The sequence below is a fragment of the Mycolicibacterium neworleansense genome, assembly GCF_001245615.1.
Classification (GTDB): domain Bacteria; phylum Actinomycetota; class Actinomycetes; order Mycobacteriales; family Mycobacteriaceae; genus Mycobacterium; species Mycobacterium neworleansense.
Map to the genome: position 1 here is coordinate 1,941,271 of NZ_CWKH01000001.1, position 57,671 is coordinate 1,998,941.

A 57,671-nucleotide genomic window follows, 5' to 3' on the forward strand; every position below is an offset into this window, starting at 1 on the left:
CGACATAGTTGGCGGAGCCGAACAACTGATTGGACGCGTGGTGGTCGATCACCAGAACCTGACGGCCGTCCCCGGCCAGCGCACTCAACGCGCCGAGTCGGTTGACACTCGGAATATCCACTGTGACAACCAGATCCGCATCATCCCGAATGGCGTTCGGGGCGACCATCAGATGCCCGCCGGGCAGCGTCTGCAGGGACTCGGGCAGCTGGTCGGGAGCCGCGAAGGCTACCTCGACCTGCTTTCCGGCGTCGTCGAGCACCTGTGCCAGCGCCAGGCCGGCACCGATGGTGTCGGCATCGGGATAGACATGGCAGACGACACTGATGGTCGCCGCGTCCGACAGGAGGTCGGCGGCCGCGCGTGCGTCGACACGCAGACCGGAAGGGCGCCCGTTGGGAGCCCCCGAATGAGCAGTATCAGTCATCCGTTCGATCGCGGTCACCGGCATCCTCTGTGTCTGCCCCGTCAGCAAGGGAGTCCATGTCCTCCGCCCCGCTCACACGGTACGGGTCTGCGTCGCCGGCGTGCTTGGCACCCTGCCGAACCCTCGCCAGATCCTCGTCGGCGGCCCGCGCCCGGGCCAGCAGCTCCTCCATCCGGTGCGCCGCTTCAGGCACGGTGTCGCGGACGAACGCCAGGGTCGGGGTGAATCGCACCCCGGTCCCGGCGCCCACCTTGGTCCGCAATACGCCCTTGGCCTTCTCCAGCGCCGCCGCCGCACCGGCATAGTCCGGTTCGTCTTCGAGCGACGACCCCATCACCGTGTAGTACAGCGTGGCGTCGTGCAGATCGCCCGACACCTTCGCGTCGGTGATGGTGACCCCCGCCAGGCGGGGATCCTTGATCTCGTACTCGATCGCCGAGGCGACGATGGTGGAGATCCGTTTGGCGAGCCGCTTGGCCCGTGCCGGATCAGCCATACCTTAGGTCCGCACCTTCTCGACGAGCTCGTACGTCTCGATGACGTCGCCTTCCTTGATGTCGGAATAGGTCAGCGTCAGACCGCACTCGTAGCCCTCGCGCACCTCGGTGGCATCGTCCTTCTCGCGCTTGAGCGAGGACACCGTGAGGTTCTGCGCGACCACCGTGTTGTCACGCAGCAGTCGGGCCTTGGCATTGCGGCGCATGATGCCCGAGGTGACGAGGCAACCGGCGATGTTGCCGACCTTGGACGACCGGAAGATCGCCCGGATCTCGGCGCGGCCGAGCTCCTTCTCCTCGTAGACCGGCTTGAGCATGCCCTTGAGGGCCTTCTCGATCTCGTCGATCGCCTGGTAGATCACCGAGTAGTACCGGATCTCCACACCCTCGCGGTTGGCCAGCTCGGTCGCCTTGCCCTCGGCACGGACGTTGAACCCGATGATGATCGCGTCCGACGCCGACGCCAGGTTGACGTTGGTCTCGGTGACGCCACCGACACCGCGGTCGATGACCCGCAGCTCCACCTCGTCGTCGATCTCGATGCCCATCAAGGCTTCCTCGAGGGCTTCGACCGTACCGGCGTTGTCGCCCTTGAGGATCAGGTTCAGCTGGCTGGTTTCCTTCAGCGCCGAATCCAGGTCTTCCAGGCTGATCCGCTTGCGACTGCGTGCGGCCAGCGCGTTGCGCTTGCGCGCGCTGCGCCGGTCGGCGATCTGGCGGGCGATGCGGTCCTCGTCGACAACCAGGAAGTTGTCACCGGCACCCGGCACCGACGTGAAGCCGATGACCTGGACCGGACGCGACGGAAGCGCCTCTTCGACGTCTTCGCCGTGCTCGTCGACCATGCGGCGGACGCGGCCATAGGCATCACCTGCCACCACCGAGTCGCCGACGCGCAGCGTGCCGCGCTGGATGAGCACGGTGGCCACCGGGCCGCGACCGCGGTCCAGGTGCGCCTCGATCGCCACACCCTGGGCCTCCATGTCGGGGTTGGCCCGCAGATCCAGGGCGGCGTCGGCGGTCAGCACGACCGCTTCCAGCAGCGCCTCGATGTTGGTGCCCTGCTTGGCGGAGATGTCGACGAACATGGTGTCGCCGCCGTAATCCTCGGCCACCAGGTTGTATTCGGTCAGCTGCGCCCGGATCTTGGACGGGTCGGCGCCTTCCTTGTCGATCTTGTTGACCGCCACCACGATCGGCACGTCAGCGGCCTGCGCGTGGTTGATGGCCTCCACCGTCTGCGGCATGACGCCGTCGTCGGCGGCGACCACCAGGATCGCGATGTCGGTGGCCTTGGCGCCACGGGCACGCATGGCGGTGAACGCCTCGTGACCCGGGGTGTCGATGAAGGTGATCGGCCGGACATTGCCGTCCAGATCGACCTCGACCTGGTAGGCGCCGATGTGCTGGGTGATGCCGCCGGCCTCGCCCTCGCGGACGCTGGCGTTCCGGATCGTGTCCAGCAGGCGGGTCTTGCCGTGGTCGACGTGACCCATGACGGTGACCACCGGCGGGCGGACCTCGAGGTCCTCCTCGCCGCCCTCGTCCTCGCCGTAGGTGAGGTCGAAGGACTCCAGGAGCTCGCGGTCCTCGTCCTCGGGCGAGACGACCTGCACCTTGAAGTTCATCTCGCTGCCGAGCAGCTCCAGGGTGTCGTCACCGACCGACTGGGTCGCGGTGACCATCTCACCGAGGTTGAACAGCGCCTGGACCAGTGCGGCCGGGTTGGCGTCGATCTTCTCGGCGAAGTCGCTCAGCGACGCACCGCGGGCCAGCCGGATGGTCTCGCCGTTGCCCTTGGGCAACCGCACGCCACCGACGACCGGCGCCTGCATGTTCTCGTATTCGGCGCGTTTCGCCCGCTTCGACTTACGGCCACGCTTGGGCGCACCGCCGGGACGACCGAACGCGCGCAGCGGCGGCCGGTGCACGCGGCGCGGCCGGAGGCTGCGGAGCAGCGGGCTTGGGTGCCGCAGGCCGGGCCGGGGTAACCGGGGCGGCCTGAGCCGCCGGGGCCTGGGGTTCGACCGCCGGGGCCGCGGGCGCGGCGGGCTTGGCCGGGGCCGGCTTGGGCGCGCCGGGCTTGGGTGCCGCAGGTGCGGCGCCAGAGGCGCCCTGCGGGCGGGGCTTGTCTTCGGGCTTCTTGCCGCCGGCCTTGGCGCCGAACGATTCGCGCAGCCGACGCGCGACCGGCGCCTCCACCGTGGAGGACGCCGACTTGACGAACTCGCCCTGCTCCTTGAGCTTGGCTAAGAGTTCCTTGCTGGTGACACCGAGTTCCTTCGCCAACTCGTGTACACGGGCCTTACCTGCTGCCACTACATCTCCTCGTCTGGAGGCAACAGCGGTGGTAGGCGCCGCGCCTCGGGTTTAGCTATGACGCATGGTCATCGGGACTTCACGGTGTGCTCATGTTCTTCGCTACCTGTTCTGTTGCCGGGGCGTCGGGCCGGTCGAGAGCTTCGGTGATGCTCTCGACGTACTCGATCACCGCGGATGTATCCGGTGAACCGGTGAGTCGCAACGCTCGGACGAAGGCTCGTCGCCGCACTGCCATCTGCGCGCACTGCTGGTCGGGGTGCAGCCACGCACCACGCCCTGGCAGGCTTGCCTCGGGATCAACGGTTACGGAACTCGTCCCGTTCCCGTCGGTCACCGCGACCACTCGGAGCAACTCGGCGGCCAACTCTCGCTTCCGGCACCCGACGCAGGTCCGCACTGGTCCGACAGAGGTGTCGGAGGTGCTTCGATGCGTCAGAGCCGGAGTCTCGCGCTGGATCACGGCTGAGTCTACCGCCCCAAGGGCTGTGGTCCGAAACGCCGGTCACTACTGTCAATCGTGTACCGCCCCGGGCCGGACATCATGGTCTGGCTGCGGCGCCGCATCGCTGCGGATATCGATCCGCCAACCAGTGAGCCGGGCCGCCAACCTGGCGTTTTGCCCTTCTTTACCGATCGCCAGGGAAAGCTGGAAGTCCGGCACGATGACCCGCGCCGCCCGGGCGGCCTCATCGATCACCGAGACCGACACCACTTTGGCCGGTGACAGGGCGTTCGCGACGAACCGCGCGGGGTCCTCGTCGTAGTCGATGATGTCGATCTTCTCGCCGGACAACTCGCTCATCACATTGCGCACACGCTGGCCCATCGGGCCGATACACGCCCCCTTGGCGTTGAGCCCGGGCACGCGCGAGGCCACCGCGATCTTGGACCGGTGACCGGCCTCACGAGCCACCGCCACGATCTCCACGGAGCCGTCGGCGATCTCCGGCACCTCAAGGGAGAACAGCTTGCGGACCAGGTTCGGGTGGGTACGTGACAGCGTGATCAACGGCTCGCGGGCACCCCGGGTGACGCCGACGACGTAGCAGCGGAGCCGGTCGCCGTGCTCATAGCGCTCCCCCGGCACCTGCTCGGCACTGGGGATGACCCCTTCGGACCCCTTCGTCTCGCTGCCCATCCGGACAACGACCAGGCCACGGGCGTTGGCCCGGGCATCGCGCTGGATCACCCCGGCGACGATGTCGCCCTCGTGGGCGGCGAACTCCCCGTACGTCTTCTCGTTCTCCGCATCACGCAACCGCTGCAAGATGACCTGACGGGCCGTCGTCGCGGCGATGCGGCCGAATCCCTCTGGCGTGTCGTCCCATTCATGCAGGACATTGCCGTCGGCATCGGTTTGGCGGGCCATCACCTTGACCACGCCGGTCTTGCGGTCGATATCGATACGCGCGTCGGGTTCATGCCCTTCGGTGTGGCGATATGCGGTGAGCAATGCCGATTTGATGGTCTCGACAACCACATCGACGGTGATGCCCTTGTCCGCCTCGATGGCATGCAGTGCCGCCATGTCGATGTTCATTCCCCGGCCCCCTTCCCGGTTTCTCCCGACAGTTCCAGCTCACGTCGGTTTGGAGGTGAAAACTCCACTTGCACAACAGCTTTGGCGATATCGGCAAGGGCCAGCTCGCGGACGGTCAGGTCCCGCCCTTCGGGCACCACGACTTTCAGCACGGTGCCGTCGGTTTCCCCGAGCCTGCCGGTGAAGACCGAACCGTCGGTCAGCGTCAACTCGGCCTTGCGCCCGCGGGCGCGGCGAAAATGCTTGGCCTGCGTCAGCGGCCGGTCCACACCCGGCGAGGTGACATCGAGCACATACGGCGTGTCCCCCTGCGCAAGCTGGTCGAGCAACTCAGAGGCCGTCCTCGACAGCGCCGCCAGGGAATCGAGATCGAGGCCCTCGTCGCCGTCGGCGATCACGGTGATGCGCGGCGGACGTACCGATGCGTCGATGACGACATCGTCGATTTCGTAACCGGCGCGCGCGAACTCGCCACCGAGTAGCTCGATCACCTGCGTCTGCGACGGCAAATCCGCAGACCGCAACTTTGGATCCGGTGCCACGGCGAGCTCCTCATCTTGAATTGTCTCCGACACAAATGCCAGGGCCCGCCACCTGGATCGGCCCCGGAATCGCCTATTCACGATACGCCAGGCCCGCGGCAGCAACCGCCAATCGAAGACCGGTGCGTGGCGAATGTCGTCGCCCCGGGCCCGGCCGGGCGGTCAGCGCCGCGTCAGACAGGTGCCCGGGCAATGGCAGGATGTTCACGTGCCGAGCGCCCATGCAGACATCAGCCGGCGGCGCGTACTGGTCTCGGCCGCGGCCCTTGCCCTGCTGGGCGCCACCGCCGCCGCCTGCAGTACGACGACGCCTCAGCCCGAAGTGGACGACCTGACCGCGCAGTGGGGCCGGGCGCGCGCCGACAGCGCACTGGCCTCCGATGCGGCAGCCGCCCAACCGCCGCAGGCACCGGTGGCCCAGGCCCTGAGCGCGGTCGCCGACGATCGCACCGCGCACGCCAAGGCCCTGGCCGACGAGTTGACCCGGATGACGGGTACGGCCCCCACGGACACCGCCACCAGCACCACCAGGAGCCCGGCCAGATCCGGCCCGAACGGCGGGGCCGACGCGGCCGCGCCCGGCGTCGACGACGTCGTCAACGCCCTCAAGGAGTCTGCGGACCGGGCGGCCGGCCTGGCCCGCACACTCTCCGGCTATCGCGCCGGACTCCTGGGCTCCATCGCCGCCTCGTGCACGGCCGCCTACACCGTCGCTCTGGGAGGCGGACAGTGACCTCACCGGGACCACGATCGACCACCTCACCCACGCGTCCGACCACGTCCGCCGACGCCGCGCTGTTCGATGCCGTGGCCGTCGAGCACGGGGCCATCTACGGCTACGGGCTGGTGTCGGCCCATTCGACGCCCGAGGACAACGCCCTGGTGGCCGCGGCGATGGCCGAGCACCGGACCCGCCGCGAAGCCGCCATGGCCATGCTCGAAGCGCGCTCGGTGACCCCGCCGCTGCCCGCGGCCGGATATCAGTTGCCCGCGCCGGTGTCCGATCCGACCGACGCCGTCAACCTCGCAATCCGCATGGAAGAGGACTCCGCGGTGGCCTGGCGCGCGGTGCTCGAACAAGCCACCGGCGACGAGGACCGCACATTCGCGGTCACCGCACTGTCGCAGACCGCCGTCACCGCGGCCCGATGGCGCGCGATCGCGGACGCCTCGCCGGTGACGGTCGCCTTCCCGGGCGGGGGCGAATAGCCGCGCCCGCGATCCCCGGATCCGGTGTTGTTGCACCCGGTAATTGATCGCGGAGTGCCCATTGCCACGTCCGCTCACCGCGGGAAAGGTAGAGGCCGGACCGGTGGCGCCACCGGGGCGCTGCCCCGAACAAAGGGGGTGGATCGTGTACGCACGCTCTACCACTGTCCAGGCACGACCCGAGTCGATCGACGCCGGTATCGCGCATGTTCGCGACGAGGTCATGCCCGCGCTGCAGGAGATCGACGGCTGCGTCGGTATCTCGTTGCTGGTCGATCGCGAGTCCGGCCGGTGCATCGCCACCACAGCATGGGAGACCGAAGAGGCGATGCACGCGAGTGCCGAGCGGGCCGCACCGCTGCGGGCACGGGCCGCGGAAGCATTCGGGGGCACAGCAACCGTCGAAGAGTGGGAGATCGCCGTCCTGCACCGTGACCATCGCACCCACGAGGGGGCGTGCGTCCGGGCGACATGGGCAAAGCTGGAGCCGGGCCAGATCGACGGCGGCATCGAGCATTACAAATCATCCGTGCTGCCCGCGATGGAGGATCTCGACGGGTTCTGCAGCGCCAGCCTGATGGTCGACCGCGCATCGGGACGGGGCGTGTCGTCAGCGTCGTTCGACAGCCGCGAAGCGATGGAGCGGAGCAAGGACCGGGCCAGTGCGCTCAAGACCTCGGCGATCCGCGACATCGGCGCCGAGGAAATGAACGAATGCGAGTTCGAGCTGGCGCTCGCCCACCTGCGGGTGCCCGAGTTGGCGTGAGCGGGCCGGGACGCTGACGGCCGTCAGCGAGCCTCGGTGAGTGCCGCCGAGATCGCGGTCGCCGCGTCGTCGACGGCGATCTCGCGGTTCTCGCCGGTGAACCGGTTGCGCAACTCCACCACACCGTCGGAGAATCCGCGCCCGACCACGACGATCCACGGCATGCCCAGCAGCTCGGCGTCCTTGAACTTCACGCCGGGTGAGGCCTTGCGATCGTCGAACAGCACCTCGTGGCCGAGCCGGTCCAGAGCGGCGACCAGTTCGGTCGCCCCGGCCCGGGCCGCGTCGTCCTTGTTCGCCACGACCACGTGCACATCAAAGGGTGCGACGGCGCTCGGCCAGCGCAGGCCGAGCTCGTCGTGCTGCTGCTCGGCGATCACGGCGACCATGCGGGAGACGCCGATGCCGTAGGAACCCATCGTGAGCCGCACCGGCTTGCCGTCCTCGCCGAGCACGTCGGCGGTGAAGGCGTCGGCGTATTTGCGGCCCAGCTGGAAGATGTGGCCGATCTCGATGCCACGCGCCGAGGTCAGCACGCCGGCTCCGTCCGGCGACGGGTCGCCGTCACGGACCTCGGCGGCCTCGATCGTGCCGTCGGGGGTGAAGTCGCGGCCGGCGACCAGGCCGACCACGTGCTTGTTGGGCGCGTCGGCACCGGTGATCCAAGCCGTGCCGTCCACCACGCGCGGATCGACGAGGTAGCGAACCTCGTTGTCCAACAAGGCTTTTGGTCCTACATAGCCCTTGACCAGGAATGGGTTCTTGGCGAAGTCGGCGTCGTCGAGCAGCGCGAACTCGGCAGGCTCCAGCGCGGCACCCAAGCGCTTCTCATCGACCTCGCGGTCGCCGGGCACGCCGATGGCCAGCAGCTCCCACTCGCCGCCGGGCTCGCGGGTTTTGAGCAGGACGTTCTTCAGCGTGTCGGCGGCGGTGACCTCACGACCCGAGAACTGCGCCAGATCAGCCGAATTCGCCCAGTCGACCAGCGTGGCGATGGTCGGGGTGTCCGGGGTGTCGTGCACCTGCGCCTCGGGCTGCCCCTCGATCGGCAGCGGTGCCGGTGCCCGGGTGATCACCGCTTCGACGTTGGCGGCATATCCGGAGTCCAGGCAGCGCACGAAGGTGTCCTCGCCGATCTCGCTCTCGGCCAGGAACTCCTCCGACGCGCTACCGCCCATCGCTCCGGAGACCGCCGACACGATCACGTAGCGCACACCGAGGCGCCCGAAGATCTTCTGGTAGGCCTCACGGTGGGCGTGGTAGGCGTTCTTGAGGCCGTCGTCATCCACGTCGAACGAGTACGAGTCCTTCATCACGAACTCGCGGCCACGCAGAATGCCTGCGCGCGGCCGCGCCTCGTCGCGGTACTTGGTCTGGACCTGGTACAGGATCACCGGGAAGTCCTTGTAGGAGGAGTACTCCCCCTTGACCGTCAGCGTGAAGATCTCCTCGTGCGTCGGCCCGAGCAGATAGTCGTTGCCGCGCCGGTCCTGCAGCCGGAACAGGGTGTCGCCGTACTCGGTCCACCGGTTGGTGGTCTCGTACGCGCCACGCGGCAGCAGCGCGGGCAGCAGGATCTCCTGACCGCCGATCGCGTTCATCTCTTCCCGCACGATGTTCTCGATCCGGCGCAGGACCCGCAGGCCCAGCGGCAGCCAGCTGTAGATGCCGGGGCCGACCGGACGGACATAACCGGCCCGGATCAGCAGCTTGTGGCTGGGTACCTCGGCATCAGCGGGGTCGTCGCGCAGGGTTCGCAGGAACAGCTCGGACATGCGGGTGATCACAGGCGACAACCTTAAGGCGTGTCGTCAGTCACGGCCCTGCCAGGTACAGATGCAGGCCTCGTTGCCCTCCGCGTCGGCCAGGACCCAGAACCGCGGTGCCACGCGGTCACTGACCAACCTGCCGCCGGCGGCCAGGGCCGCATCGACGCGGGCCTGCGCCGCGTCGTGGATGACGTCGATGTCGAGGTGGATCCGATTGCGCTGGGGGCGAGGCGCATCCATCTGCTGAAACCAGATGGCCGGGCCACGGCCGAAAGGATCGACCAGACCCGCGTCGAGGTCGACGTTCCCCGGTTCGTCGACGTAGCCCGTGACCGCCTTCCAGAACGGTCGGATGGCGCCGATGTCGAGCGCGTCGATCGCGATCTCGATCGCCTGGACGGCCACGGGCCCGGTGGTGAGTTCGAAGCCGTGGGCCGCCAAGGCCTGTGACAGCTCACCGGCCAGTTCCAGATCGCGTTCGGTCACCGCGTGGGCGTGGTGGGTGCGCAGCCGCAGCACGGCCCGGTCGGACCGGATGTCGATCGAAAGATGCCCCGGTGCATCAGAACCGGCCGCGCGCACTGCGTGAGCGGCCGCTGCGGCCGCGTCGGCCATCGACGGCACGAGCACCTCGGTGTAGACAGCACCGAGCACCAGGCGCCAGCCCAGCGGGCCGACGGCCTCGGAGATCTCGCGGCGGTTCATCGGCGTCACCCTGACGTGGTGTCAGTCGAGCTCGAGCTCTCCGGAATCGATGGCGTCCTTGACCTCTTGGGCATGTGCCACCTGTTCGGAGGTGTAGCCGATGAACAATGCCGCAATGCCGACCAGGACCGCGACCGCGGCCACCCAGAGCAATCCGTAGGTGTATCCCGCATCGAGGGCGGCAAGCTGCGGACCGTTCATGTCCTTGACCGGGCCGGTGATCCCGCCCAGATAGAGCGTGCGCGAGGTGATGACGGCCTGGATGATCGCCAGCACCAGCGGACCGCCGAGGTTCTGCAGCATCAGGGCGATGGCCGAGGCCGGGCCGATGCGGTCGAAGCCGACCCCGGCGATCGCCGCCAGCGTCAGCGGCACCACGATCATGCCGATGCCGATGCCGCCGATCGTGATGGGTAGCACCAGGTTCGGGAAGTAAGGAATGCCGGCATGCAGTGTCGAGCCGTAGAGCATCGCACCGAGCACCAGGACACCGCCCGCGATGACCACGATCCGGGGCTGGAAGAACCGGACGATCTGGGACGACGCGCCCAGGCCGATGCCCATACCGATCACGAACGGGATGAAGCCGATGCCGGCGTGAAGGGCGCTGTAGCCGAGGATGTCCTGGACGTACAGGCCGATCAGCACGGTCAAGGTGAACAGCACGCCGCCGGCTAGGAAGATCGCCGCGAACGTGGCGACGCGGTTGCGCTCGTGGAACAGGTCGAATGGCACCACCGGGTTCTCGGCGCTGCGTTCGGCGATGAGGAACGCGATGCCGCAGACGGCGGCGACCGCACCGGAGCCCAGCGTGACCGGGGCCAGCCAGCCGCTCTCGGGGCCCTGGGTGAAGGCGAACACCGCGGCCGTGCAGGCCAGGGTCGCCAGCAGGGCGCCTGCGGCGTCGAGCTTCATCCGCTCGCGGTTGGTCTCACGCAAGGCGGTGCGGGCCAGGTAGAGCATCACCAGGCCGATGGGCACGTTGACCAGGAACGCCAGCCGCCAGGACACCTCGGTGAGCGCACCGCCGACCACCAGGCCCATCACCGAGCCGATGGCAGTCATGGCGCCGAACACGGCGGTGGCCAGGTTGCGCGCCGGGCCCTTGGGGAAGGTGGTCGCGACCAGCGCGAGTCCCGTGGGCGAGGCGATGGCCGCACCGACACCCTGCAGCAGCCGGGCGATCACCAGGGTCGCCTCGTTCCAGGCGATGCCGCACAGGATCGAGGCGATGGTGAACAACGCGACGCCGACGATGAAGGTGCGTTTGCGACCGATGGTGTCGCCGAGTCGTCCGCCGAGCAGCATCAGGCCGCCGAAGGTGAGGACGTAGGCGGTGATGACCCAGCTACGTCCGGCGTCGGACAGGCCGAGCTCGTCCTGGATCCGCGGCAACGCGACGATCGCGACCGTGCTGTCCATGGTGGCCAGCAGTTGCATACCGCCGATCGCGATGACCGCGGAAAGGAAGCCCCAGGACGGGAACCAGGACGGGAGGCGGGCGGCGAGGCCCTCGCGCTCGGCGTCGTTGAGTGCCGTCATACCGGGTCACCTTACCGGAATCTTAAGAATCCTTTAACCGGCGAAGGCTGCCACCGGTCCGATCACGATGATCGCCGGAGGTCGAATGCCGTCCGCCCGGATCCGCTCGGGCGCGTCGGCGAGGGTGGCCCGCAGGGTGCGCTGCGCGACAGTCGTCCCGTGTTGCACCACAAGGACAGGCGTATCCGCAGGTCGGCCGCCATCCAGCAGCGCCTTGGTGAACAGCTCGATGCGTTCGACGGCCATCAGCAGCACGATCGTGCCGGTCAACGCCGCCAGCGCATTCCAATTGACTAACGATTCGGGATGCCCAGGCGCAACATGGCCGCTGACCACCACGAACTCATGCGTCATGCCCCGGTGGGTGACCGGTACGCCGGCCAGCGCGGGCACCGATATGGCACTGGTCACACCTGGGACGACGGTGACGGGAATGCCGGCTTCCGTGCATGCCAGGACTTCTTCGTAACCGCGGGCGAAGACGAACGGATCCCCGCCTTTGAGGCGGACGACGAACTTGCCGGCGCGGGCCCGGTCCACCAGGACCTGGTTGATCGCCTCCTGCGCCATCGCCCGTCCGTACGGGATCTTGGCCGCGTCGATCACCTCGACGTGGGGGCCGAGTTCGGCCAGCAGCTCCTGGGGAGCGAGCCGGTCGGCCACGACGACGTCGGCACGGGCCAGCAGGTGTCGTCCGCGCACCGTGATCAGCTCGGGATCGCCAGGGCCGCCGCCGACCAGCGCCACGCCCTTGGGCGCCTCCCCCGGCTGATCGCCGGACTCGGCGGTGAGCAGGCCGCGCTGCAGCGCCTCGTGGATCGCGGTGCGCAGGGCCGCCGAGCGACGGTGCTCGCCGCCGGCCAGGACGCCCACGGAAAGGCCGTCGGATTCGAAGGTCGCCGGGGTCACCGCCGATCCCTCGCGCGCCACGTCGGCCCGCACGCAGAAGATGCGCCGCTCGTCGGCTTCGGCGGCGATGGCGGCATTGACCTCGGAATCATCGGTGGCCGCGAGCACATACCAGGCACCGTCGAGATCCCCGGCGCGGAAGTCACGCAGCTGCAGGGTGATACCCGGTTCGTCGTGCGACAGCGCCTCCACCGCGGGGCTGGCCGCCCGGGCGATCACGTGTACGTCGGCGCCATGGGCGATCAGCAGGGGCAGCCGGCGTTGCGCGACGGTTCCACCGCCGACAACGACGACCTTCTTGCCCGACAGGCGCAGGCCGACGAGGTAGGCATTCTCGGTCACCCGCCGAGCTTAGTGGTTGCTGCTGTCGCCACGAACCGGGTGATGGCCTCCGGATGCGCCGCGGGGTGGGTGTGCAGGTATCCGGCGTGCACACCACGGCGCACCGCGCCGTCGCGCCGAGCCGTCTGGCCGGGTCCGGCGAACACCCAGGCCGGCGATAGGTCGTCGACGAATTCCACTGCGGTCCGGTGGAATTCGTGTCCGGTGACGCGGTCACCGGCCCCGTGCAGGCAGGAGTCGACTACCGCGACCGCGTCGCGGTAACCCAGGGTGAGCCGCTCGGTGAACCGTGCCGAGCCGGCCAGCACGCCGCACATCGGTACGCCGTCGAGGTCGTCGACCAGATAGGTCAGGCCGGCACATTCGGCGTGCACCGGTGCCCCGCGCCCGACCAGGTCTCTGATCTGCTGCCGGACAAGATCGTTGGCCGACAGTTCGGCGGTGAACTGTTCGGGGAACCCGCCTGGCAGCACCAGTGCGTCCGTGCCGGCGGGCAGTGGTTCGGTCAGCGGATCGAACTCGGCGACCTGCGCCCCGGCCCCGCGCAGCAGTTCGGCGTGCTCGGCATAGCTGAAGCTGAACGCCTTACCCGCGGCCAGGGCCACCGTGACGTTGGTCACCGACTCGGCCACGGGGCTCCACGGCTCGGCGGTCACGTGGGCAGCGGATGCGGCGACGACGGCCGCCAGATCCACGTGCCGGGCCACCAGGGCGGTCATGGCGGCCACCGCGTCGCGCGCCTGACGACCGTGTTCGACAGCCGTGATGAGGCCGAGATGCCTTGAGGGCACCGATAATTCGTCGGCCCGCGGAATCGCACCGAGCACCGTCACACCGGCGTGCTCACAGGCCTGACGCAACACCGCCTCGTGCCGCTCGGAGCCGACCCGGTTGAGAATCACCCCGGCGATCCGCACCGCCGGGTCGAACGTGACGAAGCCGTGCAGCAGTGCGGCGATGCTGTGGCTCTGCCCGCGGGCATCGACCACCAGCACCACGGGCGCCCCAAGCAGGCCGGCGACCTGAGCCGCCGAACCGCGGGGGATGCCGGTCATCTGCCCCTCGATGCGACCGTCGAACAGGCCCATGACGCCCTCGACGACCGCGATGTCGGCGCCGGTACAGCCGTGCCGGTACAGCGGGCCGATCAGGTCCTCTCCGACGAGCACCGGGTCCAGGTTGCGGCCCGGACGGCCGGCGGCCAGGGCGTGATAGCCGGGGTCGATGAAGTCCGGACCGACCTTGAACGGCGCCACCGCATGTCCGGCCTGGCGCAGCGCGCCGACCAAACCGGTTGCCACGGTGGTTTTCCCGCTACCCGATGCCGGTGCGGCGATAACCACCGCGCCGGTGGTGGTCACCTCAGCACCGCGAGCGTGCGTGTCTGCTGCCCGCCACGCCGCGAAACGGCAGCACTATGCGCCCACTCAGCGTCCACGAGCGTGCCGAGAGTCACCACTCGATGCCCTTCTGGCCTTTGCGGCCGGCATCCATCGGGTGCTTGACCTTGGTCATCTCCGTCACCAGGTCCGCGGCATCGATCAAGCCCTGCGGGGCATCGCGTCCGGTGATCACCACATGTTGGGTGCCGGGCCGGTTGGCCAGCACCTCGATCACCTCGTCGACATCGACCCAGCCCCACTTGAGCGGATAGGTGAACTCGTCGAGCACGTAGAAATCGTGGCGTTCGTCGGCCAGCCGGCGTTTGATCTCGGCCCAGCCGTCGGCGGCGGCCGCCGCATGATCGACGTCGGTACCGTGCTTACGCGTCCAGGACCAACCCGAGCCCATCTTGTGCCACTCGACGGGACCGCCGGCACCGTGTTCGTCGTGCAGCCGGCCGAGCTGCCCGAACACGGCCTCCTCCCCCACCTTCCACTTCGCACTCTTGACGAACTGGAACACCGCCACCGAGAACCCCTGGTTCCACGCCCGCAATGCCATTCCGAAGGCCGCGGTCGACTTGCCCTTCCCGGCTCCGGTGTGCACGGCCAGCAGCGGCGCGTTGCGCCGGGCCTTGGTGGTCAGGCCGTCGTCGGGGACGGTCAGCGGTTGTCCCTGTGGCATGGTCGGTCCTTCCTGCGCGGGGTCTCGGGCCGGTCAGGCGGCCGTCTGGTGCTGGACGAGCCGGGTCAGCTCGGCCGCGCGCAATTGTTCGAGCCGCACTGCCGGCGCACCCAGCTGTTCGGCCAGTTGACCGGCCAAACCCAGTCGCACAAAAGATGTTTCACAGTCCACCACCACGGCGGCGGCCCCCTCGGCCACCAACGCGGCCGCGGCTTGCCTGGTGCGGCCCAACGGATCCGGGCCTCCGGTGGCGCGGCCGTCGGTGAGCACCACCACCAGGGTGCGCCGGGCCCGGTCGCGGGCCTTCTCGCGGATCACGAGATCGCGAGCGGCCATCAGGCCCTGCGCCAGCGGAGTTTTGCCCCCGGTGTCGAACCGGGCCAGCCGGCGACCGGCGATGTGCACCGAGGTGGTGGGCGGGAGCAGCACCTGGGCGTCGTCGCGGCGGAAGGTGATCACGGCGACCTTGTCACGGCGCTGGTAGGCGTCGCGCAGCAGCGACAGCGTCGCGCCGGTGACGGCCGACATCCGGTCGCGGGCGGCCATCGACCCGGAGGCGTCGACGACGAAGATCACCAGATTGCCTTCGCGGCCCTCACGTACCGCGCGCCGGATGTCTTCGGGGCGAGGCCGGGGCAGGCCCGCACCCTGTTGACGGCCCGCGGCGGCGAGCAGGGTGGCGAACATGTGCAGCCCGTGCCCGCTGCCGGGTTCCGCGGTGGCCCCGATCGGCGTGCCGGTGCGGTTGCGGGCCCGCGAACGGCGACCGGGGGCACCCTCACCGACCCCGGGCACCACCAATGCCCTGGTCCGGAACACCGCCGACGGCGGAGCGCTCGGTCGGGTGCTGGACTGCTTCGAATTTCCCTGCGGCACTGTGCTTTCCGAACCGGTATCGGCTCCACCACCGGGAGGGTCGAAATCAGGGTCGAAATCCGGGTCTGGTGGCTCGGTGTCCTGCCCCGGCTGCGCGGCGGACTCCCCCGCCTGCTGCATGGCCTCCTCGAGGCGGTCGGGGTCCAGCCCAGGATCGTCGAACGGATCGCGCCGGCGCCGGTGCGGCAGTGCCAGTTCGGCGGCCACCCGGATGTCCTCTTCGGTGACCGTGGCGGCGCCGCGCCAGGCCGCATGAGCAACGGCGGTGCGCGCGACCACGAGGTCGGCACGCATCCCGTCGACGTCGAACGCCGCGCACAGTGCGGCGATCCGGCGCAGTTCGGTGTCGGGCAGCACCACCGAGCCGATCGCGGCCCGGGCCGCGGCGATGCGACCTGCCAACTCGGCGTCGGCATCCGCATACCGATCGGTGAAAGCCCGCGGGTCCGCCTCGAACGCCATCCTGGCCCGGATCACCTCGACGCGTACATCGACGTCACGTGAGGCGGCCACATCCACGGTCAGCCCGAATCGGTCCAGCAGCTGGGGACGCAGCTCGCCTTCCTCGGGGTTCATCGTGCCGATCAGCACGAACCGGGATTCGTGCGAATGCGAAATACCTTCGCGCTCAACATGTACCCGGCCCATCGCAGCGGCATCGAGCAGCACGTCGACCAGATGGTCGTGCAGCAGGTTGACCTCGTCGACGTAGAGAACTCCGCCATGGGCGCGGGCCAGCAGGCCCGGCGAGAAGGCGTGCTCACCGTCGCGCAGCACCTTCTGCAGGTCCAGCGAGCCGACCACCCGGTCCTCGGTGGCACCGATGGGCAGCTCGACCAGGCGAGCGTCGTCGTCGACCGCCGACAACACCGCGGCCAGGCCGCGTACCGCGGTGGATTTCGCGGTTCCCTTCTCGCCGCGGATCAGCACGCCGCCGATCTCCGGATGCACCGCGCACAACAGCAGGGCCAGCCGCAGCCGGTCCTGCCCCACCAGTGCGCTGAAGGGATAGGTATGGGTCTCGACGGTCATCAAACTCGCTCTCGCGTTACATCGGCCCCGGGGCGCACCATCGGCACATGCGGGATGCCGTCGTCGAGGAATTCGTCGCCGTCGCGGACGAATCCGTGCCGGCCGTACATGTCGACCAGGTAGGTCTGAGCATTGATGTGGCACGGATAGTCGCCGACCTCGGCCAGGGCCGCCTGCATGAGCCGGGCGGTGTGCCCGCGGCCCCGGTCAGTGCGCTTGGTGCACACCCTGCCGATCCGGAACGCCTTCTCGCCGCCGGGATGCTCCTCCATCAGGCGCAGCGTCGAAATGACTTCCCCGTCAGGGCTTTCCAGCCAGAAATGGCGGGTCTCGGCGAGCAGATCGCGGCCGTCGAGCTCCGGGTACGGAGTTGCCTGTTCCACCACGAACACCTCGACACGAAGCTTGAGCAGCTCGTAAAGCGTTGGTACGTCGAGGTCCTTGGCCCAGCTGCGGCGTAGTGCGACCGTCATCCGCCCGCCTCGGTCACGCAGTCACAGGGACGTCCAGCTTGAGCGCCTTGGTCCCCCACGCCCAGACTTCGTCGAACAGGCCGGGCTCGTTGGACAACTTGGTCCCCAGCGACGGCACCATCTCCTTGAGCTTGGGCAGCCAGCTCTGGTAGCGATCGGTGAAGCAGCGCTCCAGCACGTCGAGCATGGCCGGTACCGCGGTGGACGCGCCAGGCGAGGCGCCGAGCAGGCCGGCGATGCTGCCGTCGGCCGCCGTGAGCACGGTGGTGCCGAACTCCAGCACACCACCGGCACCCTTGCGCCGGATCACCTGCACACGCTGGCCGGCGATGTCCAGCTCCCAGTCGGAATCGACTGCGCTGGGCGCGAATTCCCGCAAGGTCTCGACCCGCGCGGCCTCGCTGAGCAGCAGCTGGCCGACCAGGTAGTTGACCAGACCCATCTCGGTGAGTCCGACACCGAGCATGGACATGATGTTGTTGGGCTTGACCGACAATGGCAGGTCGGTGAACTTGCCCTGCTTGAGGAACTTCGGCGTCCAACCGGCGAACGGCCCGAACAGCAGCCAGGATTTGCCGTTGATCACGCGGGTGTCCAGGTGCGGCACCGACATCGGCGGGGCACCCAGCGGCGGGAGGCCGTACACCTTGGCCTGATGGCCCGCGGTCAGGGTCTGGTTGTCGGTCCGCAGGAACGCGCCGCCGACCGGGAATCCGCCGAAACCCTTGGCCTCCGGGATGCCCGACTTCTGCAGCAGCGGCAGCGCACCGCCGCCGGCGCCGACGAACACGAACTTGGCGTTGAACTTGCGCTTGAGGCCGGTGCGCCGGTTGGTGACCTTGACCGTCCAGCTGCCGTCGGATTCCTTGTGCAGGTTGCGCACCTCATGACCGAACAGGGTGTTCATCCCGCGCTGCGCGGTGAAGCCGATGAGCTGGCGCGACAGCGCGCCGAAATCGACGTCGGTGCCGTGCTGTGACCAGTTCAGCGCCACCGGATCGGAAAAATCCCGCTTGGCGGCCATGAACGGCAACCGGCGGGAGAACTCGTCCTTGTCGTCGATGAATTCCATCGAGGCGAACAGCGGGTTGCCGACGAGCGCCTCGTGGCGGCGCTTGAGGTAGTCGACGTTGGCAGCCCCGTGCACGAAGCTGACGTGCGGGATCGGGTTCAGGAAGCCGCGCACATCGGACAGCACGCCGTTCTCGGCCGCGTAGGCCCAGAACTGCCGCGACACCTGGAACTGCTCGTTGACGTTGATGGCCTTGGTGGTGTCGATGGAACCATCGGACAGTTCGGGGGTGTAGTTCAGCTCACACAGTGCCGAGTGTCCGGTGCCCGCGTTGTTCCACGGATCACTGCTCTCCGCGGCGGCACCGTCGAGCCGCTCGATCATGGTGATGGACCAGTCCGGCTCCAGCAGCCGGATCAGAGCGCCGAGGGTCGCGCTCATGATGCCGGCCCCAACCAGCACGACGTCAGTCTTCTCGGTCGTACCCACGTTTGCCTCAGACACCCTGATCGCTCGTCCTTTGTTGTTGCGCGGCCCGTCCACACCGACGGCTTTTGTTATGCCCAGGTTATCGCGCGACGAATCCCGGTTGGCCAGGCATGGTAGTGCTATCCGTCACCTGCAGCCCGCCGACGAGCGGCCGGACCGGTCGGATGCGCTGATTCTCGTCCCGATCGGGGTTGCTGGCCGACCCGGTGGACCGAAAGACAGCCTCCACATCTTTACCGGAGACGGTGTCCGGTTTCACCTCTTGTGATCGGATGGCCGGGGGCGGCGTCGTGGACGTGCTCGCGGCGTTGCGGCTCTGATTTCGGGGCCCGGTTAGGGTGGAACCGTGACGTCACGGGAGCCCGCCTGGGAGCCGGATGTACTGCCGGGGTTCTGGCAGCAGACCATCGACGCAGGGCCTGATCCCGACGGCGAAGGCGACCTGGTCGCCACGCTGGTGCGCCGCGGCGAGGCCGGCACGGCGCCCGACGGCAAGGGCCATGCCGTGCTGGCTTTGCACGGCTACACCGACTACTTCTTCCACACCGAGCTGGCCGACCGATTCGCCGACCGCGGGTTCTCGTTCTACGCGCTGGATCTGCCCAAGTGCGGACGCTCCCGGCACGATGGCCAGACCCCGCACTTCACCACCGATCTGGCACGCTACGACACCCAGATAGAGCGTGCCCTGGAGTCCATCGCCGCCGACACCGGCAATGCCACGGTGTGCCTGTACGGGCATTCCGCGGGTGGACTGATCCTCACCTTGTTCGCCGACCGGCTGCGCCGTCGAGGGCGGCTGGCCACCCATCACGTCGGCGGGCTGGTGCTCAACAGCCCGTTCTTCGATCTGCACGGGCCGGCGATCCTGCGCACCGCGCCCACCTCGGCCGCCCTGATCGCCCTGGCCCGCCTGCGCAAGCTGTCGGTGGTCCGCAAGCCCACCGAAGGCGGCTACGGCACCACGCTGCACCGCGACTACGGCGGCGAGTTCGACTACAACCTGGAGTGGAAACCGTTGGGAGGCTTCCCCGTCACCTTCGGGTGGATCAATGCGATCCGCCGCGGGCAGGCCCGCCTGCACCGCGGCCTGGACGTCGGGGTGCCGAACCTCATCCTCCGGTCGGACCGCAGTGTCACCGAAACCTCCGACCCCGCGGCGATGCAGCGCGGCGATGCCGTACTCGATGTCAGCCAGATCGCGCGGTGGTCCGGTTGCGTGGGCAACCACACCACGGTAGCTCCGATCACCGATGCCAAACACGACGTCTTCCTGTCGGTAGCCGATTCCCGGGCCGCGGCCTACCGCGAGCTCGACCGGTGGCTCGATTACTACCTGAGCCTGCAAACCCGTCCCAGCACAACATCTTCCGGATAGGCAGCGCACATGGAGCATTACGATCTGACGATCATCGGCACCGGCTCCGGCAACAGCATCCTCGACGAGCGCTACGCCGGAAAGAAGGTCGCGATCTGCGAGCAGGGCACGTTCGGCGGGACCTGCCTCAACGTGGGCTGCATCCCCACCAAGATGTTCGTCTACGCCGCTGACGTAGCGGACACGATCAAGGACAGCGCCAAGTACGGCATCGATTCCCACATCGACAAGGTGCGCTGGCCCGATGTCGTGTCGCGGGTGTTCGGCCGGATCGACCCGATCGCTGCCGGCGGTGAGGACTACCGCCGCAACGACCCGGACATCACGGTGTACGCCAGCCACACCCGGTTCGGGCCCAAGACCGCCGACGGCCGCTACACGCTGCGCACCGAGGCCGGTGATGAATTCAGCAGCGATCAGGTGGTGATCGCGGCCGGGTCCCGCGCCTACGTCCCGCCGGCCATCGTGGACTGCGGTGTCACGTACTACACCAGCGACGACATCATGCGAATCCCCGAGCTGCCCGAGCACCTGGTGATCGTGGGCGGCGGATTCGTCTCGGCCGAGTTCGCCCACGTGTTCTCGGCATTGGGCGTGCGGGTCACCGTCGTGGTGCGTGGCGACTGCCTGCTCAGCCATTGCGACGAGACAATCTGCCGGCGGTTCAGCGCGCTGGCCGCCGAGAAGTGGGACGTGCGGACGCACGAGAACGTGATCGGCTCGCACCACGAGGGTGACCAGATCGTCCTGGAGCTCGACGACGGCAAGACGCTGCCCGCCGACATGCTGCTGGTGGCCACCGGCCGGGTCCCCAACGGTGACCTGCTCGATGCCGAACTCGCCGGCGTGGAGATCGACGAGGACGGCCTGGTCATCGTCGACGAATATCAACGCACCACGGCGCGTGGCATTTTCGCGCTCGGTGACGTGTCCTCGGACTACCAGCTCAAGCATGTGGCCAACCACGAGTCACGGGTGGTCAGGGAGAACCTGCTGCACGACTGGGATGACACCGAGGCGATGGTGCGCAGCGATCACCGGTTCGTGCCGTCGGCGGTGTTCACCGAACCGCAGATCGCCATGGTCGGGTTGACCGAGGAGGAGGCCCGCGACGAGGGCTATGACGTCGTGACCAAGATTCAGGCCTACGGAGACACCGCGTACGGCTGGGCGATGGAAGACACCACCGGCATCGCCAAGCTGATCGGTGATCGAGCCACCGGCAAGATCCTGGGTGCCCACATCATGGGCTACCAGGCATCTGCGATCATCCAGCCGCTCATCCAGGCCATGAGCTTCGGGCAGACCGCCCGAGAGATCGCCCGGGGCCAGTACTGGATCCATCCGGCGCTGCCCGAGGTGATCGAGAACGCGCTGCTGGGCCTGACCGACTAGGCCCGGGCGGCCCAGCGCTGCTCGATCCGGCCGAACCGCCAGATCCCCAGGGCCACAATCCAGCTCACCACGAAAAGCCCGACGATCGCGAATCCGACGAACTCCAGGTCGGCCGAGCCGACGAACGCCAACGGCCCCGTCGTGATGCCGAGGCGCTCGACCAGCAGGCCGGTCAGCACGATCACGCCGACGACGAGGGCGACGATCACCGACAGCACGGTGACGGTCAGGTTGTAGTACACCTTGCGGACCGGCTGCAGGAAGGCCCAGCCGTAGGCCCGGGCCATGAAGATTCCGTCCAGGCTGTCGAACAGGCTCATCCCGGCCGCGAACAGCACGGGCAGTACCAGCATGGCGTACCAGGGCAGCGTGAAGGCCGCCGTTCCCGCCGCCAGTACCAGCAGCGCGACCTGGCTGGCGGTGTCGAAGCCCAGCCCCATCAGGAAGCCCACCGGGTACAGGTGCCAGGGCTTGTTGACGCGCCGCATCACCCGGCCCAGCAGGCGCGCCAGGAAACCCCGGCTGTCGAGCTGACGCTCCAGCTCGGCCTCGTCGTACTCACCGCTGCGCATGGCCCGGAAGACCTTGGCGATCCCCACCGCGGCAAACAGATTCGTCAGCCCGACCAGGATGAGGAACGTTCCGGCCACCAGCGACCCGACCAGACCGAGGGTCTGCAGCATCGCCGACTCGTCGTCCTGTACCGGGCCGGCGAGCGCGTGCACGCCGAGAGCGAGCAGCAGAGCCAGCCCGAACACCACGCTGGAATGCCCCAGTGAGAACCAGAAGCCCGCCGACACCGACCGGGTGCCTTCGCCGACCAGTTTCCGGGTGGTGTTGTCGATCACGGCGATGTGGTCGGCGTCGAAGGCATGCCGCACGCCCAGGAGGTACGCGGTCACGCCGAGACCGACGCCGAACACCCCCGCCGAACCAAGCGTGATGTGTTGCGGCGCCACCCCGAAGATCAGTACGCCCCAACCGATGACATGCAGGAGCACCACGAATCCGCTGACTGCGGCGATCGAGATCCAGTCGGCGCGGTCGAAACGGGTTGCCATTCGGGCAGCGTAAGACCGGCACCGATATCTGTCCAGACAGACAGATGAGAACTTCGCTCAGCCGTGCCGGGCGCCGATCCAGTGCAACAGGTCATGCACGGTCTCGTCGTCGAGGCGGTAATTCACCGTGCGTCCGGTCCGGGTGCAGGTGACCCAACCCTGTTCCCGCAGCACCCGCAAAGCCTGGGACACAGCGTTTTCCGAGCGGCCGAGGGCGGCGGCCAGATCGCTGACGCAGATCCCCGGGGCCCGGTGCAGGCCCAGCAGGATCTCCAGCCGGTGCGGATCGGACAACAGATCGAAGCGCTGCGCCCACCCCGCGGTGTCGACGTCGGCCAGGGCCGACGACGCGCGCTCGACCTGGACCTGTTTACCGTGCTGGTCCACGGTACGAATCTAATCCAGAAAGCCGTGCAGCAATGCCGACGATCCCCCGACATGGGCCAGCATGGCCGCGGCGGCACGCTCGCTGTCGCCGGCCAGGATCGCCATGACGATCTCTTCGTGCTGTTCGTCGGAGTGGGCGATATTGCGGGGCAACAGCGGGATCTGATCGAGCAGGGCGTTGACCCGCATCCGGTTCTCGGCGACCAGGGACACCAGCGACGGCGAACCCGCCGCCTCGGCGATGGCCAGATGCAGTCGCGAATCCAGACGCCGGTAGTCGTCGGGCTCGGCTGCACGGACATCGGCCAGCCGCGACCACAATCCGTCCCGCTCGGCCGCGCTCAATGTTCGCCCGGCCGCCATCCGGGCCGCCCCGACCTCCAGGATCTCGCGCAACCGCAACGCGTCGTCGATCTCCTCGCGTGTGGGGCGGTGACTGGTCGTGGGCAGTGCAGGCAATTCTGCGGCCAGGAACGTGCCGCCGTACCGCCCTCGTTTGGACACCAGGTAACCGGCATCGGCCAGCGATTTGATGGCTTCCCGGACCGTGTCGCGGCTGACCCCCAGGCGCGCGGCCAGCTCACGCTCGGGAGGCAAGGACTCCCCGGGGCCCAGCACCCCGAGACGGATCGTCTCGAGCAACCGGCCGACGGTGTCCTCGAAGGCATTGCCCAGCCGAACCGGACGCAGCAGTGCGCCGGCGGTCGGCTGCTGTGGATCCGGTTCGGCTGTCATGGCGAACTACCAGGGTGTCACAGCGGCGTCACGTAGGCGGAGCTGATGCCGCCGTCGACCAAAAATGTCGAGCCCGTGATGAAGGATGCGTCGTCACTGGCCAGGAACGCCACCGCGGCGGCCAGCTCCTCGGGCTCGGCGAATCGGCCCAGCGGAATGTGCACCAGACGCCGCGCGGCCCGCTCGGGATCCTTGGCGAACAGCTCCTGCAGCAGTGGGGTGTTGACCGGACCCGGGCACAGGGCGTTGACCCGGATTCCCTGCCGCGCGTACTGCACCCCGAGCTCGCGCGACATCGCCAGGACGCCGCCCTTGGACGCGGTGTAGGAGATCTGGGAGGTGGCCGACCCCATCACCGCCACGAACGATGCGGTGTTGATGATCGAGCCCTTGCCCGCGGGCACCATGTGACGCAGCGCCGCCCGGCAGGACAGGTACACCGATTTCAGGTTGATGTCCTGCACCCGCTGCCAGGCCGGCAGTTCGGTGGTCTCGATCAGGTCATCTGCGGGCGGTGAGATCCCGGCGTTGTTGAACGCGATGTCGACCGCACCGAATGTGGCTGCGGCAGTGTCGAAGAGATGGTCGACGGCATCCTGATCGGACACATCCACGGCGACGAACAGTCCGTCGAGCTCCTCGGCGGCGGCCTCGCCGGTGGCGGGGTCGATGTCGCCCACCACGATCGTGGCGCCCTCGGCGCGCAGCCGGCGTCCGGCGGCCAGACCGATGCCGCTGGCGCCACCGGTGATGACGGCAACCTTGCCGGCCAGGCGTTGGGTCAGATCCATCTACAGCTCCTCTACTGCGAAAAAGACGTTCTTGGTTTCGGTGAAGGACAGTGGTGCGTCCGGTCCCAACTCACGCCCCAGCCCGGACTGCTTGAAGCCGCCGAACGGCGTGTTGTAACGCACCGACGAGTGCGAGTTGACGCTGAGATTGCCCGATTCCACCGCCCGCGATACCCGCATCGCGCGCGAGAGATTATCGGTCCAGATCGAGCCCGACAAGCCGTAGGGCGTGTCGTTGGCCAGTGCGATGGCGTCGGCCTCGTCCTCGAACGGCAACACGGTCACCACCGGGCCGAAGATCTCCTCGGTCACGGTGCGGTCGGTGCGCTGCGGCGTCAACACCGTTGGCGGGAACCAGAACCCGGGTCCGGCGGGCGCGCTGCCCCGGAATGCCACCGGGGCGTCATCGGGCACGTAGGACGACACCGATTCCCAGTGCGGACGGGATACCAACGGCCCCATCTCGGTGTCGCCCGCCGTCGGGTCACCCACCGCGACTCCCTTTACCGCCGGTTCCAGCAGCTCCATGAACCGGTCATAGACACTGCGCTGCACCAGGATCCGGCTGCGGGCACAGCAGTCCTGCCCCGCGTTGTCGAACACCCCGTACGGTGCGGTGGCGGCGGCCTTCTCCAGATCGCAGTCATCGAAAACGACGTTGGCGCTCTTGCCGCCCAATTCCAGTGTCACGCGCTTGACCTGAGCCGCTGCCCCGGCCATCACTCGCATGCCCACCTCGGTGGAGCCGGTGAACACCACCTTGCGCACGTCCGGGTGCGTGACGAACCGCTCCCCCACCACCGAGCCCTTGCCGGGCAGGACCTGGAACAGGTCGGGATCAAGACCCGCTTCGACCGCGAGCTCACCGAGCCGGATCGTGGTCAGCGGCGTCCATTCAGCGGGCTTGAGCACCACCGCATTGCCGGCGGCCAGTGCCGGGGCGAATCCCCATGCGGCGATGGTCATCGGGAAGTTCCACGGTGTGATGATCCCGACGATGCCGAGCGGCTCGTTGAATGTGACGTCGAGGCCGCCGGCCACCGGGATCTGCTTGCCGCTCAGCCGTTCCGGGGCGGCGGAGTAGAACTGCAGGACGTCCCGGACATGCCCGGCCTCCCACTCGGCCTGTCCGATCGGATGGCCGGAATTGGCCACCTCGAGAGCGGCCAGGTCACCGATGTGGGCGTCGACCACGGCAGCGAATGCGCGCAGCGACGGGCCCGCCGGGCCCATGCCCGCTGCGCCACGGCGGCGCGGGCCACCGCGTCATCGACGGCATCCACATCCAGGAGGTCGACGGTGGTCAGCACCTCCTCGGTGGCGGGGTTGATGACCTGGCTGGATGTCATGAGATCCTCTCTGTCGCATATGTTCTGGCCGCCTCGACGACGGCGGCGAACAACCGCAGATCGTCGAGGGTCTCCTCCGGGTGCCATTGCACCCCGACCACGAAGCCGTCGCCGGGCAGCTCGACCGCCTCGATCACACCGTCGGCGTCGCGGGCGCTGACCACCAATCCGTCACCGATTCGATCGATCGCCTGGTGGTGGTAGCACTGCGCGTCCGAGGTTTCACCGATGAGGGCCGCCAGCCGGGTGCCGGGCACCGTGTGCACCGCCGACGTGCCGAAGATGGCGTTTCCCTTCTGATGATGGGTGTGACCGATGACGTCGGGCAGGTGCTGGTGCAAGGTGCCACCCAGCGCGGCGTTGAGCACCTGAGCTCCCCGGCACACGCCGAGCACCGGAATGCCTCTTCGCAGCGCCGATTCCAGAAGTGCGAACTCCCAGGCATCACGCTCGACGGCTGGGGTGTTGGTGGCCGGGTGCGGCTGTTGTCCGTACCGCGCCGGATCGACGTCGGGGCCGCCGGTGATGATCAGGCCGTCGATGCGTTCGAGGACCCGGTCGGTGATCTCGCCGTTCACCGGCTGCGGCGGCAACAGGACCGCGATGCCGCCGGCGCGGGTGACGCCTTCGAAGTAGATTTGGGGCAGGAAGCTGGCCTGTACATCCCAGACCCCGGTCTGCGCCTGCTGCAGATAGGTGGTCATGCCGATAACCGGGCGCGTCGCGTCGGCGCCCTGGACGTCAGAGCCGTTCAAAACCGCGCACCCTTTCCCAGTCGGTCACCGCGGAATTGAAGGCGGCCAGTTCGATTCGCGCATTGTTCAAGTAGTGCTCGACGACGTCGTCCCCGAACGCCGCCCGTGCCACCTCGGACTTCGCGAACAACTCGGCCGCCTCGGCCAGGGTGGTGGGCAACCGTTGCGCCTCACTGGCATAGGCATTACCCGGCAGCGCGTCGGGCAGTTCCAGTTCATGATCGATTCCGTACAGGCCGCCCGCGATCAGCGCCGACACCGCCAGGTACTGGTTGACGTCACCGCCGGGCGCCCGGCATTCCACCCGCAAGCTCGATCCGTGCCCCACCACACGCAACGCGCAGGTCCGATTGTCCATGCCCCAGGCGATGGCCGTTGGCGCAAAACTGCCGTCGGCGAACCTCTTGTAGGAGTTGATGTTCGGCGCATAGAACAATGTCAGCTCGCGCAGCGTGGCCAATTGGCCGGCGATGAAGCTGCGGAACATCGGTGACATCCCGTGCGGGCCTGACTCGTCGGCGAAGACCGGTGACCCGTCCTGGCCGCGCAGCGAGATATGGATGTGGCAGCTGTTGCCCTCGCGCTCATCGAATTTCGCCATGAACGTCAGGCTCTTGCCGTGCTGGTCGGCGATCTCCTTGGCGCCGTTCTTGTAGATGGTGTGGTTGTCGCAGGTGTTGCGGGCATGGTCGTAGCGGAACGCGATCTCCTGCTGGCCCAGGTTGCACTCCCCCTTGACGCCCTCGCAGTACAGTCCGGCGCCCTCCATGCCGAGGCGGATATCGCGCAGCAACGGCTCCATCCGGGTGGACGCCATCATGGCGTAGTCCACGTTGTAGTCGGTGGCCGGCGTCAGGTCGCGGTACCCGGCGGCCCAGGCCTCGCGGAAAGTGTTGTCGAACACCATGAATTCGAGTTCAGTGCCGACATAGGGCACCAGCTTCCGCTCGGTCAACCGGTCAATCTGGCGGTTCAGGATGCTGCGGGGCGCCTGCTCGACGGGGCGACCGTCCAGCCAGGACAGATCCGCCATCACCAGCGCGGTGCCGGGCAGCCACGGAATCAACCGCAGAGTGCTGAAGTCGGCGGTCATCACCATGTCGCCGTACCCGGTGTCCCAGCTCGACATCGAATAGCCGCCGACGGTGTTCATGTCGACATCGACCGCGAGCAGATAGTTGCAACATTCAGCGCCGTGAGCGGCGACCTCCTCGACGAACAGCCGACCCGAAACCCGCTTGCCGGTGAGCCGGCCCTGCATGTCGCAGAAGGCGAGGATCACGGTGTCGATCTCGCCCGCCGCCACCCTTTGCTCCAAGTCGGCTCGTGCCAGCATGCCGGGGTTCTGGCTCATTGCACACCCTCCTGCCCGTGTGGGTCTCGGTGGCCAACCTGACGTCCAGCCGACCATTGCCTCGCCGATGACGTCATGATCGTGCCCCGAATCAGCATGATTGTCACCCCCAAAAGGTAGGACAGCAGACCAATAACACTCTATTGTCCCTGTGCAGACCGCCCACGCCCTGCACACGAGGAGCCGCCATGCCCGAGGGGCACGAAGAACTCACCGAACACCTCTCCGACGACGAACAACATCTCGCCAAGCTCGGTTACGTCCAGGAACTGCAACGCTCCTGGTCGGGATTCTCCAACTTCGCCATCTCGTTCTCGATCATCTCGATCCTGGCCGGCTGCTTCACGTCGTTCGGGTTGGGCTGGAACAACGGCGGCCCGGCTGCCATCGCCTGGGGCTGGCCGATCGTCTCGGTCTTCATCCTGATCATCGGCTTCTGTCTGGCCGAACTGGTCTCCGCATATCCCACCTCGGGCGGAATCTATTGGTGGGCCTCCAAACTCGGCGGCGCCAAGGCCGGCTTCTACACCGGCTGGCTGAACCTCATCGGCCTGATCGCGATCCTGGCTTCGGTGTCCTACGGCAGCGCGACCTTCCTGGATCTCACGCTGGGCACGTTCAGTGAATCCTGGCTGGCCGGCTACAGCCTGACCCGGGTGTTCATCATGTTCCTGATCATCTTGGCGGTCTCGGCCGTGATCAACATCTTCTCGTCACACCTGCTGGCGGTCATCAACAACATCTCGGTGTGGTGGCATGTCGCGGGCGCCACCGCCGTGATCGCGATCCTGTGGCTGCTCCCCGACCAACACGCAAGCGTCTCCGACGTTTTCGCCAAGACCATCAACAACTCCGGGATCTTCTCCGGCTCCACGTCCGGTTGGGGCTTCCTGCTGTTCGTGCTGCCGATCTCGGCGATCCTCACGCAGTACACGATCACCGGCTACGACGCATCGGCTCACCTGTCCGAAGAGACCAAGAGCGCCGCCAATGCCGCCGCGAAGGGTATCTGGCAGTCGATCTTCTACTCGGCGATCGGCGGCTGGATCCTGTTGCTGTCCTTCCTGTTCGCGGTGCAGAACTCCGACGAGGTATCGGCCAACGGTGGTGCGGTGGCGACCATCTTCACCCAGGCACTGGGATCGAAGTGGGCCGGCGTCGTGCTGCTGATCGCCACCGCGGGCCAGCTGTTCTGCACCACCGCCTGCCAGACCAGCGCATCGCGCATGCTGTTCGCCTTCAGCCGAGACCGCGCCGTCCCCGGGCACCAACTCTGGTCGAAGGTCAGTGCCACGCGCGTGCCCGCCAACGCCGTGATCATCACCGCGGTGATCGCGGCGATCATCACCCTGCCCGCCATCGTTCCGGTGAAGATTCCGGTCAACGGCGTGGAAGTGCCTTCACCGGTCGCGTTCTACGCGGTCGTCTCGATCGGCGTGGTCGGGCTGTACCTGTGCTTCGCGGTGCCGATCTACTACCGGTGGAAGGCCGGCGACGCGTTCGAGCAGGGTCGGTGGAACGTCGGCAACAAGTACAAGTGGATGGCGCCGGTGGCGATCGTCGAGATCATCGTCACCTCGATCATCGCGATGTTCCCGACCTCGCTGGGCGGTATGCCGTGGGATCCGAGCTTCCAATGGAAGTTCGTGAACTACACCCCGCTCCTGGTCGGTGGCGTGCTGGTCCTGCTGTTCATCTACTGGGAAGTCTCGGTGAAGCACTGGTTCACCGGACCGATCAAGCAGGTCGACGCCGCGACCGCCGATCTGCCCGGCTGATCACCCCAGTAGTTCGCGGATGTCGGAGGCGGAGATCGTCGAGCCGAACAGATCTCCGTCGTCCACCACCGCGCTGAACAGGGCCCGCTTGCGGTCCTGCAACGCGACCACCTTCTCCTCGATGGTGTTGTCCGCGACCAGGCGGTAGACGGTGACCGGCCGGGTCTGACCGATGCGGTGGGCCCGGTCGACGGCCTGCGCCTCAGCGGCCGGGCTCCACCACGGGTCGCACAGGAAGCAGTAGTCGGCGGCGGTGAGGTTGAGCCCGAAACCGCCGGCCTTCAGGCTGATCAGGAAAACCTGCGTGGCGCCGGCGCCGAATTCCGCTATGGCCCTGGCCCTTCCGTCGGAATCGACGGAGCCGTCGAGGTAGCTGTAGGCGATTCCCGACGAATCCAGATGTGCCCGTACGATTCCGAGGAATCCGGTGAACTGGCTGAACACCAGCGCGCTGTGCCCCTCTGCGACAAGCTGATCCAGTTGTTCCACCAGAAAGTCGATCTTCGCCGACCCCACCGAACGGGCGGAATCGTCGACCAACCCCGGATGCAGGCTCAGTTGCCGCAGCAGCGTCAGCGAGCGGAAGATCTGGAACCGGTTCTTCTCCCAGTCCCCGAGCAGTCCGAGCACCTTCTGCCGTTCCCGGGCCAGCCGCGTGTCGTAGATCTTGCGGTGCTTGGCGCCCAGGCCGATGGTGAGGACCTGTTCACTCTTGGCCGGAAGCTCGCGAACCACCTGACTTTTCGTGCGACGCAACAATACCGGCTTGATCCGCCGACGCAGCACCGATAGCAGGTCGTCGGCCTGACCCGATTCGATCGGCTTACGGAAGTACGTCTCGAACACCTTCGGCGACGGGAACAGCCCGGGCACCGTGATCGACAGCAGTGACCACAACTCCATCAGGTTGTTCTCCATCGGCGTACCGGTGATCGCCAACTTGAACGGCACGTCGAGCAGCCGCGCGGCCTGGTGGGTCTTGCTGTGATGGTTCTTCACGAACTGCGCTTCGTCCAGAATCATTCCGGACCAAGGGATTTTCGAATAGGCATCGACGTCCATGCGCAGCAGCGTGTAGGAGGTGACGACGATGTCCGCCTCGGCGACCTGTGCGGCCAATCCCACCGCGGCCCGCGCATTGGTAGAGGTCACCACCACCGCGTTCAGTCCGGGCGTGAACTTGTGACATTCGGACACCCAGTTGCGCGCCACGCTCGTCGGCGCCACCACCAGGAACTTGCCGGCGCCCCCGGACACGGCACGGGCGATCAGTGCCAGCGTCTGCACGGTCTTTCCCAGGCCCATGTCGTCGGCGAGCACGCCGCCGATCCCGTTGTCCCACAGGAAGGAAAGCCAGTCCAGCCCGTCGCGCTGGTAATCGCGCAATTCGGCGTCAAGACCAGCGGGCGGGTCGATGGGTACCGGAGGACGGGCCGCCGCCAGACGCGTCAGGTTGGCCCGCCAGCGGGCGAGCTGTTCGTCGACGACACCGAGCTCGAGGAGTTCGTCCCACAGGGTGATGTTCATCGACGCGGCATTGACCCGGTCCCCGTCGATCTCGCCGAGCGCGCGCGCCTCGTCGAGCAAGGCGCGCAGCCGCACCAGCTCGGGTGTGTCCAGCCGGAAGTAGATGCCCGACGGAAGCAACATGTGTGTGGCACCGGAGGCCAGTTCACGGATGAGCTCGGGCAGGGCCACGGTTTCCCCGTCCACGTTCACCGTGACGTTCAGGCTGAACCAGTCGCCCGGCAGCGAGGTGTCCCCGGAGAACAACAGCACCGGGTCCGAGCCTGCGGCACGGTACCGGTCATCGGCATCGACCGTCAGCTCCGCGAAGCAGTCCAGCTGTGGCAACGTCTGGTCACACAGCACTGCCGCCTCGACCACGGTGAGATTCACCCCGCCCAGCAATGTTCGGCCAGAGGCCACCGCGACCGCGTCGAGTGCGCTCCGGGCGTTGACGATGGCCCGCAATTCGTGCACGGCATCAGTGTCCAGTGTGGTGGTTATCCGACGGTTGACATGCTGTGCCGCTTGACGTTTCCAGTCCTGCGCGGCCGCAGCGACCGCCTGCAACGCCGGCATCACCCGCTGCCAGAGCGCCTGTTCGGCGGCGGCGTCTCGGTACCCGATCAACCCGGCCGAAGACAGCGGATCGAAATCGTGATGCTGATCGTTGACCTGATACCGCGTGCTCCAGAACACCCGCGCGCCACCGTCGCCGACGTTGACGGTCAGCGCCGGAATCGGACCCGTGATCGTCGGCGGGACGAACAGGCCGTCAGCGACCTCCATGTCCACGCTGCCGGCCAGGCGCGGCAGGACATCTAGGGCGAGTTCGCGGGCCATGTCGGCCGGGATGTGCACCTGCTCGCGGTGCCCCAGCAACTCGGCCATGGTGCGCCCCGGCACCGGGTCGAACGCCCCCAGCCGCAACACCGAATCAACCACCTGGAACATCCCGTGCGGGGCCGGCATCCCGATCAGACCGACGCCGTCGGGGTCGCTGTCCGCTCCGTCGACGATCAGCGCCACCGACATCACCGCACCGCCGCCCTCGGCCGCGAAGTCCAGCCGCAGGTGGACGTTTTTGACCAGCTCCACCGCACGGATCCCGCGGGCGGTGTCGGCCAGAACGGTCACCCCGGCGTCCAGCACCTCGTCGAGCCGGGGCCACAACGTGGGCGGCATGCCGTTGAGCATCATCGCGTCGCCGCCGTGCGGCTCGGAGTAACGCACGACCTCCGACAGCAGCGCCCGCACCGCCCGGTATTGGTCGCGGTCGAACTCGCCGGGCTCGGGATGGTCGACGAGGCGGCGCCAAGTCAAAGCGCGGGTGATCCAGGTGCCCCGTTTGCCGAGGCTCAACGGGCGCAGCGTCAGCAACGTGCCTGGGCGGTAGCGGGTGGGGCCAGTCACCGAGAATTCCAGCGCGATCGGTTTGCCGCCGGCTTCGGGGCCGGCCACTTCGTCGAGCACCTTGTCGAGCACGTAGCGCCAGCGCTCCACCGGCGGGTGCGCCGGGTCGCCGGGCGTGGCCGCCAGCACCAGGGCGACCGCATGTTTGCAGAACGACCCGACGGGGCATGAACACAGAGCCCACTCGACCACGGCCCGATTCCCTTGCGAGAGTCCGACCTCAAGGACGTACAGCTGACCATGCGAACCCACACACCGTCCGCGGAGCACGCGCTCGTCTTCATCGAATTCGAGGTCGCGGACACGACCTTCGGCGGCATAGCGCTCACCCCGAACGGTCGACTGCGCGCCGAAATCACGAATCAGCTCGTCATGGGCTATGCCGAAGCCGAATCCAGCCCTCATGTGAGGAGGATAGGGCCACTGTCTGACATGTCCTGGTTACGCACCCGACACACCGCGGGTGGCGCACTGCCGACAGATCCTGTGTAGGGTCGAACTGATGTGTGGAGCCGCCGGGGAGGTGCGTCTCGATGGCCGGACACCGGATATTTCAGCGGTGTCGGCCATGGCAGACGCGATGGCGCCCAGGGGTCCGGACGCGGCCGGTGTGTGGTCGCAAGGCCGGGTCGCGCTGGGCCACCGCCGCCTGAAAATCATTGACCTGACCGAAGCGGGCGCCCAGCCCATGGTCGATCCCGAACTGGGTTTGACCGTTTGCTGGAACGGCTGCATCTACAACTACCAAGAGCTGCGCAGGGAACTGTCCGGGCACGGTTACCGGTTCTTCTCGCACAGCGACACCGAGGTGTTGCTCAAGGCGTATCACCATTGGGGTGACCGGTTCGTCGAGCATCTGATGGGGATGTTCGCGTTCGCGATCGTCGAGCGCGACACCGGCCGCGTGCTGCTGGGCCGGGATCGGCTGGGCATCAAGCCGCTCTACATCACCGAGGACAACCACCGGCTCCGGTTCGCCTCGTCGTTACCGGCCCTGCTGGCCGGCGGCGGCGTCGACACCCGGATCGACCCGATCGCGCTGCACCACTACCTGACGTTCCATTCGGTGGTGCCGCCCCCGTTGACCATCCTGCAGGGCATCAAGAAGGTGCCGCCCGCTTCCGTGGTCGCGATCGAGCCCGACGGCAGCCGGCACACCACGGTCTACTGGTCACCGGACTTCACCCGGCACGCCGACCACGCCGACTGGTCCGAGAAGGACTGGGAGGACGCGGTACTGGAGTCGCTGCGGCGCGCGGTCGAACGTCGGCTCGTGGCCGACGTGCCCGTCGGGTGCCTGCTGTCCGGCGGTGTCGATTCCAGCCTCATCGTCGGACTGCTCGCCGAGGCCGGCCAGCACGGTCTGTCCACCTTCTCGATCGGTTTCGAATCGGTCGGCGGCGTGGCCGGCGACGAGTTCAAGTACTCCGACATCATCGCCGAGCACTTCGACACCGACCACCACCAGATCCGGATCGGCACCGACCGCATGCTGCCCGCCCTCGACGGGGCGATCGCCGCGATGAGCGAACCCATGGTCAGCCATGACTGCGTGGCCTTCTATCTGCTCAGCCAAGAAGTGTCCAAGCACGTCAAGGTGGTGCAGTCCGGGCAGGGCGCCGACGAGGTCTTCGCCGGTTACCACTGGTACCCGCCGATGGCCGAGCCCGGCGCGGCCGGCCTCGAAGGCTCCGTGGCCAGCTACCGCAGCGCGTTCTTCGACCGGGACAGCGCCGGAGTGGGTGCGCTGATCAGCGACGGTTACCGGGCCGACGGCGACCCCAGCGGGGTGTTCGTCACCGATCACTTCGCCGCGGCGGGCGCGCAGACCGGCGTGGACCGGGCGTTGCGTCTGGACACGACCGTGATGTTGGTCGACGATCCGGTCAAGCGGGTCGACAACATGACCATGGCGTGGGGCCTGGAAGGCCGCGTGCCTTTCCTCGACCATGAACTCGTCGAGTTGGCCGCCACCTGCCCGCCGGGCCTGAAGACCGCCCACGGGGGCAAAGGTGTGCTCAAACAGGCTGCGCGCCGGGTGATTCCGGCAGCGGTGATCGACCGCCCGAAGGGCTATTTCCCGGTCCCGGCCCTGACGCACCTCGAGGGGCCGTACCTGGATCTGGTCCGCAATGCGCTGTACGCGCCGGAAGCCAAGGAGCGCGGGCTGTTCCGTCCCGAGGCTGTCGACCGGCTCCTGGCGGACCCGAACGGCAGGCTGACCCCGCTGCGGGGCAATGAGTTGTGGCAGATCGCGCTGCTCGAATTGTGGTTGCAGCGCCACGGCGTGACGGGAGCTGCGGCGTGACCGCCACTGACCACGATGCGTCGGAAGCCTCGGCGGGTCCCGACCACACCGAGGCGATCACCCTCGGTCTGCACGATGCGTCACCGCAGCACCTCATCGACGCCATGGCCGACGATGTGGTGCTCGAACTGGGCTGGGGCCGGCTGATTTTCGGGCAGACCTTCGCCGACCCGGAACAGCTGGCCGAAGTACTGCAGCGGGAAGGCCCGGGCCGGCGGGACATCTGCATCTACGCCCGCGAATCGCACGTGCTGGTGGCCCGGTCCCCCGCCGAATTGTTCATCGACCCCAGCCACACCTACCGGCTGCGGTTCACCGATGATCTCGACGCGGCCCACCCGGTGGGATTCACCGTGCGCACCCTGCAGACACCGATGGACGCCGACGCGATGAACCGGGTGTACGTGCGGTGCGGGATGGTGCCCGCACCCGTCGACGTCATCTGGCACAACCACACGCTCACCCCCGCGGTGGTCTATCTGGTCGCGGTGCGCGATGACGACGGCACCGTGGTGGGCACGGTGACCGGCGTGGACCACAAGCGGTTGTTCGCCGACCCGGAGGACGGGTCGAGCCTGTGGAGCCTCGCGGTGGACCCGGCGGCCGGACTGCCCGGGGTCGGCGACGCGCTGACTCGCACGCTGGCCGGAATCTTCCGCGAACGGGGCCGCGCCTACCTGGATCTCTCTGTGGCCCACGACAACTCGGCTGCGATCGCGCTGTACGAGAAGCTGGGTTTCCACCGGGTCCCGGTGCTGGCCGTCAAACGCAAGAACGCGATCAATGAGCCGTTGTTCACCCATCCGCCGGAGACGGTCGACGATCTGAACCCGTATGCCCGCATCATCGCCGACGAGGCGATGCGTCGTGGCATCCGGGTCGAGGTGCTCGATGCCGGGGCCGGTGAGATGAAGCTGTCGCACGGTGGGCGCAGCGTGATCACCCGAGAATCGCTGTCGGAGTTCACTTCCGCGGTGGCCATGGCGCGCTGCGATGACAAACGCCAGACCCGCAGGATCGTCTCCGATGCCGGGATCACGGTGCCCAAGGGCCGGCTGGCCACCTTCGACAGCGAGGATCACGACTTTCTGGCCGAGGTCGGCGACGTGGTGGTCAAGCCCACCCGCGGCGAGCAGGGCAAGGGCATCACCGTCGGCGTGGACGGCAGCGAAGAACTGGACGCGGCGCTGCACCGCGCCCGCGAGCAGTACCCCGAGGTGCTGATCGAGCAGCGCGCCCCCGGTGAAGATCTTCGCCTGGTGGTGATCGACGGCAAGGTGGTTGCCTCGGCGATCCGCAGGCCGGCCGAGGTCGTGGGCACCGGCAAGCACACCGTGGGCGAGTTGATCGAGACGCAGTCCCGGCGGCGCGCGGCCGCCACCGGCGGCGAATCGCGCATCCCGATCGACGACGTCACCAAGGGAACGGTCGCCGAAGCCGGCTGGTCATTCGACGACGTGCTGCCCGAGGGGGTGCGGCTGCGGGTGCGGCGGACGGCCAACCTGCATCAGGGCGGGACGATCCACGATGTCACCGCGGAGGTGAACCCGGAGCTGTGCCGGGTCGCCGTGACCGCGGCCGAGGCGATCGGTATTCCGGTGACGGGGATCGACCTGCTGGTCCCCGACGTGACCGGCCGCGATTACGTCTTCATCGAGGCCAACGAACGTCCCGGCCTGGCCAATCACGAGCCACAGCCCACGGCCGCGGCGTTCGTGGATTTCCTGTTTCCGCAGCAGCCGGGTTTGCCGCAAGCCTGGACGCCGTCGGAGGCGGCTGACTGAGCGCCGGCCCGAAGGCAGGACTCGCCGCCGGTCACCAACTGCTGGTGCGCAGCACGATCTCGGCCGCGAGCTGTGCGGTCGAATCGCCGGCGTTGCGCCGCCCCGGCATCTCCACCAGCCGGAAGTCGCCGTACACATAGCGCTGGCTGGCCTTGGCGACGGCGCGGGCCGCCGGGGTGCTGACGAGCACGGTGGTGTTCATCTCCACCGGGGGGCAGCCGTCGTCGCGGATCACCCCGGTGGCGTCGGCGACACGTGGGTGGCCGCGATCCACCACGACCAGACCGATGAACTTGTCCAGCCGGGTGGCGGCCAGCTCCCAGGCGAGTTCTCCCCCGAGCCGGTCACCGACGAGCAGCGCCCACTTGATGTTCAGCGAATCGAGGATCCCGACCACGGACTTGGCGGTCAGCCGCGGGTCCGGCCCGATGATCACCGTCCGCAGCGAAGCGGTGTGTAACCGGCGGCAGATCTGCTCATAGGCGGCCGGGCCGTGATGGCCGGCGCTCAGCACCACCACGGTGGACCCCTTGTCGGGCCCCGAGACATCGACGGGCGTGGTGAACCCGTCGATGGTCGCGACGGTGGTAAGCATTCGGACAACCTACCGTCCAGTAGCCGCGAACGGGCCGGAATGAACTATGTCTTGACGCCCCCGTCAGCGAGCGGCCAAACGCTCCGCCTGAATCCCGAAAACATCCAGAAATGTCTGCGGCAATTCACCTTTGGCGGCGATCGAAGGATTCTGCGTGGGGAACGCGATACCGAAAACGGCCCAGTTGCCAACGTTTTCGAAGGCGAAGAAGACGCTCTCCTCACCGCCGGCCAGCCGCATGGTCTGCTGATAGGCCAACGCCGACGTGTGCGGGATGGTCAGCTTGGTGGTGGTCATCGGGATGCCGTCGTCTGACGGATCGAAGTAGGTGGAGAAGTGTGCGCACCGCTGCGCCGTGTCCGCCAGCCGATCCAGCGGCAGCGGCGAGGTCAGCACCGTCAGCACCATGCGCGCCCCGTCGTAAGCGGCGATGACTTGCGCGGCGCTGCCCGGCCCCCGCTCGGCGGATTCGGCGATCACCCGGGTGAGGCCGTCACTGCAGCCGGCCGGGTTGGACAGCATCGGTGGCGGTCCACCTGATCCGCCCGGGCCCGTCCCGTCATCGGTCACCCGATCGAGCTGCACTCCGGGCGGAAGGTCGGCGGGTGTCAGCAACACCTTCTCCAGAGTGGCGCCGAGCCACGTGGGCGACCCGACGACCACGGGTGCGCAGCCGGACACGCCCACCAAGGCGACCAGCCCGACCAGAGCTGCCACCGACCGATGGCGCAGACTCATCTGCCCAGGTTACCGGGGTGGGACGGCGAGCGCAGTGCTCATGATCGGCCGCGGTGGCGGCCCGTGCCGCATCAGGTCCATGACAGCCCCGACGTCGAGATGGGCGGCGAGCAGGTCGGCCATCAGATCCAGCTGAGCGTCCCTACGGCCCCGCACGTCGATGTCGTCGGCAACCACGAACCCGCCACGACCGGCGCTGTCGGCAACTTCGGTGAGCCAGTCGCGGCGCAGACGGTCGTTGTCGAGCAGGCCGTGCCAGTGGCTGCCGTAGACCGCGCCGCGGCGCAGTCCGACCCCCTGCCAGTCGTCGGCTGCCGCACGGGTCACCTGCCCGTGATGAATCTCGTAGCCCCACAAGGGTTCTTCCCAGTGCCGCAGCGTCTTCTCGGCGGCGAACTCGATGTCTGCATCGATCAGCCCCAGCCCCTCCACCGTTTCCGAGGTCGCCGATTCGACACTGTCGTCGATCCGGCGGCACAGCATCTGGAACCCGCCGCACACGCCCAGCACGGGTCGTCCTTGCGCGGCGTGCGCGAGGACGGCGTCGGCCAGACCGCGTTGACGCAGCCAGGCCAGATCGCTCACGGTGGCCTTGCTGCCGGGGATCACCACGAGGTCGGCGCCGGTGAGATCGGCGGCATCGGCAACCCACCGCACCGCGACACCCGGTTCGCAGGCCAGCGCCTCGATGTCGGTGGAGTTGGAGATGCGAGGCAGTCTGACGGCGGCGACGGTGAGTGTCTGCGTCCCACGGGGCGGTTGCGGCGTGCCGACCATGCCGCCCGGCCGGACCGACACCGAATCCTCGGTGTCCAGCCAGATTCCGTCGTCGAACGGGATCACCCCGTAGGTGGGACGACCGGTCAGCTCGAGCAGTTGGCGCAGTCCGGGTTCCAACAGGGCCGGGTCGCCACGGAACTTGTTGACGACGAAGCCCGCGATGAGCGCCTGATCCTCGGGGGCCAGGACGGCCACCGTGCCGTGCAGATGGGCCAGCAGGCCGCCGCGGTCGATGTCGCCCACCACAACGACCGGCAGGTCCGCGGCGCGGGCCAGCCCCATGTTGGCCAGGTCGGTCGCGCGCAGGTTGATCTCGGCCGGTGATCCTGCGCCTTCACAGATCACCACGTCGAATTCGGATCTCAGCGAGGCCAATTCGTCGGCGACCACCGCGGCGAGCCGGTCCCGGTGGGTGAAGTAGTCGCCGGCGGCCACCGTGCCGGCCACCTGGCCCCGGATCACCAACTGCGAGGTGCGGTCCCCGCCAGGTTTGAGCAGGATCGGGTTGAACCGGGTGCTGGGCGGTAGTCCGGCGGCGCGGGCCTGCATGGCCTGGGCGCGCCCGATCTCACCGCCGTCCACGGTGACGGCCGAATTGTTGGACATGTTCTGCGCCTTGAACGGCGCCACGGACACACCCTTACGGGCCAACAGGCGGCACAGGCCCGCCACGACCATCGACTTGCCGGCATCGGAGGTGGTGCCGGCGACCAGCAGCGCGCCGCTCACGGTGCGTGGTTCACGGCAATGTCAGGATGTCGGCGCCGTCCTCGGTGACCACCAGGGTGTGCTCGAACTGGGCGGTCCACTTGCGGTCCTTGGTGACCACGGTCCAGTCGTCGTCCCAGATCTCGTAGTCGAGCGACCCGAGATTGATCATCGGTTCGATGGTGAAGGTCATGCCGGGTTCCAGAACGGTCTCCACGGCGGGCTGGTCGTAGTGCAGCACCACCAGGCCGTTGTGGAACGTGGTGCCGATGCCGTGACCGGTGAAATCACGAACGACGTTGTAGCCGAACCGGTTTGCATAGGCCTCGATGACGCGGCCGACAATCGACAACGCACGCCCGGGCTTGACCGCCTTGATGGCCCGCATGGTCGCCTCGTGAGTGCGTTCGACGAGCAGCCGGTGCTCCTCGGAGACGTCGCCGGCAAGGAAGGTGGCGTTGGTGTCGCCGTGTACGCCGTCGATGTATGCGGTGACGTCGATGTTGACGATGTCACCGTCTTCGATCACGGTCGAGTCCGGGATGCCGTGGCAGATCACCTCGTTCAGCGAGGTGCAGCAGGACTTGGGAAAACCCTTGTAGCCCAGGGTCGATGGATAGGCGCCGTGATCGACCATGTACTCGTGGGCGATACGGTCCAGCTCGTCGGTGGTCACTCCCGGTGCCACGGCCTTGCCGGCCTCGGCCAGGGCGGCGGCAGCGATCTGGCCCGCGACGCGCATCTTCTCGATCACCTCGGGCGTCTGCACCCAGGGTTCGCTGCCCTCCTGCACGGTGGACTTCCACGCATACTCCGGCCGAGGGATCGACTTGGGAACCGGCAGGGTCGGTGAGAGCACGCCGGGGCGCAGGGCGGTACGAACTGGCATGTGGACAGCTTAATCGTCAGCTCACCGACAACGCCCCCAGCGCTGCACGCACCCGCTGCGGCACCGATCCGCCGTGTTGCAGCCAAGGTCAGCAGCTATCGGGAGCGGTTCGCCGTGCCCAGCGAGGTACTGCGGTGACACCGGAGGAGAGTGACCCTCTCGTCAAGCGGTAATGGTGTTACCGTACGGGGATGATTGAGGCCCGGCGATGACCGACACCGTTCACGTACTGGAACTGCTGGACTACCGCGAGGTCGAGTCGACCGCGGACCGCCTGGTGCTGGAAATGGACAACCGGCCCGACCTCGCCAACGTCCGCGGCGCGCTGCAGGGCGGTCTGGTGGCCACCCTCATCGACATCGCGGCAGGCATGCTCGCCGGCAATGCCAGCGGTGTCGGCTATGACGTGACGACCGCCGACCTCAACATCCACTTCCTGGCCCCCATCATGGGGACGGCCCGCGCGGAGGCGAAGGTCGTGCGGGCCGGCAGACGCCTCATCGTGACGTCGGTCGACGTCACCGACGTCACCCGCGGCCGGCTCGCCGCCCGCGCGACGCTGACGTTCGCCGTGCTTGAGCCGCGCTGAGAATCGCGGTGGATCAGGACCGCCGCGCCATCAGCTTCCAGTTCCGGCGCGGCCCACGGATATCCACCGAACCGCAAACCACTTTCCCGGTGAGGATGATGTGCGGGGTGCCCTCGGCCGGCGCATCGCGGCGGTGGTCGTCGGCGCTTCCCACGATCACCTCGACGTCATCGATCGACGCACTGGCCCCGTCGGGCAGCCGGATCTCCAACGACCCGAATTTCATATCCAGCTCGATGACCACCATCGGCCCGGCGAACCGGGCCCGGGTCAGATCCAGCTCGACCGAACCCATCCGGCGCACCAATGCCAGCCGGGTCGGAACGGTCCATTCACCCTGGCGTTTCAGCGAGCCGAGCACACCGCGCAACTCGACCCGGTCGGTGGCGGTGGTGACGATCGCCCCCGGTCCGGGTAGGTCCCCCACCAATGCGTCGAGGTCCGAATGCAGCCGGGCGTGCGACACCAGAGCCGACCGTTCCTCGAACTCGGCGATGTCGATGAGGCCGAGGGCGACGGCATTGTGCAGCCGCCGCAACGTGCCGTTGCGATCGGCATCGGAGACCCGCAGATCCACCGATTGTTCATTGGTGCCAGTCATGACGTTCCCACGTTACCGCCAGCCGCCGATGCGGGGCGGGCGCGCCGGCCCGAACAGGTGACTCAGGCCAGGTAGGCCGGGGGCATACCGTCGAACATGGTCTTGCACATCCGCACCGCGTACTCCGAACTGCCGCCACCGACGATGAGCGCCGCAAACGCCATGTCCCCGCGGTAGCCGGCGAACCAGGAATGCGAACCGCCCATGAACTCGGCCTCACCGGTCTTCCCGCGCACGTCACCGAGCCCGTTGAGATCCTTGGCTGTGCCGTTGGTCACCACCAGCCGCATCATCGGCCGCAGCCCGTCGACCATCTTCGGGCTGATCGGAGCACCCGCACGGTCCACCATGGTCTGGCGTCCCTCGATGAGCTGCGGCACCGGCGTCTTGCCGGCTGCCACCGTCGCGGCCGCCAATGCCATGCCGAACGGGCTGACCAGTACCTTGCCCTGGCCGAAGCCGTCCTCGGTGCGCTCGGCCAGATCCACCGTCGGGGGCACTGATCCGGTGAGCGTGGAGATCCCGTCCACCTGGTAGTCGGTGCCGATGCCGTACCGCGCGGCAGCCTGGGTGAGACCGCGCGGCGGCATCCGGCTGGCGAGTTCGCCGAAAGTGGTGTTGCACGAATTGGCGAACGCCCGTGACAGCGGCACCGTGCCCAGATCGAAGGCGTCGTAGTTGGTGACGGTTCGGTGCCCGATGTCGAGCGTGCCGGGGCAGCCCAAAAGCGTGTTGGGCGTTGCCATGTCGCGCTCGATGGCCGCGCCCGCGGTGACCATCTTGAAGGTCGACCCCGGCGGGAACTGGCCCATGGTGGCCAGCGGCCCGATCGCGTCGGCGGCCGCGTTCTGCGCGACGGCCAGGATCTCACCGGTGGACGGCTTGATCGCCACGATCATCGCCTGCTTGCCGGTGGTGTTGACGGCGTTCTGCGCGGCGTCCTGCACGGCGCGGTCCAGACTGATGGTGATCGACGGTGCCGGATCGCCCGCAACTTCGTTGAGGACGTCGACGTCGACACCGTTCTGGTTGACCGTGACCACCCGCCAGCCCGGCTGACCGTTGAGTTGGTCGGCCACCGATTTCTTGACCTCGTTGACGATCACCGGGGCGAAAGATGGGTCGGTGGGCAACATTTCAGGCTGTGGGGTGACCACGACCCCGGGCAGCCGGCCGATGGCCGGGGCGATCCGGTCGTTGTCGGCTTGCTTGAGCGTGATCAAGCTCATCGGCTGCGCCGAGGCGCTGGCCTGTTCGGCAAGTCGCTGCGGGTCGCCGAGGGCGGGATCGAAGCCCCGCATCGCATCTGCCACCGCCCGGGCCGTCGGCATGAGTGCGGCGCCGGCCGCCCTGGCATCCAGCCCGTAGTGATAGATGTAGCCGGGCACCAGTACGTCGGTACCCCCACGCTCGTTGACCGAGGCGCGTCGCGGTGCGTCGGCCCGCAACGCAAAGGTCTGGTGCTCGCCCAGTTTCGGGTGCAGCCCGGTCGCGCTCCAGCGCACCTGCCAACGGCCCTCGTCACGGATCATGTTGAGCTGCCCGTCGTAGGTCCAGGTGCGGTCCTTGGGCAGGTACCAGGTATAGCGGTAGGCCACGCTGCCGGTGTCCTGGGCGTACTTGGAACCCAGGATCTGCGCGTCGAGCCGGGTCGCCTGCAAGCCGTTCCACGCTTCGCTCAGCGCGGTCTTGGCGTCCTCGGGCCGGTCGGCCAGCGCCGCGGCGGCCGCGGTGTCACCAGTGGCCAGTGCCGCAAAGAACTGCTCGGCGGCGGGCTCGGGCCCGTCGGGCCGCGGGGTGCAGGCGCTCAGCGCCATTGCCCCCAAGACCACGACGACTGCGAACAGGCCTGTGGTCCTTGTGACTGATGATGTTTGAGTTGCCATTGAGGCTGATGTTAGAAACGTGGAGGTCGGTTTCGTCGGAGGCGCACCGATACCGAACCGAGACAGTGACGAGATCTCGAGCGGTCATCATCCACCGGCACCGAAAGCAGCGGCAGTCCCGGGTCCCAGCCACGCCGCAAACCCGGTCGTAGCAGGGTGATTCAGGGAACTCAGTCGAGCAACACCGTGGCGAACGTACCAACCTGTTCGAATCCGATGCGGGCGTAGGTCGCCCGCGCCACGGTGTTGTAGCTGTTGACGTACAGGCTCGCGATGCGGCCCGAGCCCACCACGGCCGCCGCCAGCGCGGCGGTGCCAGTAGTGCCCAGCCCGTGGCCACGCCACTCGGGATGCACCCATACGCCCTGGATCTGGCCGACTGACGGCGACTGCGACCCGACCTCGGCCTTGAACACCACCTCGCCGCGTTCGAAGCGGGCCCAGGCCCGCCCGGCGGCGATCAGGCTGGCGATGCGGCGACGGTAGCCGCGGCCGCCGTCGCCGAGTCGTGGGTCGACACCGACCTCGCCGATGAACATGTCGACTGCGGCGACCAGGTAGGCGTCGAGTTCCTCCATACGCACCGGGCGGACCGCCGGGTCGATCACGCACTGCGGCATCGAGTTCAGTGCCATCAGCGGCTGCTGCTCGCGGACATCGCGGGCGGTGCCCCACGCCGATTCCAGCCGCCCCCACATCGGCAGCACCAGTTCGGCCCGGCCGACCAAGGAGGAGCACCGACGCGCGGTGCTCATCGCCTTGTCCGAGAACGCCTTGAGATCCTCGGCGTCCCCACGCAACGGGATCAGGTTGGGCCCGGCGTAACACAGAGACTCGGCGACGCCGCGCCTGGTCCACAGCTCGCCGCCGATCGCTCCGTGTTCGACGCCGAACTCGGCGACACGGGCGGCCACCATGCACGACCCCACCGGGTCCTCGTCGAACACCTGCAGGCACGGAGTGGCGTCACGCACCACGGAAACTCGCCGCTCGTCAACGAGGCGGAACAGTGGCGGAGCCGACATGGACGGTTCTCTCTGTTGAAGCCGAGGTGGGGTGACCCCGCTCACAGGGTCGCTATCAGCTTACGGTCACCACAGGCGAACCGGTGGCATCATCTGAACCCGCCGCTTCGGCCAGGCGCATCGCCTCTTCGATCAGCGTCTCGACGATCTGCGCCTCGGGGACGGTCTTGATGACCTCACCCTTGACGAAGATCTGGCCCTTGCCGTTACCGGAGGCAACCCCGAGATCGGCCTCGCGGGCCTCGCCCGGACCGTTGACCACACAGCCCATCACCGCGACCCGCAGCGGGACATCGAGCCCGTCCAGGCCCGCGCTCACCGCGTTGGCCAGCGTGTACACGTCAACCTGGGCCCGCCCGCACGACGGGCATGACACGATCTCCAGGCCGCGGGGCCGCAGGTTCAGCGACTCCAGGATCTGGTTGCCGACCTTGACCTCCTCGGCCGGCGGTGCCGACAGGGACACCCGGATCGTGTCGCCGATGCCCTTGGACAACAACGCGCCGAACGCGACCGCGGACTTGATCGTGCCCTGGAATGCCGGGCCCGCTTCGGTGACACCGAGGTGCAGCGGGTAGTCGCACTGGGCGGCCAGCTGCGTGTAGGCCTCGACCATGATCACCGGATCGTTGTGCTTGACGCTGATCTTGATGTCGCCGAAACCGTGCTCCTCGAACAGCGAGGCCTCCCACAGCGCCGACTCGACCAGCGCCTCGGGCGTGGCCTTGCCGTACTTCTTCATCAACCGCGGGTCCAGCGAACCGGCATTGACGCCGATGCGGATCGGAATGCCCGCGTCGCCGGCGGCCTTGGCGACCTCTTTGACCCGGCCGTCGAACTCCTTGATGTTGCCGGGGTTGACGCGCACGGCCGCACAGCCGGCTTCGATCGCGGCGAAGATGTACTTGGGCTGGAAATGGATGTCGGCGATCACCGGGATCTGGCTGTGCCGGGCGATCTCGGCCAGCGCATCGGCGTCCTCCTGGCGGGGGCAGGCCACCCGCACGATGTCACAGCCCGACGCGGTCAGCTCGGCGATCTGCTGCAGCGTCGAGTTGACGTCGTGCGTCTTGGTGGTGCACATCGACTGCACGGCGATGGGATGCTCGCTGCCGATGCCGACACCACCGACATCGAGCTGGCGGGTCTTCCGCCGCGGCGCCAGGGTCGGCGCCGGGGGTGCGGGCATTCCCAAACCGATGGACGCTGTCATGTGGGATCTCCTACTGGAAGATGCTGAGTGGGTTGACCAGGTCTGCCGTGATGGTCAGCAACGTGTAGCCCAGCACGGCAAGCAGCACCACGTAGGTGGCCGGCATGAGCTTGAGGTAGTTGACCGGGCCCGCGGCGGCTTTGCCGAGGGCGGCACGGAACATGTTGCGGAGCTTCTCGTACGTCGCCACCGCGATGTGACCGCCATCGAACGGAAGCAGCGGCACGAGGTTGACCGCGCCGAGCACAAAGTTCAACTGCGCCAGGAAGAACCAGAACGCCACCCACAACCCCGCCTCGACGGTCTCGCCGCCGATGATGCTGGCGCCGACGACGCTGATCGGCGTTTCCTTGTCCCGCTCGGCGCCGCCGATGGCCTCCACCAGGGCACCGATCTTGGTGGGGATCTTGGCCAGCGACTTGCCCAGCATGACGGCCATGTCCCCGGTGAACGAGACCGTGGCCGGCACGGCGGCGATCGGGTTGTACGGGGTGGGCGGCTCGACCTTGACCGCGGCGACGCCGATCGCGCCGACGGTGGCAGGCTCCTTGGCGTCCGCGCTGGTGAACCGTTGGGTCTGGGTCACGTCGACGACCTTCGTGAGGGTCTGGCCATCACGCTTGAGTTCGATCGTCACCGGGCCGTTGAGCTTGCGCACCGCATCGGCCATCGCGGCGAAATCCGACACCTCGGTGTCGCCGACCTTGACGATCTCGTCGCCGGCCTGGATACCGGCCAGCGCCGCGGGCCCGGCCCCAGTGCAATCACCCATCTTGTCGAGGCTCACTTGCGCTGCGACACAACCCGTTTCACCGACGATCGCGGTGGTGGGCTGGTTGATGTTGGGCAGGCCCCAGGTGATCGCGATGGCGTACAGGAGCACCAGGCCGATGATGAAGTTCATCGCCGGTCCGGCGAACAGCACCGCGACGCGCTTCCACACCTTCTGCTTGTACATCGCATAGGGCCGGTCTTCCGGGGCGATCTCGTCGACCGACGTCATGCCGGCGATGTCGCAGAAGCCACCCAGCGGGATGGCCTTGATGCCGTACTCGGTCTCCCCCAGCTTGTTGGGGCGCCGCGTGGACCACAGCGTCGGGCCGAAACCCACGAAGTACCGGCGCACCTTCATGCCGGTGGCGCGCGCCACCCACATGTGCCCGCATTCGTGCAGGGCCACCGATACCAGGATGGCCAGCGCGAACAGCGCGATGCCGATGACGAACATCATTTGATGACGAGCCCTTTTCTCATGGATTTCTGCTCAAAGCTCTTCTCGATGGTTTTGCCGATGGCCGCTCGTGCCTGTTCTCTGGCCCACCGTTGCGCATCGAGTACGTCTTCCACGGTAGCGGGTTCCGCGGCCCACTGGTCGGCAGCGTGCAGCACGTCACCGACCGTTTGCACAATCGCCGGAAACGGGATGCGACCGGCGAGGAACGCCTCGGCGGCCTCCTCGTTCGCGGCGTTGTACACCGCGGTCAGGCAACCGCCGCGGGTTCCGGCCTGCCCGGCGAGTTTCACGGCGGGGAACACCTCGTTGTCCAGCGGCAGGAATTCCCAGGTGGAGGCGGTGGTGAAGTCGCAGGCCAGGGCCGCACCGGCAACCCGCTCCGGCCAGCCCAGCGCGAGCGCGATCGGCAACTTCATATCCGGCGGGCTGGCCTGTGCCAAGGTCGAACCGTCGGTGAAGGTGGCCATCGAGTGCACGATCGACTGCGGATGCACCACGACCTCGATGCGGTCGTAGTCGATCCCGAACAGCAGATGGGTCTCGATCAACTCCAGGCCCTTGTTGACCAGCGTCGCCGAGTTCAGCGTGTTCATCGGGCCCATCGACCAGGTCGGATGCTTGCCCGCCTGCTCCGGGGTGACCGATTCCAGGTCGGCGGCCGACCACCCCAGGAACGGGCCGCCGGAGGCGGTGAGCACGATCTTGGCGACCTCGTCGGCGGTGCCACCCCGCAGGCACTGGGCCATCGCGGAATGCTCGGAATCCACGGGGACGATCTGCCCCGGTGCAGCGGCCTTGAGCACCAGTGGGCCGCCGGCGACCAGCGACTCCTTGTTGGCCAAAGCCAGGCGGGCCCCGGTGCCCAGGGCGGCCAGCGTGGGGGCCAGCCCCAGTGCGCCGACCAGTGCGTTGAGCACCACATCGGCCTCGGTGTTCTCGACCAGCCGGGTGACCGCGTCGGGTCCGGCGTATGTCACGTCGCCGACCTGGTCCGCGGCGGCCTGATCGGCGAGCGCGACGTTGCGGACGCCGGTCGCGGCGCGCTGGGCCGCGAAGAGGTCGGGGTTACCGCCGCCGGCAGCCAGGCCGACGACCTCGAACCGGTCCGGGTTGGCCGCGATGACCTCGAGCGCCTGGGTGCCGATCGATCCGGTACTTCCGAGTATCAGCACGCGCTTTCTGTCGCTCACCGTTACATTGTGCCGCGCTGCGGCGCGGGCAGCGCCGACGGTCACCGCATCCGGGCCGACGGGTCCGCAGTGGCCTCGATCTTGGCGACCAGGCCGCCCCGGATGGTCAGCGTGACGACCGCGAACAGCCGTCGATGGTCGTATGCGAGTAGCACCGGCTGCCCGGCCACCCCGCACACCAGGGTGGTGCCCGGCCCCAGGTAGCGCAGCAGGTTCGTCGCGACGGCGTCCGGACCGTGGTTGATCTGCCGGGGCGGAGCCGGATCGGCCAGCACCGTGCCGACGCCCCACACGGTCGGGTCGAGTACCGCCGTCAACGCCGTCACGTCACCGCTGGCACAGGCGGATATGAAGGTCTGCATCACCTGACGGTGTTCGACCGCGGCTACGTCGAACGGGCGGTGCGCGGCGGTGGTGAACTTCGCCCTGGCTCGGCGCGCCAGCTGCCGGCAGGTACCCACCGGCCGGCCGACCGTCTCGGCGATGGCGTCGAATGGCACCGCGAACACGTCGTGCAGCACGAAGGCCACGCGCTCTCCGGGGCTGAGCCGGTTGAGCACCTCGAACAATGCGGCGCGCACCTGGTCGTCGAGCGTGACCCGATCGGCCGGATCGGCAGCCGCCGACGCCGACGATTCCAGGACCAGGCCGGAATCGGGGTGTTCCAGCCTGGAGCGGGCCGATCGAACGTGGTCGAGGCACAGTCGTCCGGCCACCACCGTCAACCAGGCGCGCACGTCGTCGAGGCGCTCGGGGTCGTTACGGGCCAGCCGCAGGAACGCTTCCTGGGCGACATCCTCGGCGTCGCCGATGTCGCCCGTCATCTGATAGGCGAGATTGACCAGGTACGGGTGGTGCTCCCGCCAGGCCTGTTCGATCGACGCGGAATCGCTCATGCCATTTACGACGATTCAGCGCGCCGGAAAGTTACCGCGCTGCGGATGTAACTTTCCCGCGCCATGCCCCGTCCTTGGTTGCATGAACCCAATTCTCGTCACGGGCGCGACCGGCAATGTCGGCCGACCGCTGATCAGCGAACTCATTCGTGCCGGCGCCCGCGTACGCGCTGTCACCCGCAGCCCCGCAGCCACCGCATTTCCGCCCGGCGTCGAGGTGGTCCGGTCCCCCGCCGAGGGTATGGCCGGTGCCTCCGCGGTCTTTCTGAACTCACGTGCGCTGGGGCCGGAACTGGCCGCGACGGTCGAGGGGGCCCGCGCCTCGGGCGTGAAACGCCTCGTCGCACTGTCGGCGATCAACGCCGATGACAACGACTCCCGGCAACCGTCGCGCGTGCGCGGGGACCGCAACCGGGAAGTCGAGCAGCTGGCCGTGGCCTCCGGCCTGGAGTGGGTCAGCTTGCGCCCCACGGTGTTCGCGTCGAATTTCGCGGGCATGTGGTCGGCGCAGATCCGGGCCGGCGACGTGGTCAGCGGCCCGTACGCCGCCGCATCGACCGCGGTCATCGCCGAGGCCGACATCTCCGCCGTGGCCGCGGTGGCCCTGCTCACCGATGACCTTGTGGGACAACGCATCCCGCTGACCGGTCCCCGGGCGCTGACCAACACGGAACTGGTGGCCACGATCGGGCGGGCACTGCGGCGGCCGCTGCGCTATCGCGAGGTGCCTACCGATGTGGTGCGGCAGCGGTTCGCCGGGCTGGGCTTTCCCGCCGCGTTCGCCGACGCGTACCTGGGACTTTTGGCCGACACCGTCGCACGACCCGCGCTGGTCACCCATGAGGTGCAGAAGATCCTGGGCCGGCCGGCGACACCGTTCACCGACTGGGTCGACGCACATCGCGGGCTGTTCACCAATAGCTGAGGAGGACAAGACATGTCAGAGCACACGACAGAACCGCGACCCCCGCGCTGGCTCAAGCCGATGAACAAGGTGATGATGGCGGTGCAGCGGCTCGGCATCCCGACCGGGCCTGCGATGGTGCTGACCGTTCCGGGCCGGAAATCCGGAGTACCCCGTAGCACGCCGATGACGCCGTTCGACCACGATGGAGGTCTGTACACGGTGGCGGGTTACCCCGGCGCGGACTGGGCGGCCAATGCCCGTGCCGCCGGCACCGGGATACTCACCCGGGGCCGGCGGTCCAGACCGGTCCGCATCGTCGAGCTGACACCGGACCAGTCGCGTCCGGTGCTACGCGCCTTCGCCGTCAAGGTGCCTGTCGGCGTCGGCTTCGCCAAACGCAGCGGCCTCGTCGCCGAGGGCACGCCCGACGAATTCGAAGCGCTGGCCGGGCGTTTGACGGTGTTCCGGTTCGATCCCGCCTAGGAGGTGGCCTCGGTGGCCACGGCGCGGCGGATCGAGATGTCTCCCGAGCCGGTGCGGGCGTTCACCAGAAACGTCTCGTCGCCGGCGCCCGGCCCGTCCGAAGCCTGCAGGCCGTTGTCGACGGTGCCGGAGTGGGTCTTGAGCTCGAGGCGCGCCGCGGTGCCCGCGGGAATGCCGATCTCGACCTCACCGCTGCCGGTTTGGGCGCGCAGGGCACCACTGACCCCGACGGCGACGGAGACCGAACCTGACGCGGTCTGATGCTTGACGTGGCCGTGCAGCGTGCCGATGGCCAGGCTGCCGCTGGCCGCCTGGAAGTTGACGTCTCCGTCGATGCGATCGATCGTCGCATCGCCGGAGGCCGTGGCGATCCGCGCGTTACCCGCGACATCGCCGATCGTGATATCTCCGGAAGCACTGTCCGCCTTGATGTTTCCGGTGACGGTCGCCACCCGGACCGCGCCGCTGGCCGAGGCGCAGCGGCAGTCCGCGTAGACTCCGTCCGCCTCGATGTCGGCCGACGCCGAGGAGAGGTTGAGCCGGGAGCCCGTCGGCAGGGCGATGTCGACGCGGACGGCTCCCCCACGCCCCAACGACAGGACCTTCCTGCCCGCGGTCACCACGAGTGTCCCGTTGTGAAAATCGATGCGGGCCTGTTCGGCTGCGCGCACATCGGAGGCGCGCTCAGGATCCCTCGGCTTGATGTCGACGACGGTGTCGTGACGGTCGGCGGATGCCAGGCGCACCGCACCGGCCACTACTTCGACGACGGCCGTGATGGGCTCGGGTGTGTGGAACGTGGTCATCAGATTCCCCTATCTGTCGTCTCAGCGGACCCAGCCGCTGAAGGTCTTGTCACCGGCAGTACGGCTTTGACGCCGCGCGCCACCGAGCGCCGCGGCGACCGAACGGACCAGCCAGGCGTTGACGGACACGCCATCGCGGCGGGCCGCACCTTCCACCCCGGCGCGCAGGCTCTCCGGGAGGCGTAGTGACACCCGCCAGGTGCCGCCGCCGTCGTCGTCGGGGACGTCCACGGCCGGTGGAGTCACGGCCACCTCGGATTCGGGCGCCTCGACCGTGAATTCGGGGTCTCGGCCGTTGAGCCGGACATGGACCGACCCCGGGGCGAGTTCCCGGGTGATCTGCTCGGCCGCCTCGGACAGGGCTTCCAGCAGGGTCAGGCGCAGCGCGGATTCCAGCGGCGCGGTCAGTCGCTCGGCCAATGCTTCGGCCTCGGCCCCTCCGGCTGCGGCGGCGACGCCGAGTTCGTGCCGTACGGCGTCGACATACGGTTGCAGATCCATGCTGTCATAGTGACATCATAATGATATCACTGCAAGCGTCAGTTTGACGTGCTCGCTATTCGACCTTCGCGATGACGGTTTCGGCGAACTGCTCGATGGGACCGCGGAAGCGGTCGGCCCCGGTGGCCCCGTTGGGCGACATGAGCCATGGCGCACACATCACCGCGGTGATGCCGAGATCCCCGGCCCGCTTGTAGAGGTCCGGCGTAGGTGGATCCAGCAGCGCCAGGATGATGTCGAACGGCTCGTGCTCGCGCCCGTACGCACGGCGCAGCTCAGCCAATCGAGCGGTGAAGCGGGCGGCCCGCTCGAGCGTGTAGGCGTAACCGATCCAGCCGTCGCATGATCGGGCCGCACGCCGCAGCGCCGCTTCCGATTCACCGCCGCACAGGATCGGCACCGGTGCCGGCGGATGAGGTTCGATCATCAGCTCGGGCACCGAGTAGTAGTGCCCCTCGAACGACACCCAGCCGCCACGCCAGATCTCCCGCAGCGCCGGGATCATCTCGTCCAGTCGCTTACCGCGGGTATCGAAGTCCTGGCCCATCAGCTCGAATTCCTCCCGCATCCAGCCCACGCCGACACCGAGGGACACCCGCCCGCCCGAGATCACGGCGGCCGTTGCCACCTGCTTGGCCACCTCGAGCAGCGGACGCGCCGGTGCCACGTACACCGCGTTGGAGAACCGCAGCCTGCGGGTGATCGCGGCCATCGCGCCGATCAGCACCCAGGAGTCCGGCCAGCCGGTCTCCGGCGCCCACGGAGGCTTGCCGGTCGGTGAATCCGGGTACGGCGAAGACAGTTCGCGCGGGTAGATCATGTGGTCGGAGCACACCATGCCGTGGTAGCCCGCGTCGTCGAGCAACGACGCCACGGTCAGCGCGTCGGCGACGTCCATGAATGCCGTGCCACTCCAAAACTGCATCTCAGACCTTCCGTGATTTCCGGTGTGTTCGTCGGCAGCATGTAGGCATGCCCACGCTGCTCTGGTTCCGTCGAGACCTGCGCTGCCATGACCATCCCGCCCTGCTGGAGGCCGCGCAGCAGGACGGCGAGGTGCTGGCCTGCTACGTGCTCGATCCGCGCCTGGAGGCATCCTCGGGTGCGCGACGCCTGCACTACCTGTATCGGGCACTGCGCGAGCTGGCCGACAACCTCGAGGGCAATCTGCTGGTCACCCGCGGCCGGCCCGAGCAGCGAATTCCGGCGCTGGCCAGGGCGATCGGCGCGACCTCGGTGCACATCTCGCAGGACTACTCGCCGTTCGGACGGCGTCGCGACGATGCGGTGCAGGCCGCCCTCGGTGAGACCGCCCTGTGCGCAACGGGATCGGGTTACCTGGTCTCCCCCGGCCGGATCACCAAGGCCGACGGGACGCCGTACCAGGTCTTCACGCCCTTCTTCCGGGCCTGGCGCGGCCACGGATGGCGCGCCCCCGCGGACTCCGGGCCCGCGTCCGCGCACTGGATCGACCCCGCGCAGACTCCTGCCGATGCCGGCTATCGCATCGAAATCCCTTCTACCCAAGGTGATTTGACGTTCGATGCGGGTGAGGGCGCGGCGAGGTCGCAGTGGCGGGAATTCGTCGCGGAAGGCCTGGCCGAATACCAGGCCCGGCGCGACCGCCCTGACCTGGCCGCCACCAGCCGGATGTCGGCACACCTGAAGTTCGGCACCATCCACCCGCGAACCATGGCTGTCGATCTCGGCTCCGGCGATGACGACTACCTGCGGGAGCTGGCGTTCCGCGACTTCTATGCCGCGGTGCTGCACCACTGGCCCGACAGCGCGTGGCGTAACTGGAACCGTGACTTCGACGCGATCGAGGTGGACGACGACGAGGCAGCCCGGCAGACGTTCGAGGCGTGGAAGGACGGCAGGACCGGATTCCCCATCGTCGACGCCGGAATGCGCCAATTGGCCGCGACCGGGTTCATGCACAACCGGGTGCGCATGATCGTGGCCTCGTTCCTGGTCAAGGATCTGCATCTGCCGTGGCAGTGGGGTGCGCGCTGGTTTCTCGACCAGCTGATCGACGGCGATGTGGCCAACAACCAACACGGGTGGCAGTGGGCGGCCGGTTGTGGCACCGACGCCGCGCCGTACTTCCGCGTTTTCAATCCGGGTCTGCAGGGCGCGAAGTTCGACCCCGACGGCGATTACATCCGGCGCTGGGTCCCCGAGTTGGCCGATGTCACCGACGTCCACAAACTCGGCACCGACCGGCCGGCGTCGTATCCGGAACCGATCGCCGACCACGCCGAAGAGCGCCTGGAAGCGCTGCGCAGATACCGGCGCCTGGGCTGAACCCCCACGGCCGGCATACGACGCAGTGTCGTATGTCAGAATGTCCGCAAGCCAAGCCTGAAGCCAGTTCGATCCGGAGGAGCAACCGTGGCCAGCACCGAAGTGGAGCGCAACAACGGCGTCGACGTCGAGGAAGTGCCGTCCGCAGCGTGGGGCTGGTCGGAGCTCAACATCAAGGTGATCCACCTCGGCGGCATACTGTCCGCGATCTTCCTGCTGGTCATGATGCGCGGCAACCACATCGGCTGGGTCGAGAACTGGTTCCTCATCTCGTTTGCCGCGCTCATCCTGCTGGCCGTGGCCCGCAACATCTGGATGCGCCGCCGCGGCTGGATTCGCTAGCCGCACACCTGGCATGCCGGCCCTACAACCGGGCCGGCATTTCGATGGCCGCATCCACCGGTCGCATCGAGCGGATCAGCCCCTCCTGGGCGAATGACGCCAGCAGCTCGCCGTCCTCGGTGTGCACCTGACCGCGAACGTACGACATCCCCTGTCCCGCCGCGGTGCTCTCGTGGCTGTAGAGCAGCCAGTCGTCCCACTCCGCCGAATCGTGGAAACAAACCGACGCCGATATCAGCGCCGTGGACAGCGTCGCGTGCGCCTGCGCCGTGCCGATCCCGCGATGGGGTCGCATCGAGGTCGAGATGCCGAGTTGTCCGGTGAAATATGCCAGCAGCGCCTTGGCGAGCTCGTCACGTTCGGGGATCGGGTCGCAGCGCAACCAGGCATAGAGCTCGGGCGGCCCCACCTCGTCGGGACTGTTGACGTCGACCACGTCGACCAGGCGCAACTCGTGTCCGAGCATGGCCCGCCCGGCCGGATGGGCGTCGGCCGGCGTCTCGACATCAGGCCGCAATGCGTGGTGGCTGACCACATCTTCGGTGGGCACGTCGGCCAGCACCGTCACCGTCGCGCACAGCCGCGCATCCTGACCGACCGTGACCACCGCCGTCGCCGTCGAACGCCCCTCGTGCACGACGTCGACCGACAGCTCGACGGTGGAGTCGATCTGCACCGGTCTGGTGAACACCGCATGTGCCGACCGAACAGCCTTGTCCGGGAATCGCTTTGCCGTTGCGACGATGGCCTGCCCCAGCGCTTGTGCGCCCTTGGCCACCTGCCTGCCGTCGGTACCGACCGGTCCGGTCACGCCGACGAATCGGCCCCGCCCCGCGGGCGTCACGTCGAACACCTCGAGCAGGCCGGCAACCGAGGCCTGCGCCGCCATCAACACACCGGAACCAGGTCGGCGTCGAGCAGGCCCGCGGAACGCCCCCGCCGGAACAGGGTCTCCGCCCAGCCGGCCGCCGCCGGATCCGCCCCGATCACCGTCAGCGCATGACCCTTGAACGCCAGCGCGGCCGCACTCGGCCGGTACCGCACCTGCTGGGCCCCGTCGAGACCGTCCGCACCGTACGTCCCGAAGAACACCACATCCCCGTTTCGCCCGGGCCGCTCGTGGTCTGCCGGCCGGGATGCGCCTACCGCCGTCATCGCGACCACCTCGGACTCGGCCGATCGCCACGACCCCTCCAAGCCAACAGGTTTCAGCCCGAGGATGCGCAGCGCTCGCACATCTGCACCATCGTCGGCGGCAACGCTGACGTGCCAGCCCGCCAACGCCCGGTCGAACAACCAGCCACCGATGCCCGTCACCACATCGGCGATATCGGCTGCCGTCACGTGCAACTCGTAGCGCAGTGCCTTCGCTGGACGCACCCGCGGTCGTTCGAACGGCACCGCGAGCGTATTGCCGTCGCGGCGCACCTCGGACAACTGTGCGGACATTCCTGGCTGTGGGGACATAAGGCATCCAATCCGGGTCCATGGGGCTGATCGGCCTGCAGTGTCGAGAGCGTGTCAGGGTGTGGCTCGCCTCACCCAACAGCGTGACATTATCCGGAGAATCTGTAAAGCTTCTATCTTGACGCAACGATCGACCCGGCGAATGGCCGCCGGGGCGTCCCGGGAATGCGTCCATATCCAGCCGATCAGCCAAATTGGAGGTGCTGCAATGAGTCTCGTCGCAGGCCGCGGTCCGTTTAGTACACAACCGGCTGGTTGGTTCATGCCCCCGCTGGCCGGGGACACCGTCTACATCGAACCCCACCCGCGCCGCATCCAGGCCTTCCGTGGTGATGCCGCACAGCTCGACACCGAACACGCGCTCATGGTGCACCGCGCCGGCCACCCGCTCAGTTACGCGTTCCCCAGCGACGAGGTCGGCGACCTCCCGCACGAGCCGGTGGTCGAGGCACCGGGATACGTGAGGGTGCCCTGGGATGCCGTCGACGCCTGGTTCGAAGAGGGCCGCAAGCTGGTGCACTACCCGCCCAACCCCTACCACCGGGTCGACTGCCGGCCCACCCGGCGCGGCCTGCGGGTCACCGCGGGCGACGCCGTGCTGGTCGACACCGACGAGACCGTGATCGTCTTCGAGACGGCCCTGGATCCGCGGCTCTACGTCGATCCGGCCCGAGTCCGCACCGATCTCCTGCAACCGAGCTCGACCACGTCGTACTGCAATTACAAGGGCACCGCCACCTACTGGTCGGTGGCCGTCGGCGACACCGTCGTCGCCGACGTGGCGTGGAGCTACCCCGACACCCCACCGGAATCCCTGCCTATCCAGGGGTTCCTCAGCTTCGACGCAACCCGGGTGGACGTACTGGCCGAACTCCCCTCGCCCGGGACGGCGGCCACCTGCGGTTGCGAACTCTGACCCGCCAAACCCGTGGAAAGTGAACAACATTGGGCATCGTGACCACCAGCTCCGAGACGGCATTCACCCAGTCCGCCGAGGAGGTGTACGACTTCGTCACCAACCCGGTGAACTGGGTGAAGACATATCCGGGCAGCGCACACATCGGCGGACTGCCGGAGCGGATGCCGCTGCAGGTGGGCGACACCTGGACCGAGGCCGGACCGGACGGCGCCCAGATCTACACCTGGCACCTGGCGATCGCCATGCGACCGCGGATGTGGGTGTTCAACTCCGTCGGCAGGCTCGGCCACGACCGTGACGGGAACGGCGGCATGGAAGGCCGCATCACCGTGCAGTATCAATTCACCCGCCCGGGCAACGACATCACGCTGTTCAGCCGCACGATGACGATCGAGGCTTACAAGGATGCCCCGCTGCCGGACGCGTTGTTCCGTGTGGTCAATCCGGCCAACATCGACAAGTACCACGCCGCGGTGGCCAGGGAGCTGGCGCAGCTTCGCCCCGAATCAAGCTAGCGCTGCGCCGCCCTCGAAATCGTCGGACAGGGCCGCCGCCAACTCCAGAGTGCGGCGGCGGAACCTCGGCCGCAGCAGGTCGAAATGGATCTCGGTGCCGGCGGCGATGTGCTTGTCCCACGGCAACACGAACACCCGGCCCGGGGCCACATGCTTCTGGAACTGGTGCACCAGGTCGCCGGTGTTCACATTCGGTTTGCCCGGCCCCACGTGGTTGACCACGACGCAGGATCGGTTCAGCAGGTCCTGGTAGCCGTTGTGGCGCAGCCAGTCCATGGTCACCGCGGCCTGCCGGGCACCGTCGATCGAGGCACTGGCCACGATGACCGCACCGGAAACCGTGGCCAGCACACCCCGGCCAGCGGGGGCGAACATGTCCGCCGCGCAATCCGCCAGCACCAGGTTGTAGTGCTTGGAGACGGCCGAAGTCGCGGCGTTCCAGTCGGCATCATTGAAGGCGCGGCTCGCGCCGCTGTACTCATCGCTTGACAGCACCTCCAGCTTGGACTCGTTCATGCTGGTGAAGGCGCGGACATCGTTGTAGCGCGACAGGTCCTTGGCGGCCAG

The 57,671-nt window shown here is 67.9% G+C and carries 53 protein-coding genes and 2 pseudogenes (2 of these 55 only partly in view); 15 read left to right on the plus strand and 40 right to left on the minus strand.

What is annotated here, in order from left to right; all coding sequences use genetic code 11:
- From BN2156_RS09140 to rimP, 6 genes and pseudogenes are all read right to left on the minus strand, one after another.
- Positions 1–427, minus strand: the 5' portion of a protein-coding gene (locus BN2156_RS09140) for a DHH family phosphoesterase (RefSeq protein WP_090515693.1). Its footprint begins 578 nt before the window's first position; 427 of the gene's 1,005 nt are visible here — the first part of the coding sequence; its start codon is at positions 425–427; its stop codon lies beyond the left edge, outside the window.
- Positions 420–923 (minus strand): 30S ribosome-binding factor RbfA, encoded by a 504-nt coding sequence (gene rbfA, locus BN2156_RS09145; RefSeq protein WP_090512607.1) that lies wholly within the window; start codon positions 921–923, stop codon positions 420–422. The genes BN2156_RS09140 and rbfA overlap by 8 nt, the downstream gene beginning before the upstream one ends.
- A gap of 3 nt (positions 924–926) precedes the next feature.
- Positions 927–3,243 (minus strand): annotated as a pseudogene (gene infB, locus BN2156_RS09150) (translation initiation factor IF-2).
- A gap of 79 nt (positions 3,244–3,322) precedes the next feature.
- Positions 3,323–3,580: a YlxR family protein gene (locus BN2156_RS09155; RefSeq protein WP_235625253.1), complete on the minus strand. Its 258-nt coding sequence runs from the start codon at positions 3,578–3,580 to the stop codon at positions 3,323–3,325.
- Between the two features lie 177 nt (positions 3,581–3,757).
- Complete coding sequence (gene nusA / locus BN2156_RS09160) at positions 3,758–4,786, minus strand: transcription termination factor NusA (protein WP_090512613.1); 1,029 nt, start codon at positions 4,784–4,786, stop codon at positions 3,758–3,760.
- A complete protein-coding gene (gene rimP, locus BN2156_RS09165; protein ID WP_090515694.1) occupies positions 4,783–5,328 on the minus strand; it encodes a ribosome maturation factor RimP in 546 nt (181 codons plus the stop codon). The genes nusA and rimP overlap by 4 nt, the downstream gene beginning before the upstream one ends.
- A 208-nt stretch (positions 5,329–5,536) precedes the next feature.
- On the opposite strand from rimP, the gene BN2156_RS09170 reads away from it, so the two are divergent.
- The 3 genes from BN2156_RS09170 to BN2156_RS09180 all read left to right on the plus strand — a co-directional run bounded on the left by BN2156_RS09170 (position 5,537) and on the right by BN2156_RS09180 (position 7,303).
- Positions 5,537–6,061: a hypothetical protein gene (locus tag BN2156_RS09170; RefSeq protein ID WP_090515695.1), complete on the plus strand. Its 525-nt coding sequence runs from the start codon at positions 5,537–5,539 to the stop codon at positions 6,059–6,061.
- Positions 6,058–6,537: a ferritin-like domain-containing protein gene (locus BN2156_RS09175; protein ID WP_090512615.1), complete on the plus strand. Its 480-nt coding sequence runs from the start codon at positions 6,058–6,060 to the stop codon at positions 6,535–6,537. The genes BN2156_RS09170 and BN2156_RS09175 overlap by 4 nt, the downstream gene beginning before the upstream one ends.
- Positions 6,538–6,682: 145 nt before the next feature.
- Positions 6,683–7,303, plus strand: coding sequence for an antibiotic biosynthesis monooxygenase (locus tag BN2156_RS09180; protein ID WP_090512618.1), 621 nt, complete (start codon positions 6,683–6,685; stop codon positions 7,301–7,303).
- A 23-nt stretch (positions 7,304–7,326) separates the two neighbouring features.
- Here BN2156_RS09180 and BN2156_RS09185 read toward each other — a convergent pair whose 3' ends face one another.
- The 9 genes from BN2156_RS09185 to mqo form a co-directional block, all read right to left on the minus strand.
- Positions 7,327–9,090, minus strand: coding sequence for a proline--tRNA ligase (locus tag BN2156_RS09185; protein ID WP_090512621.1), 1,764 nt, complete (start codon positions 9,088–9,090; stop codon positions 7,327–7,329).
- Positions 9,091–9,114: 24 nt separating this feature from the next.
- On the minus strand, positions 9,115–9,777 hold the full coding sequence (locus BN2156_RS09190; protein ID WP_090512623.1) for a 4a-hydroxytetrahydrobiopterin dehydratase family protein: 663 nt from the start codon (positions 9,775–9,777) through the stop codon (positions 9,115–9,117).
- Positions 9,778–9,798: 21 nt separating this feature from the next.
- A complete protein-coding gene (locus BN2156_RS09195; RefSeq protein WP_090512626.1) occupies positions 9,799–11,319 on the minus strand; it encodes an MFS transporter in 1,521 nt (506 codons plus the stop codon).
- Positions 11,320–11,352: 33 nt separating this feature from the next.
- Positions 11,353–12,570, minus strand: a complete 1,218-nt coding sequence (gene cobA, locus BN2156_RS09200; protein ID WP_090512628.1) for a uroporphyrinogen-III C-methyltransferase — start codon at positions 12,568–12,570, stop codon at positions 11,353–11,355.
- Positions 12,567–13,931, minus strand: coding sequence for a cobyrinic acid a,c-diamide synthase CobB (locus BN2156_RS09205; protein WP_090512631.1), 1,365 nt, complete (start codon positions 13,929–13,931; stop codon positions 12,567–12,569). The genes cobA and BN2156_RS09205 overlap by 4 nt, the downstream gene beginning before the upstream one ends.
- A 91-nt stretch (positions 13,932–14,022) precedes the next feature.
- Complete coding sequence (cobO, locus tag BN2156_RS09210; RefSeq protein ID WP_090512634.1) at positions 14,023–14,637, minus strand: cob(I)yrinic acid a,c-diamide adenosyltransferase; 615 nt, start codon at positions 14,635–14,637, stop codon at positions 14,023–14,025.
- Positions 14,638–14,670: 33 nt separating this feature from the next.
- On the minus strand, positions 14,671–16,545 hold the full coding sequence (locus BN2156_RS09215; protein ID WP_090512636.1) for a magnesium chelatase subunit D family protein: 1,875 nt from the start codon (positions 16,543–16,545) through the stop codon (positions 14,671–14,673).
- Positions 16,545–17,018 carry a GNAT family N-acetyltransferase gene (locus BN2156_RS09220; RefSeq protein ID WP_090512639.1) on the minus strand — a complete coding sequence of 158 codons (474 nt, stop codon included), beginning with the start codon at positions 17,016–17,018 and terminating at the stop codon, positions 16,545–16,547. Before BN2156_RS09220 ends, BN2156_RS09215 begins: the two co-directional genes overlap by 1 nt.
- 13 nt (positions 17,019–17,031) lie before the next feature.
- Complete coding sequence (mqo, locus tag BN2156_RS09225; protein WP_276021363.1) at positions 17,032–18,471, minus strand: malate dehydrogenase (quinone); 1,440 nt, start codon at positions 18,469–18,471, stop codon at positions 17,032–17,034.
- Between the two features lie 394 nt (positions 18,472–18,865).
- Between mqo and BN2156_RS09230 the strand changes: the two genes are divergently transcribed.
- Together BN2156_RS09230 and mtr are read left to right on the plus strand one after the other, a co-directional pair.
- Positions 18,866–19,897, plus strand: a complete 1,032-nt coding sequence (locus tag BN2156_RS09230; protein WP_090512642.1) for an alpha/beta hydrolase — start codon at positions 18,866–18,868, stop codon at positions 19,895–19,897.
- Between the two features lie 9 nt (positions 19,898–19,906).
- The gene (gene mtr, locus BN2156_RS09235) at positions 19,907–21,292 is read left to right on the plus strand and encodes a mycothione reductase (protein WP_090512645.1); all 1,386 of its coding nucleotides are present in this window, start codon (positions 19,907–19,909) and stop codon (positions 21,290–21,292) included.
- Here mtr and nicT read toward each other — a convergent pair.
- The 7 genes and pseudogenes from nicT to BN2156_RS09270 form a co-directional block, all read right to left on the minus strand.
- Positions 21,289–22,353 (minus strand): Nickel transporter NicT, encoded by a 1,065-nt coding sequence (gene nicT, locus BN2156_RS09240; RefSeq protein ID WP_090512648.1) that lies wholly within the window; start codon positions 22,351–22,353, stop codon positions 21,289–21,291. The two genes, mtr and nicT, sit on opposite strands and share 4 nt — an antisense overlap.
- Positions 22,354–22,410: 57 nt before the next feature.
- Entirely contained in the window at positions 22,411–22,740 is a 330-nt protein-coding gene (locus BN2156_RS09245) for an ArsR/SmtB family transcription factor (protein ID WP_210436589.1), read from the minus strand.
- Positions 22,741–22,749: 9 nt separating this feature from the next.
- Positions 22,750–23,475 (minus strand): FadR/GntR family transcriptional regulator, encoded by a 726-nt coding sequence (locus BN2156_RS09250; RefSeq protein ID WP_090512653.1) that lies wholly within the window; start codon positions 23,473–23,475, stop codon positions 22,750–22,752.
- Between the two features lie 17 nt (positions 23,476–23,492).
- A complete protein-coding gene (locus BN2156_RS09255; RefSeq protein WP_090512655.1) occupies positions 23,493–24,266 on the minus strand; it encodes a 3-oxoacyl-ACP reductase in 774 nt (257 codons plus the stop codon).
- A pseudogene (locus BN2156_RS09260) lies at positions 24,267–25,615 on the minus strand (aldehyde dehydrogenase family protein).
- The gene (locus BN2156_RS09265; protein ID WP_090512658.1) at positions 25,612–26,319 is read right to left on the minus strand and encodes a gamma-glutamyl-gamma-aminobutyrate hydrolase family protein; all 708 of its coding nucleotides are present in this window, start codon (positions 26,317–26,319) and stop codon (positions 25,612–25,614) included. Before BN2156_RS09265 ends, BN2156_RS09260 begins: the two are co-directional and overlap by 4 nt.
- A 37-nt stretch (positions 26,320–26,356) precedes the next feature.
- Entirely contained in the window at positions 26,357–27,724 is a 1,368-nt protein-coding gene (locus BN2156_RS09270; protein WP_090512661.1) for a glutamine synthetase family protein, read from the minus strand.
- 188 nt (positions 27,725–27,912) lie between these two features.
- On the opposite strand from BN2156_RS09270, the gene BN2156_RS09275 reads away from it, so the two are divergent.
- Positions 27,913–29,502 (plus strand): amino acid permease, encoded by a 1,590-nt coding sequence (locus BN2156_RS09275; protein ID WP_090512664.1) that lies wholly within the window; start codon positions 27,913–27,915, stop codon positions 29,500–29,502.
- On the opposite strand, the gene BN2156_RS09280 is transcribed toward BN2156_RS09275, so the two are convergent.
- Positions 29,503–32,826, minus strand: coding sequence for a DEAD/DEAH box helicase (locus BN2156_RS09280; protein ID WP_090512667.1), 3,324 nt, complete (start codon positions 32,824–32,826; stop codon positions 29,503–29,505).
- Positions 32,827–32,923: 97 nt separating this feature from the next.
- On the opposite strand from BN2156_RS09280, the gene BN2156_RS09285 reads away from it, so the two are divergent.
- Positions 32,924–34,729: an N-acetylglutaminylglutamine amidotransferase gene (locus BN2156_RS09285; RefSeq protein WP_090512669.1), complete on the plus strand. Its 1,806-nt coding sequence runs from the start codon at positions 32,924–32,926 to the stop codon at positions 34,727–34,729.
- Positions 34,726–36,513 (plus strand): N-acetylglutaminylglutamine synthetase, encoded by a 1,788-nt coding sequence (gene ngg, locus BN2156_RS09290; protein WP_090512671.1) that lies wholly within the window; start codon positions 34,726–34,728, stop codon positions 36,511–36,513. Before BN2156_RS09285 ends, ngg begins: the two co-directional genes overlap by 4 nt.
- Before the next feature lie 31 nt (positions 36,514–36,544).
- Here the strand turns inward: ngg and BN2156_RS09295 are convergent, their stop codons facing one another.
- The 4 genes from BN2156_RS09295 to map form a co-directional block, all read right to left on the minus strand.
- Positions 36,545–37,108, minus strand: coding sequence for an alpha/beta fold hydrolase (locus BN2156_RS09295; RefSeq protein WP_090512674.1), 564 nt, complete (start codon positions 37,106–37,108; stop codon positions 36,545–36,547).
- A gap of 63 nt (positions 37,109–37,171) precedes the next feature.
- Complete coding sequence (locus tag BN2156_RS09300) at positions 37,172–37,846, minus strand: hypothetical protein (RefSeq protein WP_090512676.1); 675 nt, start codon at positions 37,844–37,846, stop codon at positions 37,172–37,174.
- A gap of 9 nt (positions 37,847–37,855) precedes the next feature.
- Positions 37,856–39,355, minus strand: a complete 1,500-nt coding sequence (locus BN2156_RS09305; RefSeq protein ID WP_090512680.1) for a cobyric acid synthase — start codon at positions 39,353–39,355, stop codon at positions 37,856–37,858.
- Positions 39,356–39,365: 10 nt separating this feature from the next.
- Positions 39,366–40,223: a type I methionyl aminopeptidase gene (gene map / locus BN2156_RS09310; RefSeq protein WP_090512683.1), complete on the minus strand. Its 858-nt coding sequence runs from the start codon at positions 40,221–40,223 to the stop codon at positions 39,366–39,368.
- A 208-nt stretch (positions 40,224–40,431) separates the two neighbouring features.
- Here map and BN2156_RS09315 point away from each other — a divergent pair, with 208 nt between their 5' ends.
- Entirely contained in the window at positions 40,432–40,812 is a 381-nt protein-coding gene (locus BN2156_RS09315; RefSeq protein ID WP_090512685.1) for a PaaI family thioesterase, read from the plus strand.
- Between the two features lie 13 nt (positions 40,813–40,825).
- Here BN2156_RS09315 and BN2156_RS09320 read toward each other — a convergent pair whose 3' ends face one another.
- The 7 genes from BN2156_RS09320 to sigI all read right to left on the minus strand — a co-directional run bounded on the left by BN2156_RS09320 (position 40,826) and on the right by sigI (position 48,857).
- Complete coding sequence (locus BN2156_RS09320; RefSeq protein ID WP_090512688.1) at positions 40,826–41,413, minus strand: DUF1707 SHOCT-like domain-containing protein; 588 nt, start codon at positions 41,411–41,413, stop codon at positions 40,826–40,828.
- A gap of 62 nt (positions 41,414–41,475) precedes the next feature.
- A complete protein-coding gene (locus BN2156_RS09325; RefSeq protein WP_090512690.1) occupies positions 41,476–43,299 on the minus strand; it encodes a penicillin-binding transpeptidase domain-containing protein in 1,824 nt (607 codons plus the stop codon).
- 170 nt (positions 43,300–43,469) lie between these two features.
- A complete protein-coding gene (locus BN2156_RS09330) occupies positions 43,470–44,324 on the minus strand; it encodes a GNAT family N-acetyltransferase (RefSeq protein ID WP_090512692.1) in 855 nt (284 codons plus the stop codon).
- Between the two features lie 55 nt (positions 44,325–44,379).
- Positions 44,380–45,537 carry a flavodoxin-dependent (E)-4-hydroxy-3-methylbut-2-enyl-diphosphate synthase gene (gene ispG, locus BN2156_RS09335; RefSeq protein WP_210436590.1) on the minus strand — a complete coding sequence of 386 codons (1,158 nt, stop codon included), beginning with the start codon at positions 45,535–45,537 and terminating at the stop codon, positions 44,380–44,382.
- Positions 45,538–45,547: 10 nt separating this feature from the next.
- Positions 45,548–46,768, minus strand: a complete 1,221-nt coding sequence (locus BN2156_RS09340; protein ID WP_090512697.1) for a M50 family metallopeptidase — start codon at positions 46,766–46,768, stop codon at positions 45,548–45,550.
- Positions 46,765–47,961 (minus strand): 1-deoxy-D-xylulose-5-phosphate reductoisomerase, encoded by a 1,197-nt coding sequence (gene dxr / locus BN2156_RS09345; RefSeq protein WP_090515698.1) that lies wholly within the window; start codon positions 47,959–47,961, stop codon positions 46,765–46,767. Before dxr ends, BN2156_RS09340 begins: the two co-directional genes overlap by 4 nt.
- 41 nt (positions 47,962–48,002) lie before the next feature.
- The gene (gene sigI, locus BN2156_RS09350) at positions 48,003–48,857 is read right to left on the minus strand and encodes an RNA polymerase sigma factor SigI (RefSeq protein WP_090512699.1); all 855 of its coding nucleotides are present in this window, start codon (positions 48,855–48,857) and stop codon (positions 48,003–48,005) included.
- An 82-nt stretch (positions 48,858–48,939) separates the two neighbouring features.
- Between sigI and BN2156_RS09355 the strand changes: the two genes are divergently transcribed.
- Both BN2156_RS09355 and BN2156_RS09360 read left to right on the plus strand, forming a co-directional pair.
- Complete coding sequence (locus tag BN2156_RS09355) at positions 48,940–49,782, plus strand: NmrA family NAD(P)-binding protein (RefSeq protein ID WP_090512701.1); 843 nt, start codon at positions 48,940–48,942, stop codon at positions 49,780–49,782.
- A 12-nt stretch (positions 49,783–49,794) separates the two neighbouring features.
- On the plus strand, positions 49,795–50,247 hold the full coding sequence (locus BN2156_RS09360; protein WP_090512703.1) for a nitroreductase family deazaflavin-dependent oxidoreductase: 453 nt from the start codon (positions 49,795–49,797) through the stop codon (positions 50,245–50,247).
- Here BN2156_RS09360 and BN2156_RS09365 read toward each other — a convergent pair.
- From BN2156_RS09365 to BN2156_RS09375, 3 genes are read right to left on the minus strand one after another with little or no spacing between them, the layout of a single operon-like run.
- Positions 50,244–51,053 (minus strand): DUF4097 family beta strand repeat-containing protein, encoded by an 810-nt coding sequence (locus BN2156_RS09365; RefSeq protein WP_090512706.1) that lies wholly within the window; start codon positions 51,051–51,053, stop codon positions 50,244–50,246. The genes BN2156_RS09360 and BN2156_RS09365 overlap by 4 nt on opposite strands.
- Positions 51,054–51,074: 21 nt before the next feature.
- Positions 51,075–51,554, minus strand: a complete 480-nt coding sequence (locus BN2156_RS09370; RefSeq protein ID WP_090512709.1) for a histidine kinase — start codon at positions 51,552–51,554, stop codon at positions 51,075–51,077.
- 55 nt (positions 51,555–51,609) lie between these two features.
- Positions 51,610–52,479, minus strand: a complete 870-nt coding sequence (locus tag BN2156_RS09375) for a TIGR03619 family F420-dependent LLM class oxidoreductase (RefSeq protein ID WP_090512711.1) — start codon at positions 52,477–52,479, stop codon at positions 51,610–51,612.
- Between the two features lie 47 nt (positions 52,480–52,526).
- On the opposite strand from BN2156_RS09375, the gene BN2156_RS09380 reads away from it, so the two are divergent.
- Entirely contained in the window at positions 52,527–53,861 is a 1,335-nt protein-coding gene (locus BN2156_RS09380) for a cryptochrome/photolyase family protein (RefSeq protein WP_090512714.1), read from the plus strand.
- 87 nt (positions 53,862–53,948) lie between these two features.
- Positions 53,949–54,203, plus strand: a complete 255-nt coding sequence (locus tag BN2156_RS09385) for a DUF2631 domain-containing protein (RefSeq protein ID WP_090512716.1) — start codon at positions 53,949–53,951, stop codon at positions 54,201–54,203.
- 22 nt (positions 54,204–54,225) lie between these two features.
- Here the strand turns inward: BN2156_RS09385 and BN2156_RS09390 are convergent, their stop codons facing one another.
- Both BN2156_RS09390 and BN2156_RS09395 read right to left on the minus strand, forming a co-directional pair.
- Positions 54,226–55,092 carry an acyl-CoA thioesterase gene (locus BN2156_RS09390; RefSeq protein WP_090512719.1) on the minus strand — a complete coding sequence of 289 codons (867 nt, stop codon included), beginning with the start codon at positions 55,090–55,092 and terminating at the stop codon, positions 54,226–54,228.
- Positions 55,092–55,670, minus strand: coding sequence for a hypothetical protein (locus tag BN2156_RS09395; protein WP_131725148.1), 579 nt, complete (start codon positions 55,668–55,670; stop codon positions 55,092–55,094). The genes BN2156_RS09390 and BN2156_RS09395 overlap by 1 nt, the downstream gene beginning before the upstream one ends.
- Positions 55,671–55,878: 208 nt before the next feature.
- Here BN2156_RS09395 and BN2156_RS09400 point away from each other — a divergent pair, with 208 nt between their 5' ends.
- The gene (locus BN2156_RS09400; protein WP_090512723.1) at positions 55,879–56,586 is read left to right on the plus strand and encodes a DUF427 domain-containing protein; all 708 of its coding nucleotides are present in this window, start codon (positions 55,879–55,881) and stop codon (positions 56,584–56,586) included.
- 29 nt (positions 56,587–56,615) lie between these two features.
- Positions 56,616–57,104 carry a polyketide cyclase gene (locus tag BN2156_RS09405; protein ID WP_090512725.1) on the plus strand — a complete coding sequence of 163 codons (489 nt, stop codon included), beginning with the start codon at positions 56,616–56,618 and terminating at the stop codon, positions 57,102–57,104.
- Here BN2156_RS09405 and BN2156_RS09410 read toward each other — a convergent pair.
- Positions 57,096–57,671, minus strand: the final stretch of a protein-coding gene (locus tag BN2156_RS09410) for a MinD/ParA family ATP-binding protein (RefSeq protein ID WP_090512728.1). It continues 666 nt past the right edge of the window; only the last 576 of its 1,242 coding nucleotides appear in the window; its start codon lies beyond the right edge, outside the window; the stop codon is at positions 57,096–57,098. The two genes, BN2156_RS09405 and BN2156_RS09410, sit on opposite strands and share 9 nt — an antisense overlap.

Excerpts from the sequence above, each read along its gene's own strand:
- BN2156_RS09395 (WP_131725148.1), bottom strand. The coding sequence starts at position 55,670 with ATGTCCCCACAGCCAGGAATGTCCGCACAGTTGTCCGAGGTGCGCCGC.
- map (WP_090512683.1), bottom strand. The coding sequence starts at position 40,223 with ATGCCAGTTCGTACCGCCCTGCGCCCCGGCGTGCTCTCACCGACCCTG.
- nicT (WP_090512648.1), bottom strand. The coding sequence starts at position 22,353 with ATGGCAACCCGTTTCGACCGCGCCGACTGGATCTCGATCGCCGCAGTC.
- mqo (WP_276021363.1), bottom strand. The coding sequence starts at position 18,471 with ATGAGCGCGACCCTCGGCGCTCTGATCCGGCTGCTGGAGCCGGACTGG.
- rbfA (WP_090512607.1), bottom strand. The coding sequence starts at position 923 with ATGGCTGATCCGGCACGGGCCAAGCGGCTCGCCAAACGGATCTCCACC.
- BN2156_RS09375 (WP_090512711.1), bottom strand. The coding sequence starts at position 52,479 with ATGCAGTTTTGGAGTGGCACGGCATTCATGGACGTCGCCGACGCGCTG.
- BN2156_RS09270 (WP_090512661.1), bottom strand. The coding sequence starts at position 27,724 with ATGAGCCAGAACCCCGGCATGCTGGCACGAGCCGACTTGGAGCAAAGG.
- BN2156_RS09250 (WP_090512653.1), bottom strand. The coding sequence starts at position 23,475 with ATGACAGCCGAACCGGATCCACAGCAGCCGACCGCCGGCGCACTGCTG.
- BN2156_RS09195 (WP_090512626.1), bottom strand. The coding sequence starts at position 11,319 with ATGACGGCACTCAACGACGCCGAGCGCGAGGGCCTCGCCGCCCGCCTC.
- BN2156_RS09220 (WP_090512639.1), bottom strand. The coding sequence starts at position 17,018 with ATGACGGTCGCACTACGCCGCAGCTGGGCCAAGGACCTCGACGTACCA.
- BN2156_RS09285 (WP_090512669.1), top strand. The coding sequence starts at position 32,924 with ATGTGTGGAGCCGCCGGGGAGGTGCGTCTCGATGGCCGGACACCGGAT.
- BN2156_RS09355 (WP_090512701.1), top strand. The coding sequence starts at position 48,940 with ATGAACCCAATTCTCGTCACGGGCGCGACCGGCAATGTCGGCCGACCG.
- BN2156_RS09265 (WP_090512658.1), bottom strand. The coding sequence starts at position 26,319 with ATGACCACCTATCTGCAGCAGGCGCAGACCGGGGTCTGGGATGTACAG.
- BN2156_RS09330 (WP_090512692.1), bottom strand. The coding sequence starts at position 44,324 with ATGTCGGCTCCGCCACTGTTCCGCCTCGTTGACGAGCGGCGAGTTTCC.
- BN2156_RS09295 (WP_090512674.1), bottom strand. The coding sequence starts at position 37,108 with ATGCTTACCACCGTCGCGACCATCGACGGGTTCACCACGCCCGTCGAT.
- BN2156_RS09255 (WP_090512655.1), bottom strand. The coding sequence starts at position 24,266 with ATGGATCTGACCCAACGCCTGGCCGGCAAGGTTGCCGTCATCACCGGT.
- BN2156_RS09315 (WP_090512685.1), top strand. The coding sequence starts at position 40,432 with ATGACCGACACCGTTCACGTACTGGAACTGCTGGACTACCGCGAGGTC.
- BN2156_RS09320 (WP_090512688.1), bottom strand. The coding sequence starts at position 41,413 with ATGACTGGCACCAATGAACAATCGGTGGATCTGCGGGTCTCCGATGCC.
- BN2156_RS09370 (WP_090512709.1), bottom strand. The coding sequence starts at position 51,554 with ATGGATCTGCAACCGTATGTCGACGCCGTACGGCACGAACTCGGCGTC.
- BN2156_RS09280 (WP_090512667.1), bottom strand. The coding sequence starts at position 32,826 with ATGAGGGCTGGATTCGGCTTCGGCATAGCCCATGACGAGCTGATTCGT.
- mtr (WP_090512645.1), top strand. The coding sequence starts at position 19,907 with ATGGAGCATTACGATCTGACGATCATCGGCACCGGCTCCGGCAACAGC.
- BN2156_RS09275 (WP_090512664.1), top strand. The coding sequence starts at position 27,913 with ATGCCCGAGGGGCACGAAGAACTCACCGAACACCTCTCCGACGACGAA.
- BN2156_RS09400 (WP_090512723.1), top strand. The coding sequence starts at position 55,879 with ATGAGTCTCGTCGCAGGCCGCGGTCCGTTTAGTACACAACCGGCTGGT.
- BN2156_RS09190 (WP_090512623.1), bottom strand. The coding sequence starts at position 9,777 with ATGAACCGCCGCGAGATCTCCGAGGCCGTCGGCCCGCTGGGCTGGCGC.
- cobO (WP_090512634.1), bottom strand. The coding sequence starts at position 14,637 with ATGCCACAGGGACAACCGCTGACCGTCCCCGACGACGGCCTGACCACC.
- sigI (WP_090512699.1), bottom strand. The coding sequence starts at position 48,857 with ATGAGCGATTCCGCGTCGATCGAACAGGCCTGGCGGGAGCACCACCCG.
- BN2156_RS09325 (WP_090512690.1), bottom strand. The coding sequence starts at position 43,299 with ATGGCAACTCAAACATCATCAGTCACAAGGACCACAGGCCTGTTCGCA.
- BN2156_RS09380 (WP_090512714.1), top strand. The coding sequence starts at position 52,527 with ATGCCCACGCTGCTCTGGTTCCGTCGAGACCTGCGCTGCCATGACCAT.
- ispG (WP_210436590.1), bottom strand. The coding sequence starts at position 45,537 with ATGACAGCGTCCATCGGTTTGGGAATGCCCGCACCCCCGGCGCCGACC.
- BN2156_RS09215 (WP_090512636.1), bottom strand. The coding sequence starts at position 16,545 with ATGACCGTCGAGACCCATACCTATCCCTTCAGCGCACTGGTGGGGCAG.
- nusA (WP_090512613.1), bottom strand. The coding sequence starts at position 4,786 with ATGAACATCGACATGGCGGCACTGCATGCCATCGAGGCGGACAAGGGC.
- BN2156_RS09360 (WP_090512703.1), top strand. The coding sequence starts at position 49,795 with ATGTCAGAGCACACGACAGAACCGCGACCCCCGCGCTGGCTCAAGCCG.
- BN2156_RS09340 (WP_090512697.1), bottom strand. The coding sequence starts at position 46,768 with ATGATGTTCGTCATCGGCATCGCGCTGTTCGCGCTGGCCATCCTGGTA.
- BN2156_RS09390 (WP_090512719.1), bottom strand. The coding sequence starts at position 55,092 with ATGGCGGCGCAGGCCTCGGTTGCCGGCCTGCTCGAGGTGTTCGACGTG.
- BN2156_RS09365 (WP_090512706.1), bottom strand. The coding sequence starts at position 51,053 with ATGACCACGTTCCACACACCCGAGCCCATCACGGCCGTCGTCGAAGTA.
- BN2156_RS09300 (WP_090512676.1), bottom strand. The coding sequence starts at position 37,846 with ATGAGTCTGCGCCATCGGTCGGTGGCAGCTCTGGTCGGGCTGGTCGCC.